The organism is Streptomyces sp. A 4/2 (assembly GCF_940670765.1).
In the GTDB taxonomy this organism is placed as follows: Bacteria; Actinomycetota; Actinomycetes; order Streptomycetales; family Streptomycetaceae; genus Streptomyces.
Genome location: NZ_CALNVW010000008.1, coordinates 57,672 through 113,354, shown reverse-complemented (window position 1 = coordinate 113,354; position 55,683 = coordinate 57,672). Strand labels below are relative to the sequence as shown.

Genomic DNA, 55,683 nt, shown 5'->3' with positions numbered 1-55,683 from the left:
CGATGTTGATGCCGGACCCGGGGGCCTGTGCGGGCTCGGGATCCGGGGTCCGTGCGGGCTCGGGATCCGGGGTCCGGTGCGGTAATCCTGGGTTCATGAACACTCCTTCGGTCGAGGCGGGGTCGGGTGCCGTGGGCGCAGTCTGCGCCACCTGCGTCAGCGTCACACCACCCGCGAGCTGGATCCCCGCATTGTTGTCGCCCAGCACGTGAATGCTGTTGATCACCGTGTGCCGGTCGGAGAACGCCTCCGTCGCGAAGCCGTGGTGTTCGAGCAGGGCCTCCACAGCGCTGAGGACGGCCGTCTGCATCAGCTCGACGTGGCGTTCGGCGTCGCCCCTCTGGTGCAGGTCGGAAATCTCGGGCAGGGACAGGTCATCGCGCAGGCTCAGTGGGGTGTCAGGCCCGGCTGGATCCGTCTCCTGCGCCGGTGTCTTCCGGATCCGCCGCCACAGCGTCAGCCACGGCCCCGCCGCACCGCGCAGGCCCTCGAACACCGCGCGACTGGCCGGTTCGGGCAGCGGCAGCAGTGGTGCCATCACCTGTGGTCGCAGTGTGAGTCGCAATTCACCGGCCTGGAGTGCCACGTGCGCGAAGAGGCTCACCACCAACTGCCCCTGCCAGCTCACGCACTGCGCCCGCAGATACGGCCGCTCCGGCCGACCCAGCCCGCCCGTCATCTCCGACGTTCCGGCCTCGCTCCGGTTACGCGCCAGCCACAGGTCGGCCGGCAGGGCCAGCACTCGGGCTACCGAGAAGCCGGGCAGCGGAGCGGTCTCCGTGAGGTCGCCGGGCCTGCTCTCACCGTGGCCGACAGTGGTCAGCGCGGCCCCGATGCTTTCCAGCAGCTCTGTCTCGCGCATTGCCACGACGGGCCGTTCGGGCTGCCGGGGCCGCAACGGCACGCGGATTTCCGCCGCGCCCCGGACTATCCGGCCCGCGCCGATGAAACGACCCTGAACGTCGTACGGCAGCGCGGTGCCGTATTGCCGGGCGTCTACCGAAGCCAGGTGTCTGCGGACCCATGGCCTGGCGAAAGGCAGCCGCTCTCGGGCGCCGCCGTATCGGCTCGCCCGTTTTCGCGCCGACCGGGCGACCGCCTCGTCTACGACATACACGAGGGCTACGGCGGCTGCCAGCACGAAAGGGAGCTGGGCGCTGTGTGCCCACAGCTCGTAGAAGTTGTTGTGTTTCTGCATCGCGACGAGGGTGAACAGCCAGTAGCCGACCAGCGGTAACAGCGCCCAGCCCGTCCCGGACGGGCCCAGCACCCATGCGACGCCGAGCGCACCCAGCCATGTCAGGGCCGAGCTTGGTGCCCAGGCCACGACCAAGCCGACCACCGCCACTACTACACCCCGGCGAAGCAGCTGCCGCCGACGGACGCGCACTCCGTGCGTGAGCACCGGTATCAGATCGAAGCCGTACGAGGGGACCGAGCGCGCCGGGTCGCGCAGCACGTCCTTGACGAGCCGGAGCAGCCGCGCCTCGCTCAACCGCATGGGGTCGGCGACATGGGCCGAGTGCGCATAGAGCGCCGTGCAGAGTTGTCGTGTGACATCGGAACCTGCCGCCTGCGGCGGTGACTCGCCCGCCGATAACTCCCCAGTCCGCACCCTGTATCGCTCCCCCGGTCCGGCGTGTACCGTGTTGGAGCATCTTTACCTCAGCGGCCCCGGTCGCGCTATACCCCCACACGCCGCGTGTGGATGACGGTGCGTCCCCGGGCGACAGCAAGCGGGGAAGCCGTCTGACCGTTGAGGCGCGGCAAGCGTGGAACCGCCAGCGACTCAGCCGAGCCGACCGACTCGTACGGCTCCTGCAAACTGCGCCCACGCAGCTCCACTGACGGTCAGCAGCGCAGCGTTTGGCTGCTTCGAATCCCGTACCAGCGCGCCATCGCGCATGAGCAGGCATGCGACACACTCCGTGCCGCTGCCCCCGCTGTAGGTCGACTTGAACCAGCGGGGATGGAACTGCCCTTTCATCAACGCCCCCTGTAGTTGCGGCGCCGTCCGACGCGAGGAGGCGGCGGAGGCCGTGGCGTTCGCTGAACGCTCAGAGCTTGGGCACGACAGGGAAGGGCAACTGACCCGACCACTCAGCGAGCGCCCCGGATGCCTGCTCGCGCAGATCGCCCTCAACCGGGACCTCTGACAGAAGAGTCCGGTCCTTGTTCGGCAGCGACAGCTCGCGGTAGAACTGCAGGTCTTCGAAGCCATTGACGCCGACATCATGGCTGTTGGCTGCGTACACGAGGCGTGAGATCCGTGCCCAGTAGCAGGCGACCAGGCACATGGGGCAGGGTTCACTGCTGGAATACATGACACCGTCCTCCATGAGATGACGGCCGAGCGCACTGCCCGCTGAACGCAATGCCATGACCTCCGCGTGCGCGGTCGGGTCGTTGAGCTCCATGACGGAACTGGTCCCCGTACCTACCGTTTTGCCGCCGATGACGACGATCGCGCCGAAGGGCGTCTTGCCCTCGTCGGTCAGGGCCTTCCGCGAGATGGCTACGGCCTGTTCCAGGAACGTACGGTCCTCTGAGTTCTCCGGGGCGAAAGGCAACCGAATCTCCCTCATCTCACATGTGGACCGAGGGGTCCCCGTCGCTGAAGGGCCCTTCGAGATCCACGTCGTAACCAGTCAGGGGTGTGCTGGCGCCGTCAGCGCCGATCGTGCGCAAGGCGAGTACCGCGTTCTGCGGGTTGGACCACCGGCCATCCTCCAACAGTTCGACCATATCCGGGACGGACACCACCGCCTGATCGCCCGGGATGATCAAGCGGTGTACCTGGGCCGCCGGGCCTGAGAACAGTGCGCCCGTAGCGGCGAGCCGGTAGTTCCACTCGTCGAATGCTCTCCGTACGGCGTCGGAATCGGGCGCTCGACCGGAGGACGCGGGGAGGTTGTGCAGAACTACTCGGGTGATTCGCAGCGATGCACCGCGCCTCAGCTGAGCCGTGAGGACCGCCTGGTCGATCTCGTTGCGGAGGTCCATGCGCTGGGGCCGTAGCCAATTGACGTCACATTGGACGATGACCGCCCGTTCGATAGCGGGGTCCGTCAGCCGGGCCGTGCGCTGTAGCCAGAGTTCAGCATTCATGAGAGCACCGGGTCCTGCGCGCCCACCAACTGAAGAACCTGGAGTCCCACGACAACTGTCTCTGTCCGGTCGGTGATGCCGACTGGTACGGGGAGTACGCGCGCGGCGAGAGCCGCGGTCGACTTCAGTACGGGCGTGGGCAGCCCGGCAAGGAAGGCCCGGAGCTCGGTAGCTGGATCGCCGGAGGCGAGAGGTGCCAGGCGGCAGGCGATGGCGAGCACCATGGCGGCCAGCCGCTTCTCGGGCTCGGCGCGTGGCGAAGGGCTGGGAAGAGGAATCCGATCCGTGCGCTCGCGTACCTGTCGCCACGGTGAACCGGGCTCATCCGCGCGTGCCATGAGGACGAGCAGCTCTTTGCGGGCCTGCGCAGCCGTCGTGAACCAGCGGTGCGTAGCGAAGGTGCGCAGGTAGGCACCCAACAGCTGTGGATCCGGTGTGAACTCCGGGCGGATGAGCTCGGGCGGGTGGACGAGTCGGGCATCTCGGAAGGTGGCAATGGCGCCCACCGAGGCGAGACACCAGAAACGGTCGAAGCCGACGACCGAACCGAAGGCTTCCCGAGCAGCATCCGGTGCTTCGCCGGAAGCGGGATCGGCCGCGCCGTACAGGGCGCCTCGCATCTGGCTGAGGACTGACGCACCGTCCCAGTAATTCCCCATGAACTTCCGGCCGGTGAGGAACTGGAACACGCCGTAGAAGGCGTTGGCCTGATGGGCGCCGTGGAACTCGCTGTAGTCCCGCACCCAGAGCAGTACGCCGACCGGGTCGGTCAGAACCGAGGCGACGTCGTCCGGGTCGTCGACGGTCTTCGGATCCGGGTCGACGCACAGGAGGATGCGCAGTCGGCACTCGACCGACATGGCGACGAGTTCCCGCGCGGCCCTGCTGGAAGCGATACCGCGTACGGACATGAGCATCGAGGTACTGCCGAGCCAGGCCAGGTAGCGGCTGGTCGCCCCGAGTACCGCAGCCGGATCCGGCAGATCACGCGCCTGGACGAGGATGGACCTGACGAGGGACTCCGCACTGCCGGTGACAACGACGGGGTCCGCCCCGCGTACGAGTGCTGCCCGGCACAGCCGGTGCAGCACTTCGAGGTGGAGGGCGACGGAGTTCTCATTCGCGGGAGCAGGGACGCGGGCTGCGATGAGCTGGCCGACGAGATTCCGGATGCCGCTGGGATCGTTGCGGCTGATGATCTGGTCGAGTGTGCCGAGATACGCGGCAATCAGGGGATCGTTGCTCAGCTGCTCGTCGAAGCTGATTTCCTGGTTGCGCAGTTCAACGAGGCCGCGTGTGAGGGTGGCTGTCAGCAGGCGGTTTCGGCCTCCAACGCTGGCCAGGCCGAACAGCTGAATGAAGGAGAAGACCCCGAAGATATTCGCGAGGAGGAAGAGCAGCGCGCCGTAGGTCGCACTGATCTCGTTCTTCCAGAGCAGACCGCAGCCCGTGAACATCGCGGCGACCCAGCCGATGAACACCCACTCGCGGAAGGCGATGTGGCTGTCGATGGCGTGGAGGGACGGCCAGGAGCTCTCGGCGGAGAACGTGAGCGCGAAGATCACGGCTTCGCCGGTGAGCAGCGTCGCGAAGAAGGCCACGGAGAACTGGGTGGCATCGACAACCGTGTCCTTGTCGGCTGGCACGCCCCATGCGAGTCCGACGAGCCCGAGCGAACAGACGAGAAGCGCAGCCTGCCGTCGTAAGTGACCCATGCCGCGTGCGCCCCCTGATGCTCCGCTGAGGGCCAACTGTTCCAGCGAGCACAGGGGTTGCCAAGTGACCTCAGTCGATTCGGCCAGATCGCAAGGCGGTGATGAAGCCGGTCCACGCGGAGTTCCCGAAGGCGAGTTGCGGGCCTAGTGGGTCCTTGCTGTCCCGGATCGCTGTCCCGGAGGGCACTGCAGCGGCTTCGAGGCACTCACTCGTGTTGGCCCCGCTGTACGAGGACTTGCACCAGGAGCTGTTTGGTATAGCCGGGCGGCTCTGCATCAGATTTCCTCACGGACGCGTTCGATCATGGCTGACGAGGCAGACATGTCCAACGCTTGCGCGCGCAGGTAGTCGAACGCAAGTCGGTACCGGTCCAGTTCTTCGTCCTTCTCCATGAAGAGTGAGCCGAGATGGATGTCGACGTAGACGACATCCAGGCTGGGTTCCGCGCCGCCAAGGATCACGAAGCTTCCCATCGCAGCGGAGTGCGCGCCCTTGGAGAACGGGAGTACCTGGAGTGTGATGTCCGGGGACTGGTTGGCCTGAAGCAGATGGTCGAGCTGCTCCCGCATGACGTCACGCGAGCCGACGACACGGCGGATCACCGACTCGTCGAGGATGGCCCAGAGATGCAGTGGCTTGTCCCGGGCGAGGATCTCCTGGCGTTTCATGCGGATGTCTACGAGCCGCTTGGTCTCTTCCGGCGGCAGCCGCATCTCGGATGCGTTCTGTACGGCCTCTGTGTAGCTGCGGGTCTGCAGCAGGCCCGGCACGTACAAGCAGTTGAAGTGGTCCTCGCGCACCGCTTCGTCTTCAAGGGTGAGCAGCAGATTCATCGTCTCCGGGATGGAGTCCGAGAAGGTGCTCCACCATCCCTGCCGCTTGGCGTCCTTGGCGATGGAGACGAGCGCTCGGCGTTCGGCCTCACTCGCCCCGTACTCGCGGCACAGCGCGTCCACGACGGGCCACTTCACGGGCCCTTGCTGGGTTTCATACCGGCTGATGGTGGCCTTCGAGACGTCAACCAGGCGGCCTGCCTCCTCCAGTGTCATGCCCTTCCGGGCGCGCAACTTGCGCATCATGGCGCCGAGTTGGCGACGCCTCGTGGTGGCCCCAGCTGACATGGAAGTAACCCTTCGCTACAGGCCGGTCAGTTGCTCTGACCGGTGGCCAGGCTATGCGGCCGTGAAGTTCACGAACTACCGGATTCACCCGGAAGAGTCCCGTGAGAAGTTACACAGCGAGATTTCTTAGTGCCATACTCACTGCCGTAGCGCTACGCAGCGCAGTCGTACGGATACGACTGGTGCAGGGCTGATGTGGCGCGGGAGGGAGTGCAGCCATGTCTGGCTACGAAGTCACTGGACCCCGACTCCGCTGTGTTCTGCCGTTCGAGGCGGAGCCGGCTGAACTCCGGTCGCTGAGAAGGGTTGTGCGCGATCAGCTCTCCGGCTGGGGACTGCCCGGCCTGGCGGACGAAATTCAACTGGCGGTCACTGAACTCGCGACGAACGTGATCAAGCACGTGGGCCAGGGCGCGCCCGCGACTCTCGTGATGGAGTCCGGAGACGGCCGCCTGCGCGTGGAGCTGCACGACACGAGCCCGGTGGTGCCTGTTCAGAAGGAAGCTCAGTGTGACGACGAGTGCGGTCGCGGGCTTCACCTGCTGGCCGGCCTCTTCGCGGAGTGGGGCACCGTCGCCACGGCCACGGGCAAGGCGGTCTGGTGCGAGATGGCGGTTGGCGCGGATCAGAAGTGCCGCCGGATTCAGCGGGCGGCGGCGCTCCTCGACGGTTACGGACGCATGGCTGGGATGCCGGTGCTGGCCGGCAGCGGCCACCGGTCCGTCCTTGAGGAGTCAGCGACCGACCTCATCGCGGACCTGCTCCACTGGCTCGCTGCGCAGGGCGGTGACCCGGATGCGATCTTGGACCGGGCCCAGATGCACTTCGAGGCGGAGGCAGCCTGATGCGGACGATATGGCGGGAGTGGGCTACGCGAGGCGGCTGGCCTCAGCGGCCCTCGCCCATCTCCGCCCGCAGAGCCGAGGGTGTACGCCACGATGCGCCGCGGTGGCCTCTGTGGCACATGCGGTGGCAGTTCGCGCAGAGGAAAGCGAGATCTTCCAGCCTCGTTTCGCGGGGGCCTGAGATGTGGAGGGGGAGTACGTGGTGCACCTCGATGTAGCCCTCGCCAAGACCCCCATACCTCTGGCCGAAGTGGAATCCGCACACTTCGCACTGGAGAGGCTGCCCGGCTTTGAGCGCCTGGGCGATCTTTCGCTTACGCAGGCCAGGGTTCCGTTCGCGGGAGATCGCCCAACGGGCGAGGAGACGTCCCTCGGTGGCGGGCATGCCGTCTTCGGCGACTTCGTCCGGCTGCTCGGGGATGAGTACGAGTTCACCAGACGCGATTCCGTCTTCGATGGCCTGGGCGGCGAGAAGCATCTCTGCTTCGCGTTCGATAAACGCCTCGGTGACCAGTTTGGTCAGCTTTCCGCCTCTGGTGGCGGGGCCGGTGTAGTCCGGCCGACTTGTGAGGAGATCCGCACTCTTGCGGCTGATGCTGGCCGCCGAGCGGAATTCGGGGACCTCGCTTGCAGCGTCCCCATGGAGGGGCAGCGAACGCAGCAGCTCTGCAAGATCCTGCGTCGGCCGTTGATACGCCCTGAGCTGGCGCCAGTCGTTGTTGACGACGCGCGAACAGATCAGCAGCAACTCGTCCCAGGTCCAGTCAGGGCTACGCACGGGCAATATCGTAGAGGTGTTCACCGTGGCGTGGGTGTTGTCCTGAGCATGAGAGGGCGTGCCGCACACTATGAGAATCAGCATTGTCAGTGGGGTCTGTCACCCTCTGTGAGGGCGGAGTGCACACAGCGTCCGCCGTGCAAGTTCGTAAGGAGGGTGCATGACCAGCACTGAGAGGAAGTTCACCTCGGTTGAGATCTGCGCCGGGGCAGGAGGGCAGGCTGTTGGCCTCCATAACGCTCTGTTCAGGCACCTCGCGCTGATCGAGATCGATCCACACGCGTGCGCCACTCTCCAGAAGAACGTGGTTGGCAACTCGGAGTGGGACGGCTGTGAGGTCATGAAAGAGGACCTTACGAAGCTTGAGCCTCCTGAGCTGAGGAAGCGCCTGAAGCTGAACAAGGGGGACCTGGGTCTCCTGGCGGGAGGCGTGCCGTGCCCGCCGTTCTCAGTTGCGGGAAAACAGCTGGGCGAAGATGACGAGCGGGACCTGTTCCCCTACATGCTCAAGCTAGTGGACGAACTTCAGCCCAAGGCCGTGATGATCGAGAACGTTCGCGGTCTGCTCGACCAGAAGTTCCAGGGCTACCGCGACCGTATCCTCAGGGACCTGGAATCCATGGGGTACGTGAAGTGCTATTGGGAAGTCCTGGAAGCAAAAAGCTATGGCGTACCGCAGCTCCGGCCGCGCGCAATCCTGGTTGCGATGAAGAAGGAGTATGCGCAGCACTTCTTGTGGGCGGAGCCTGCGGAGCGCCCTGTCGTGACGGTTGGCAAGGCGCTGAAGGATTCGATGAAATCCCGGTTTGATGCCGTGGACGACCCCCGAGCTGAAGAGACGTTCCAGGGCTGGTTCGTCAAGGCGTCGAAGGGTGTAGCGCCGACTCTGGTGGGTGGCTCGAAGAAGCACGGTGGGGCTGATCTTGGCCCGACCAGGGCGAAGAAGGCATGGGGCGAACTGGGTGTATGTGGCCTTGGTGTCGCGAACGACCCCCTCGAAATGACGGATGCGGACCGCGATCTCTTCGCTGCCGCAGGCCCGAAGCTCACCGTGCGCCAGGCGGCGACCATCCAGGGGTTCCCTGACGAGTGGGAGTTCGCCGGCCGGAAGACTGCGGCCTACCGCCAGGTCGGCAACGCTTTCCCTCCGCCGGTTGCACAAGCGGTAGGGGAACAGATTATTGCGGCCCTGGAAGCAGGCTCGAAGAGGGGGACACTCTTCGAGGTGTCGGTTCCTTCAACTCCTGCCAGGATGAAGCCTGCTGACCGTCGCAGCGATCTTGAGAGCGCAGGCGTCAGGTGATTCGTGTTCCCAGAATCGGAGTACGGTCCAGCCTGCTGCGGTGAGTTGGTGGTCGGTGTCCCGGTCACGGGCCATGTTCCCAGCTACTTTGTCCGACCAGTAGCCGGAGTTGGTTTTTGGCGGCACGTAGTGCTCGGGGCAGCCATGCCAGTAGCAGCCGTCGATGAAGACCGCGACCTTCGCTGGACGGAACACCATGTCCGCTGTCCGGCGAAGGTCGGGCAGTGGCTTGGCTGAGACTCTGTAGCGGAGCCCCTGTGCGTGCACGAGTCGGCGAATGAGCCGTTCAGGCTGCGTATCGCGGCTTCGGATTGCTTGCATATTCCTGCGTCGTGCAGCTGAAGATGCCCAGGATCCCTCTGGGGGCTGCCAATCATTCGACATATTGGCCTCTATGAGCCCGACGCTTGAATCTTCGGCGCATGATCCGGGGCTTCCTCTCCGGTATCTACCGCGACCCAAGGATGCCCATCAATTACTGCATATGGGCGATCCGTATGATGGTGTGTCTTCCTTGCGATTTTGAATGCCACGAATTCGTCTGACCCGGGAACGGGTCCGCCTAGCGCGGCTGCGATTTCCCGTGAACGATTCCGGTCACCACCAAGGATAACGATACCTTCACGTCGCAGAACCGGGCGCGCACGCGAATTTCCGTTGTCTTCGCGGATCCGTGCCATGTAGTCCTGCTGTTGGGCAAGCGTCTGGATGACGCTCCTGTGGATGGGGGTCCCCAGGACGTGGCGGAAAAGGGCATTCACCCGCTTCTGGCCCGTAGTGGGCTGGTACAGGAGGTTGCGGGTCTCTTGCGGGAGATGCAGCAAGAGGTTGACGGGGAGTTTCCCTGACGGAACTAGCCAGTCAATGGTTTTGCGCCCAGCGGCGGAAAGTCCACTCTTCTGGTCTCGGTTCTTTCCTGGGTTGATGAGGGTGTGGCCGATCTGCTGGAGTCCCACCCGGAAACTTGATGTGTGGTCGTCGGCTGCCAGGAGAAGACAAACATGACCATCAGCTTCCGGCGGGATGGTCCAGTTCTTTCGAATGGTCCACTTGGCATCAACTTCATGCCCCGCCACAAGGAAGTCCATATGCTTTCCCCGTGGCAGCTTGAATCGGTCCCGGACAATGATCTCTACCTTTGTCCCTAGGTAGGTCTTCTCTGTGCTCGCGACCAATTCTTTATCTGTGATGTCATAGCGGCCGGTTCTGGGACCGTCCAGTACTTCATCGATTGCTCTTCTGATGCACGCCCCGAAGGCGGCCTCCATGTCGGGAAACGAGCGAAACCACTCGGCTGTTTCCGCGACGGCCTTGGACGAGGCAGCTGGAGACGCTGCCGCAGATCCAGGGGAGGTTGCGATGTTGGCGGCAGGGTCTTGTAGGGCCATGCCCCACAGGCTACCCAAGGCGCCGGACGGGTCCACTCGGATGTGTGGCCTCGCGTCTGCCGAAGTCTTGAACTACCCTGTTCTGCTGGAGAGTTGTCAGCTGTGTCGAGAGGGGGCTGCCGTGACTGTGATGACATCGGCGGAGGACGTGTTGCGGGAGTTCTGCACGACACGGAGGACGCAGGCGGTATTTGTTTCCTGGAAATCGGACCCAAAGCGCGCAGCGGTCGTTCCCGTCGTCATGGAACACCGGGCAAAAGCGATTTATGAACTTTCAGCGGCTGATGTGCGGGAGGTGTGTAATCGCACCGAGCACGCTCTTGGTGACGTCCGGAGGGAGGAGGGGGAGGCTGTCCGCGCAATCGTTGATTGGAATCCAGATTTCGCCTTCACTCATATGTTCCATGTCTGTCTGGAGCGGGGTGGAAATTTGCCCACGTATCAGCAGTTCAGGCAATTCGCTGAGACGGACTCTCTTGGGATGGGAATGCTTGGCACGCCGGTCCGTCGTAGAGTGGAAGAGGTTACTGAGGGCGGAGTCGCGAACCATTTGGCGAAAGCGGCGATGAGATGGAGGGTCGGGAACGCCTACTACAGCTTTCTTCGCGAAGTCTATACGCTCGTGGAATTGAGGTCCCGGGGTGTCGATCTGCGAATGCATCCCCTTGCGGACGCCCTTTTCCGTGTGGACGGATGGGTTGGACGTAGAGCCCTGAGCTTGCGTGTGAGTAACAGAAAATTTCGAGCGGGAATGACGAGCGGGCGCAAAACCCCGGCAGAGCAACTTCTCGCTGATGTTCTTCCGCCCCTTGAATTTGAGACGATAGAGTTGACGGCGGCGACGAAGTTCGGGAAGGTTCATTTGCCTTCCCGTGAACATATTGACGCAGCCTCTGCCTCACTGTTGAGAGAGGAGTAGAAATTCTTCCATGCTCTCTGGCTTCGGTTATGAAGGAATGGGAGAAAATCGACTGGCGAGCTCCCTGCATTGTCTGATCTATCGGACATGTGTAGGAAGCGACGGGGCTCGTTCCGGAAGATCGGCGGAAGTCGCACACGCCCACCTTTCACCGTCAAGGGCGGTGCTGGGGCGTATGTCCTGGGGGTTTGAGACTCTGGTCACTCGGACGCTGACGAACTCCCCCTCCAGCGGAACAGGGATCGCCAGCTGGACCGCGATTTGCTTGTGACTTTCGTAGTCGCCCATGATGATGACGCCTTCTTCGCGGAGCGCCGAGCGGGCGCCGCCGTTCCCTCGGACTCGCTTCATGTAGTCCTTCTGCTGGGCGAGTGTTCGCACGACGTTCCGGCTGATGCGGCGCTTCTGGACCCGGCGGAACAGCTCGTTCAGCCGGGCCTGGCCTGACGACTGGGCGTAAACCGCCTCGCGGTCTACGGGGCTCATGTGGAGAAGAACATTCTCCGGCAACTCGGTGTCGCGCCACAGCCAAGCGATTTTGTCGCGGTGCTCGGCCTTGACTGTCAGTTTCAGATCCCGGTTGTTGCCGCCATTGAGCCACTCACGCTGAATCCGCATGAGTCCCGCGCTCCAGCACGTCTTGTAGTCGTCGGCCCAGACGAGCAGACAGATATGTCCCATGGCTTCCGGAGGAATCATCCAGCCGCCGAACTGTTGCGAATACTTGCAGTCGACGTCTACTCCGGCGATGCAATAGTCCATGCTCTCGCCGTCAGCGAACTTGAACTCGCGTTGCAGGTTGATCTCGACCAGCGTTCCCGCGTGAGTCTTCTCAGTCTTGAAGAGGGTCTTCCAGTCGTACCGCCCTGTGATCTCGCCGTTCAGTAACTGATCGATCGTGTCGCGGAGTACAGCGGCAAAGCGTTGGCCTGTGGGGTCAAGAACCCGCAGGTGCTCGTAGACAACCGCGAGTTCCGGGTCTTCGTGCAGGAGTGCGCTGGCCGCAATGTTGTCCGCGGCGGAGATATCCATGGGCAACAATTCCGTTTGCCTTCCGTTCAATTGGTGTTCTCAACTGAGAGCTGATGGCCTAGGTGGCGCCCTAGCTTTGACGTAGGTGCTGATAAATAGCGCCAGCGAGGGCTCTGGTCATACCGATAGGGACTGCGTTGCCGATTTGACGGGCGATTTGGATCTTTGTTCCGTACCAGAGGTAGTCCACCGGGAAGCCCTGGATGAGCGCTGCCTCAAAATGCGTGATGGGCCGATGCTCCGTTGGGTGGAGGTAACGGCCCTTCTCGGGCTTGAAGAACTCGGTGCGGATGGTTACGGCGGGAACACCGAAGCGGAGGCGCCCCATCACGTCGCCGCTCCCGCTTTGGTGCTTGTCCCAGGCATCTGTACTGAGGTACTGCTTTTTCCCGTTAATCAAGGTCCACTGCTGTCGAAGGTCAGCACGGTTACCGCCAGGTGGAATAGCTCTGTAGCGTGCCATAGAAAGGGCTGTTGGGGTGCGCCCGAAGTGGAGTTCGTTGGTCTGGTACGGACCTGCCCTGCCGTGAGAATCACGCCTCTGCGGTAGCTCTGTCCCACTTATTTCCATGCAAGACGTCAGCTGGAAGATCGTGTCCACTGGTACCCAGGGAAGGCGCGGGGAGACCGCATTGAACAGAAGGAGGTCGTCATTGAGTGATGAGGGTCTTTCGTGCGTCGGTTCGGGGGGCGTCAGCGGTGAGCCAAGGTCTTTGTGCGTGCCGATCGCTATCACGCGCTTGCGTGCCTGTGGCACGCCGTAGTCAGCCGCGTTGAGTAATTCTGTCGACAGCGTGTAGTCGGAAAGCGGACCACCTGGCTTCGCGGAGTCCACCAGTCGTGAGTACTCAGGAGAAGCGTAGAAGCGGTCGACGTTCTCCAGTACGAAGATCTTTGGCCTGACGGCTGACACCACTCGGATGTACTCCTCCCACAGGGCGTTGCGAGGATCGTCCTGATGCTGCTTCCCGAGGCTTGAGAAACCCTGACAGGGAGGCCCGCCTGTGATGACGTCGACTTCATCTCGGTGCGGGAGCGGGTCGAACTCCTTGATGTCGCAGCACTCGGGTGTGTCCAGCTGGTGATTGGCCTCGAAGGTGGCGAGCGCTACCGGATCGAGGTCAACTGCGGTGACGGTCCGGAAGAGAGGAGGCTCAGTTCCTCCCAAGTTACGAAAAGTCCGGAACCCTTCGGCGAACCCACCGCAACCCGCAAAGAGATCCATCACTCGCAATAGCTTCGTCAACTGTCCCCCAAGATCACCAGCGTCATGAAGCAGAGCCTATGCCGCGGCACTGACATCGCTTCCCGTCATGGTTGCAACGCCGGTGCCCAGCACAGTCCGCCCTGAGGTTCTGAAGCGGAGTGTCTGTGCGGACTGGTAGATCTTGGAGCATGACTGCTTCTACCGCTCTAGAGCCACACGTTGCGTTCGCGGACCTAGCTACTGCGGACCTCGTGGTGGACGGGGTCTACGCCGGCGGATCGAATGGCAACACAGGTGATGACCCCATGTCCAAGCTGATACCTGGTGTGGGCAACCAGGGTGGGTTTCGCTATGCCGGCTCACCAGCGAAGGGGACTGTGCGTCTGGCGGTCCTCTACACCAGCGGTGGCGAGGTTGATTGGCCCGATCATCTTGACGTCCAGACAGGCACGTTCACGTACTACGGCGACAACAGGACACCGGGGCGAAGTCTGCATGACACTCCGCGGTCAGGCAATTTGCTGTTGCGGGACGCCTTTGCGGCCTCCCACGGTACGGCTGCCGAGCGAGCCGCAGGCGTGCCTCCGTTTTTCCTTTTCGAGAAGGCTGGGACGTCTGGGCGGTCGGTGCGCTTCCGAGGGCTACTCGCTCCGGGCGGACCAAACATGACATCTGACGAGGAGCTGTCAGCGATTTGGCGAGCTACCAGAGACCGTCGCTTCCAGAACTACCGTTCACACTTCACCGTGCTTGACCACGCCAGAGTCTCCCGAAGCTGGCTTCAGCATGTGTTGAAGGGCGGCGACCCACTTGAGGGGGATTGCCCTGGAGCGTGGAGGGCTTGGGTCGAGGGACGGGTCTACCGGCCGCTTCTGGCGCCATCCACCACCGTCATCCGGACCAGAGCCGATCAACTGCCGGAAGATACTTCGGGGCAGGCCGTGCTGGGTGAGATTCGCGAGTACTTCCGCGGACAAGAGCACGAGTTCGAAGCCTGCGCCGTAGCCATCTGGCGGCTGATCGCCCCCCGAACGGGTGCCGTTGATGTGACGCGTCCTAGCCGGGATGGTGGGCGAGACGCGGTGGGTACCTACATCCTGGGACCGGTGGCGAATCCGATCACGATTGACTTCGCGCTTGAGGCCAAGTGCTATGCGCCCACCAACGCGGTAGGGGTGAAGGAGGTCTCGCGGCTGATCTCACGGCTTCGGCACCGTAACTTCGGCGTGCTGGTCACGACGTCCTACTTCCACAAGCAGGTACAGGAGGAAGTCCACGAGGACGGGCACCCCATTGCCCTGGTCTGTGGGCGCGACATTGTCGATGCGCTGCGCCATCATGGCCGTACGACCCTGCACGCAGTACGGCAGTGGCTTGAGCAGAGCTTTCCACAGCCGTGACTTTTAGGGCGATTGGGCTCGTTCGGGTCGGAATCTGACGGTCAGTATTGGCCTCAGTGCGTACAAGTATTGGATCTGTGGCGAATCACGGGTTTGGCACACGAGGGGCTGACCTCTGCTCAGCACGCGCCCAGCAGAGGTCAGCCGTCCGGCAGCCAGTCTTTGCTGCTACCCTCGCGAAACCCGCAGCCCCTTAGGTACCAACACCCGCTGAACCAGAGCAATAGCCCCGTCCGCCAGCAGCGCCAGCGCCGCCACCCACAGTGCCGCCGCGATCACGCCCTCCAGGCCGTAGTTGGCCTGGCCCAGGACGATGTCGCCGAGGCCGCCGCCGCCCGCGACCGTGGCCAGGGTGGCTGAGGAGATGACGTACACCACCGCGATCCGGATGCCCGAGAAGAGCAGCGGGAGGGCGAGGGGGAGTTCCACCTTGAGGAGGATCTGGAGGGAGGTGAGGCCCATGCCGCGGGCCGAGCGGACCATGTCCGGGTCGACCTGGTCGACCGCCAGATAGGCCTGGCTGAGGATCGGGGGGATGGCCGTGATCAGCAGGGCCACCGCGATGTTGACGAAGTTCAGGCCGAAGATGCCCAGGCCGATCGCGATGACCGCGAGGTTGGGCAGGGCCCGGCCGATGTTGGAGATGCTGGTGGTGAGGAATTCGCCGCGGTGCAGATGTCCCAGCCACAGTCCGGCCGGTACGGCGACCACCAGCGAGATGGCGATGACCACCGCGCACATCCAGATGTGCTGGCCGGTCTTCTCCAGCATCAGCGGCAGCCGGTCGTGCATGAAGGTGAACGAGCCCATGAAGGTGTCCATTTACGCGGCCTTCCTGCTCCGGGCCCACGGGGTGAGCAGCCGTCCGGCGAGTACCAGCAGCCCGTCCGCGGACAGGGCCAGGGCGACCGCGAGGGCGCCCGCGCCGATGAACTGGGTGTTGAACGGTGACTGGAGCGCCTTGAGGATCAGCGAGCCGAGGCCCGAGTCGATGACGTACGCGGCGATGGCGACCGTGCCGATCGTCATGACCGTCGTCACCCGCAGCCCGGAGATCAACGACGGCAGGGACATGGGCAGTTCGACCTTGAAGAGGATCTGCCGCCGGGTGAGGCCCATGCCGCGCGCCGCCCGTACCGCGTCCTCGGGTACTTCGCGCAGCCCCGTCAGGATCGTGGTGAAGAGCAGGTAGAGGCTGTACGCGACGAGGGCGATCTCCACCGTGAGTACGGAGAACCCGGTGACCGGCACCAGGAGTTGGAAGAGCGCCAGCGGCGGCACGGTGTAGAGGAACGACGACACCGCGGAGGCGGGCATCGCGAACCAGCCCTGGAAGTGGGCCAGTACGGCCATCAGGAAGGCGATCACGAAACCGATGGCGACGGCGGCCACGGTCAGCTCGATGTGCTGGACCAGCGCGGGCCAGAAGAGGGTGGACCAGTGGTCGGAGAACCAGTCCGCGCAGAACGTGGAGTTGTTCGCGACGCAGGTGGAGGGGTCCCCGTAGTCGGGGATGACCGGGCTGACGCTCATGCCGTGCCCGCCTTCCGTACGGCGTCCAGCGAGGCGGTGCCGAGGACCGCGCCGTCGTCCCCGGTGACCCGTACGGCGTCGGTGCCCTCGGCCACCATCAGGGAGAGCGCGGAACGGAGCGTGGCATCGCCGGGGAGGGCGGGCAGCTCGGGCGAGCCGGTGGGGTCCGGTGTCAGGTCCAGGTCGCGGAGGCGTATCAGGGACAGCCGCTTCAGGCCCCGGTCCGCGCCGACGAAGCGGGCGACGAAGTCGTCGGCCGGCTTCTGCAGCAGCGTCTGCGGGGTGTCGTACTGGGCGAGCTTGCCGCCCTCGCGGAGGATCGCCACGCGGTCGCCCATCTTCACGGCCTCGTCGATGTCGTGGCTCACGAAGATCACGGTCTTGCGGATGCGCGCGTGCAGCGCCAGGAACTCGTCCTGCACGTGCTCACGGGTGATGGGGTCGAGCGCGCCGAACGGCTCGTCCATCAGCATCACGGGGGGATCGGCCGCGAGCGCGCGGGCGATGCCGACGCGCTGGCGCTGGCCGCCGGAGAGCTGCGCCGGGTAGCGCGACCCGTACTCCGCCACCGGCAGGCCGACCAGGTCGAGGAGTTCCGCCACCCGGTCCTTGATGCGCTTCTTGTCCCAGCCGAGGACCTTCGGGACGGTCGCGATGTTGGCGGCGATCGAGAGGTGAGGGAAGAGGCCCGTCTGCTGGATGACGTAGCCGATGGAGCGGCGCAGCTGGATCGGGTCGAGATCGCGGATGGAGCGGTCGCCGATGCGGATGTCGCCGCCGGTCGGTTCGGCCAGCCGGTTCACCATCATCAGCGCGGTCGTCTTGCCGCTGCCGGACGGGCCGAGCAGGACGCAGATCTCGCCTGCGGGAACGGTCAGCGACAGGTCGTCGACCGCGGGGGAGGGGGAGTTGGGGTACGTCTTGACCACATGGTCGAAGACGATCTCCTGCGCGGTGGGGGCGGCGCCCGCGGTGGCGCCCGCAAGGGTGGTACGGACAGCCTCCGGTGCGGAGCGGGAGACGTGACGGCTTTCCTGGCTCATGGGGAGTTTCTCCTGGGCATGGGCATGGGTACGGGCGAGGGCGCCCGGCTCGCAGTGGCCGGGGCGGCCCCGTCAGCGGATGTCGTTGGCCTTCAGGAACTTCGCGGCGACCTCGGACGGGGCGAGCCGAACGGTGTCGACCCCCCGGTTCATCTCGCGGATCGCCTGGTCCGTGAGGAGCGCGTCCACCTGGTTCAGCACCTTGGCGAAGCCGGGGCCCTGCTCCTCCTGCACGCCCTTGCGCAGGACGGGGGCCACGTTCTGGAAGCCGTAATAGCCCTGGGTGTCCTCAAGGATGGTGTAACCACCGCGGGCCAGCTGCGGGTCGGTGGTGAACACGTCGGCCGCGTCGACCTGGCCGTGGTCGAGCGCGGGGTACTGAAGGCCGATGTTGAGGGTCTTCACCGAGGTGTTGGGGAGGCCGTACGACCGCACCATGTCCTTGTAGCCGAGCGCGCCCTCCATGTTGTCCGGGTACTCGGCGAAGACGACATGGTCCGCCTTCTTCAGGTCGCTGATGGTCTTCAGCCCGTACTTCTTCGCGAACGCGGGCTTCACGGCGACCGCGTTGCGGTTCTGGAAGGGCGTCGGCGGCAGCATCGTCAGACCGCGCGTCTCCTGGTACGCCTTGGCCTGGCGGAACGTCTCGGCGGCGGTGTGCGGTACGGACTTGCTCCTGGCCAGCACCTGGAGGATCACGCCCGTGTACTCGGGGTACAGGTCGATCTGCCCCGAGGTGAGGGCGCCGTCGATGATGGTGGTGGAGCCGATGTTCGACTTCAGCTCGACGTGGTAACCGGCGTCGGTCAGCGCCTGCTTGTACAGCTCGCCGATGATCCACTGCTCGGTGAACTGCTTGGCCCCGATGACCACGGTCGGTTTCCCGCCGCCGACGGACGCGGCGCTGCCGCAGCCCGACAGGACGGCGAACGACACGAAGGCCAGCAGCCCGGCGGCCAGCACCCGCACCGGGCGGCGGCCCGGCGTACGGCGCCTCACACCTGGTCCCGGGGGACGGTGAAGGACCAGGTCCGGGTGAAGATCTCCCGCTCGGCCTCGCCGGCGCCCTCGTACGCGGACAGCTCGTTGACCACGCAGAAGTCGGTGGCGTCGGCGGTCATCCGGGAGTGGGTGCGCACCCGCGTCGCCCACGCGCCGCGGCTGATGGACTCCTCGCGGTCGCTCTCCACCGTCGCGGACAGCGGGTCCCCCTCGACGATCCGGAAACGGTTGAGGTCGCTGCCGGTGCGGGTGAGTCCGTCGGTGTGGTCGGTCATGGTGCCGTCGGCGGGCGTGGTCACGATGATCTGCTCGCCGGTCTCGACGTCGTGGCTGACCTTGCGGTCGCCGGGTATGCCCACCGACTCGATGCTGTGCGGCGGAACCCCGCGCGGCGGGCCGTACGGGCGCAGCGCCGCCTCCTCGGCGGGGCGCGGCGCACGGACCGGCAGGGTCAGCGTGCCGTACGAGGTGTCGAGGTCCAGGGCCACCACCTCGGGGGACGGCCAGACCCACGGCCACAGGGAGGCGGAGACGGAGATCCGGACGCGGTTGCCGGCCGCGAAGGCGTGGCCGATGCCGAAGAGCGGGACCGTCACCTCGTACGCGCGGCCCGGTTCCAGGGGCTGCGGGTCGGTGTGGCCGTCGCGGTGGGTGAGGTTGAGGAGGCCGGTGGTGACCAGCTTGGAGCTGCCGTCGGGGGCGACCTCGCAGAGCCGGACGGCGAGTTGGGCCTGCGGGCGGTCGCTGGTGACGCGGAGCGTGACCTCGGGGACGCCGAGGATCTCCAACTGCTCGGTCAGCGGCGGCCCGGTGAAGGTGTGCGAGCGGCCGTCGTCGGGGGCCTGGTCCGCGTACTGGCCGGGCACGTCGCCGAACTTCAGGAAGTCACCGCCGGTCGAGCCGAGCGCGAGCGGCGAGCGGAGCACGGCGGTGCTGCCGCCATCGCTGCCACTCCCGCCACCGTTGCCACTCCCGTCGCCGTTGCCCGTGTTCGTGCTGTCGCCGCCGAGTTCGGTCAGCGGTATCGCGCGGGCCTCGATGCCGGGCGCGGGCCAGGACGGCTCGCCGACCCAGCGGCCGGGGCGTACGTCGAGGTCGGAGCCGACCGGGGTGGGGTCGGGCATCCAGGCGCGGACGGCCGGTTCGTCCATGATGCCGGTGTCGACGCCGCCCATCCAGTGGTCGAACCAGCGCACGCACTCGCCCTGGAAGTCCATCGCCGGGCCGGGTTCGGCCTGGTGGGGGTAGGTGTGCGCCCACGGGCCGAGCATCGCCTTGGCCGGGACGTCCAGGTTCTCCATGAGGCGGAAGACGGCGCCGCGGTACTGGTCGAGCCAGCCGCCGACCGCGTAGACCGGGACCTTGATGGCCGCGTAGTCCTCGCAGACGGAGCCGTGCTGCCAGTAGGCGTCCCGGCGCTGGTGGGTCACCCACTCCTCGGCGTACGGGACGGTCTGCTCCAGCCGGTCCAGCCACTCCTGGCGCCAGGACTCGCCGAGTACGGCCGGGTCGCCGGGGCGGGCGTTGTACGCGAGCATCGTCGCCGCCCAGGGCAGCATCTCGGAGGCGAGGAGCGAGCCGCCCGCGTAGTGCACGTCGTCGGCGTACCGGTCGTCGGTGGAGCAGACGGTGACGATGCAGCGCAGCTGCGGCGGTTCGAGCGCGGCGATCTGGAGGCCGTTGAAGCCGCCCCAGGACTTGCCGATGATGGCCACCTGGCCGTCGGACCAGTCCTGTTCCTCGATCCAGGCGAGGACTTCGAGGGCGTCGGACAGTTCGGTGGCGTGGTACTCGTCGAGCATGACGCCCCCTGAGTCACCGCTGCCCCGGCAGTCGACCCGCACCGCGGCGTAACCGGCCCGTGCGAACGGGGCGTGCAGGGTCACGTCACGGGCCGCGGTGCCGTCGTTCTTCCGGTACGGGATGTACTCCAGGACGGCGGGCACGGGCCCTTCGGCGTCGGCCGGGAGCCAGATGCGGGCGGCGAGGCGGGTGCCGTCCTTGAGCGGGATCCAGACGTGGCGCAGGACGCGTACGGGGTGCTGCACGCGGTCGGGTACGGGGTGCTGTGCGGTGGTTCGGGGGGTGATGGCAGTGCTCATGCTCCCGGACCCTAGAGGAGCACGACGTGCCGACTTGTCCCGAATGCCTGGGTAAATCGCTGTTGTTCAATGGTGAACAACAGCACAGGTGTAAGGGTCTGGATCACGGGTAGGCACAGAATGTTCATATGCCGTTCGCATATGCCAGCCCGGTCGGCCCGTTGACCGCCCGGGACCTGAACAGGCCGCCACCGCACGGGAGTTGACCGCGGGTGGCGAGCCTGCTCGTCAGGCTGCCCCGTGGCAGTCCCGGTACGCGGTCCCCGACCCGCACCAGCAGGCCGCGTTGCGCGCGGGCGGCCAGGACGTGGCCCGGCCCCGCGCCGCGAGAATGGTCGCGTACTGCGGCAGCAGATCGGTGTCCGAGGGGGACGCGGACTCCGACGCCGCGAACGCCTCGTACGACGGGACGTTCCCCGTCACGATGCCCAGGTTCGTCGTGCCGCCCGCGGACAGCTCCCGCAGCGCCGACTCGATCCGGGTCAGATGCGTGGCGTGGGACGGGTACTCCGGCTCCAGCGCCGGGTACGCCGCCAGGAGTTCGGCGAACTCGGCCGCCGGCCAGTACAGCACCGCCACCGGGAACGGCCGGGACAGCGCGGCCCGGTACGAGCCCAACTCCGCCTGCAAGCGGGCGATTTCGGCGCGCAGCACCGCCGGGTCGTTCGAGCCGAGGGCCCACAGCCGCTTCGGGTCGTGCAGCTCGTCGAGGCCGATGTCACCGGTGTGCAGGCGGTCCGCGAGGGCGTCCCACTCGTCGTGCTGCTTGCCCAGCGCGCGGCTGACCCGGTGGCGGCCGGTGAGCAGGGCCCGGGCCGCGTAAGGGACTTCCTCCGACGGGTCGACCAGCAGGGTCAGCGCCTTGGTGAAGGTGGCGTGGGCCGCGTCGAGTTCGTCGTGCGCCTCCAGGGTCTCCGCGACGATGGCCCAGGGGGCCGGGTCCTGCGGGGTGGAGGCGCGGATGCCGTCGATCATGGCGCGGGCTTCGGCCTCGTGGCCGTACTCCCAGAGGTTGGCCGCGTGCAGGGCCTTGACCAGGGCGAGGTTCTCGGCCGGGGCCGCGAGCAACTGGCCGTAGAGCGTGGTGGCACGGGCGCGGTCACCGGCCAGTTCCAGGTGGGCCGCGGCCTGGAGCAGCAGCGGTTCCTGGTCCTCCGGGTACTGCGCCGCGGTGCGCAGCAGGCGCTCGGCTTCGGCGTGGTGGTCAGCAGGAGTGTCGGGACGCATGCTGCACACCGTACTGCCGTGCGGGACTCTGGAGAGTTGCGGATCCAGCGCTTATCGTGCGCCCCGTGCGAGAGCCGATGCGGGTAGTGGTGCAGCAGCGGGCGTCCCGGCGCCGCGTCGCGGTCGCGCGCGGGCTGTGGACCTCGGCCGAGGTGACCGTGAGCCTGGGACTGGTGGTGCTGCTGTTCGTCGTGCACCAGCTGTGGTGGACCAACCGGGAGGCCCGGCAGGACGCCGCCCACCAGGTGCAGGCCCTGGAACGGCAGTGGGACCACGGAGGCGGTGCGCCGCCGGCGCCCGCGCCCTCATCGGGTGCCGCCACCGGTACGGGCGGTACCCGGGACGGCGCCGGTTCCTCCCGGCCCGGCACCGGCGGCTCCACCACCCGGCAGGCCGCCCGCACCTCCGCCCCCGCCTGGGACAAGGCGTACGCCGTCATCCGCATCCCGCGCATCGGCATCACCGCCCCGATCGCCCAGGGCGTCAGCAAGGCGAACGTCCTCAACAAGGGGTACGTCGGCCACTACGTCGACACCGCAGGACCGGGCCAGGCCGGGAACTTCGCGCTCGCCGGGCACCGCAACACCCACGGCGAGCCCTTCCGGTACATCAACCGGCTGCACCACGGGGACACCGTCACCGTCGAGACGAAGGACGCGCTCTACACGTACGTCGTCGACAAGGGGCTCCCGCAGACCTCCGCCCGCGACAGCGGGGTGATCGCCCCGGTGCCGCGCAGTACGGTCCGGCCGCAGTACGGGTACAGCAATCCGGGTCATTACCTGACGCTGACGACCTGCACCCCGGAGTACACCTCCCGCTACCGGCTCGCGATCTGGGCGACGCTGCGCTCGGTGCGGCCCCGATGACCGTCGGAACCAGTGCCGGTCGCGGCACTAAAGTTCCTGCCGTGCTCAGACGCCGTCCTCAATTGCTGTGGCTCCTCACGCCCTTCGTCCTGTTCCTCGGGGCGCTGCCGTTCGTCAACCGTGTGCATCCCGTCTTCCTCGGGCTGCCCTTCCTCGTCGTCTGGCTGGTCGGGGCGACCGTGGTGACCCCCTTCGCGGTCTGGCTCACCCACCGCGCCGACCGGCGGGGGGCCCGCCGGTGAACGCCACCGTCGCCACCTCGATCTTCGCCGTGTTCATGGTCGCCACCGTCGCCCTCGGGCTCGTCGCCGTCCGCGGCGGCCGGGGCGGCGGGCTCGCCGAGTGGTCCGTCGGCGGGCGGAGCCTGGGCTCCGTCTTCATCTGGGTGCTGATGGCGGGGGAGGGCTACACCAGCTTCAGCTACCTCGGCGCCGCGGGCTGGGGCTACAACTACGGCGCCCCGGTCCTCTACGTCGTCGCGTACATGTCCTGCGGCTACGCCCTCGGCTACGTCGTCGGGCCGATGCTCTGGGCGTACGCACGCAAGCACGGCCTCGTCGGGATCACCGACATGATCGCCCACCGGTACGGCAGACCCTGGCTCGGCGCCGTGGTGGCCGTCCTCGCCACCGTCTTCCTGCTGCCGTACATCCAGCTCCAGATCACCGGCATGGGCGTCGTCGTCTCGACGATCTCGTACGGAGCGATCAGCCTGAACTGGGCCTACTTCGTGGCCTTCGCCGTCACCACCGGCTTCGTCGTGGTCAGCGGGCTCAAGGGCAGCGCCTGGGTCTCCGTGCTCAAGGACGCCCTCGTCATCGGGACGCTCGCCTTCCTCGCCTGCTACGTCCCGCTGCACTACTTCGACGGGTACGGGCCCTTCCTCGACCGGCTGGTCACCGAGAAGAGCGACTGGCTGACCTTCCCCGGCCACGGCGACAGCGGCCTCGGCCAGGCCTGGTACGTGACCACCTCGCTGCTCAACTCGCTCACCGTCGTGATCTTCCCGACCACCGTCGCCGGGTACCTCGGGGCGCGCAACGCCGAGGTCCTGCGGAAGAACGCCGTCTGGCTGCCCGCCTACAACCTGCTGCTCTTCGTGCCGATGTTCCTCGGCCTGGCCGCGCTGTTCGTCGTGCCGCACCTGACCGGCGCCGAGTCCAACCTCGCGCTCTTCAAGCTGGTGACGGACTCGCTGCCCGCCTGGGCCGTGGGCATCATCGGGGTCGCCGCCGCGCTCTCCTCGATCGTCCCGATGGCCATCTTCATGCTGGTCATCGGGACCATGTGGGGGCGGAGCGTGCTGTCGCTCGTCCCGCGCTGGCGCGAGCGGCAGAAGGGCGCGTCCCAGGTGGTGGTGGTCGTCGCGGGCGCGCTGGCGCTGCTGCTGACGTACACCGCCCCCAACACCCTCGTACGGCTCTCGCTCATCTCGTACGAGGGGATGGCGCAGCTCCTGCCGATGCTGCTGCTCGGGCTGGTCTGGCGGCGGCTGACGCTGCTCGGCGCGGGCAGCGGGCTGGTGGTCGGGGTGGCGGTGGTCTGCGCGTTCGTCTTCAGCGACCACGATCCGGTGTGGGGCGTGAACGCGGGGATCGTCGCGCTGGCGGCGAATCTCGTGGTCGCGCTCGCCGTGACGTACGCGGGGCGGCCGGACCGGGACCCACGGGCGGACGCGGAGGTGCTCGCCCACGATCCGATCGACGACGAATGCCTCGGTGCGGAGGCGGTCGGGTAGAACCGGTCGTGTATAACGGCTGAAGGTACGAAATTCAGCAGACGAGCCCGGAGGAGGGGAAGCCATGCCCGGCCGACGCCTCGTCCGGCTGTCCCGCCCGGCCCTCGCGGTGCTGCTCTTCCTCCTCGCGGAAGTGCTCCTCGCCGAGGGCGGCACCCTCTCCTCCGCCGTCGCGCTCGCCGCCACCGCCGCGGTCGGATCCGCGCTGGCCGCCTGCGCGCTGGTCTCCTCGCGCAATGTGCCCGCGGTGCCGCGCACCCGGATCCGGACCGCGATCCGCGACCGCGAGCGGCGTACGGCCTTCCTGCCGCAACGCGATCCCGACGCCTCCGGGCGGCCCAGGCCCCGAGCGCCCGGCCGCCTCGTCGCGACGGCCGCGTAGGACTCGCTCCACTCGCACGACCCCCCCTCCTCCGTGGTCCGTCACGCCGACATCACACCTGTCCGGCCTGCGACGAGACCCCTCGGAGGGTTCCCCTTGTCATCGATCTTCGCCGTGTTCGCCAGCCTGGTCACGCACCTCGCCGACCTGCTCCAGCCGCTCTTCCACGACTCCGCGACCGCCGCCGCGATCATCCTCTTCACCGCCTGCGTACGGCTCGCCATCCACCCGCTGTCCCGGGCGGCGGCCCGTGGGCAGAAGGCCCGCACCGTACTCGCCCCGCGCATCGCCGAGCTGCGGAAGAAGCACGCCAAGGACCCGCAGAAGATGCAGAAGGCGATCATGGAATTGCACGCGGAGGAGAACATCTCCCCGCTCGGCGGCTGCCTGCCCAGCCTGCTGCAGATGCCCGCGTTCTTCCTGATGTACCACCTGTTCTCCAACCCGCAGATCGGCGGCAAGGACAACGCGCTGCTCGGCCACACTCTGTTCGGCAGCCCGCTCGGCGGCCGGTTCAAGGACGCGTTCGGGCACGGCGGGATGCTGGGCGAGCAGGGGGTCGTGTATCTGGTGCTCTTCGTGATCGTCGCCGTCGTGGCCACGTTCAACTACGGACGGACGAAGCGGATGATGGCCGCCGCCCCCACCCCCGCCGTGGAGGGACCCGGCGCGGGCGCGATGGGCACGATGACGAAGCTGATGCCGCTGATGTCCTTCATGACGCTCTTCACCGTGGGCGTCGTCCCGCTCGCCGCCGCGCTGTACGTCGTGACCAGCACCACCTGGACCGCCGTCGAGCGGGCCTTCCTCTACCGCGGCACGGTGCCCGGCGGCGCGGCGCTGGCCAGCCCGATGTAGCCGCAGAAGTCCAGGTTGTGAACGGGGTCTTGCGGAGTGGACCCCGAAATTGGAGGATCAGCCAGTCCCCCCGGTGGCCGCACCCCATCGGCCGGGCCAGTCGAAAACGTAGGGAGACCGACCATGAAGCTGCTGCGTGTCGGAACGGCCGGGGCCGAGCGCCCCGCACTGCTCGACGAGGACGGCACCCTCCGTGACCTCTCCGCGCTGGTCGACGACATCGACGGGAAGCTGCTCGCCGACGATGCCGCGCTCGTCCGGATACGGGCCGCCGCCGCGGCCGGCGTGCTGCCCGCGATGGAGGGGGCGGAGGGGCTGCGTACCGGTCCGCCGCTGGCCCGTATCGGCAAGATCGTCTGTATCGGGCTGAACTACCACGACCACGCCACGGAGACGGGCGCCGCCATCCCGGCCGAACCGATCGTGTTCATGAAGGCGCCGGACACGGTGGTGGGCCCCGACGACACCGTGCTCGTCCCGCGGGCGAGCGAGAAGACCGACTGGGAGGTCGAGCTGGCCGTCGTCATCGGGCGCACCGCGCGCTACCTCGGCTCGGCCGAGGAGGCGCTCGGCCATGTCGCCGGGTACGCGGTCGCGCACGACGTCTCCGAGCGGGCCTTCCAGATCGAGCGCGGCGGCCAGTGGGACAAGGGCAAGAACTGCGAGACGTTCAACCCCCTCGGCCCCTGGCTGGTGACCGCCGACGAGGTGCCCGACCCGCAGGCGCTCCCGCTGAAGCTGTGGGTGAACGGTGAGCTGAAGCAGGACGGCACCACGGCCGACCAGATCTTCCCGGTCGGCGAAGTGGTCCGCTACCTGAGCCAGTTCATGACGCTCTACCCGGGCGATGTCATCAACACCGGGACGCCCGCCGGGGTGGCGATGGGACAGCCCGACCCCAAGCCGTACCTGCGGGCCGGGGACGTCGTGGAGCTGGAGATCGAGGGGCTGGGGCGCCAGCGGCAGGTTCTCAAGGACGCGTAGGGCCGTCCCGTTCCGGACGCGCGTGCCGGGCGGCCCGTGGGCTCCGGGCACGCGCATCCGCAGCGCTCAGAGCTCCACCACGATCCCCTCGCGCGCGGAACGGCGCGCGGCTTCGAGCACGTCCAGCGCCGCCGCCGCCTCGCCCGCCGTGACCGGCGGCCTGCCGCCGTCCCGCAGGGCCGCGGCGACGGCGGCGTAGTACGCGGGGTAGTCGCCCGGCAGCGTCGGTACGGGGACACCGCCGCCGGTCAGCGGGGACTCACCCGAACCGAGGCGCCCCCACTGCGACTCGGGCTCCTCGCCCCAGCGCGCGGCGGTGCCGGGCCGCTTGCCCTCGCGCAGCGCCGCCTCCTGCGGATCGAGCCCGTACTTCACATATCCGGCCGAGGAACCGAGCACCCGGAAACGCGGGCCGAGCTGGGCGGTGGTGGCCGAGACATGGAGATGGGAACGCACGCCGTTGGCATGGGTGAGCGCGACGAAGGTGTCGTCGTCGGCGCGGGCCCCGGGACGGCGTACGTCCGCCTCCGCGTACACCCGTACCGCCGGGCCGAAGAGCGTCAGCGCCTGGTCGACCACATGGCTGCCCAGGTCGTACAGCAGACCGCCGATCTCCGACGGGTCGCCCGACTCGCGCCAGCCGCCCTTGAGCTGCGGGCGCCAGCGCTCGTAGCGTGACTCGAAGCGCTGTACGGTGCCCAGTTCGCCGTCGTCGATCAGCTTGCGCAGAGTCAGGAAGTCGTTGTCCCAACGGCGGTTCTGGAAGACGGAGAGCAGCAGCCCGCGGGCGTCGGCGAGCGCGGCGAGCTCCCGGGCCTCGGCGGCCGTTCCGGCGATCGGCTTGTCCACGACGACCGGCAGACCGGCCTCCAGAGCGGCGGTCGCGATCGGGACGTGCGTCTTGTTCGGGGACGCGATCACGATCAGGTCCAGTTCGTCCGCGCGGGCCCACAGGTCCTCCGGAGCGTCCACGAAACGGACGTCGGGGAACTCGGCGCGCGCCTGTTCCCGCCGCTCCTCGTTCGACGTGACGACCGTGTCGAGGACCAGGCCTTCGGTGGCGGCGATCAGCGGGGCGTGGAAGACGGATCCGGCGAGGCCGTAGCCGACGAGCGCTACGCGGTGCGGTGCTGCAGTCATGGGGCCTACTTAAGCAATGCGGGCCCCGAATAGCGACCGGATGCCGTGGTGGGATGCGACCGGATGCCGTGATGGGATCGGATGAAAATGGGCTGATCGGGCGGGAAACGGCAGGGCATTCGGCGGTACGCGGTCGTGGCGGGCCGGGGCCGCCCGCCGCGGTGGGGTTCGGTGTGCGGTGCCCGGACCTACGTGATCAGCAAAGGCCTCCCATGCGACTGCGCAGCGCCCTCGCCACCGGAGCGGCCACGGCCGCCCTCACCCCCGCCCTGATCGCCGCCGCGCCACCGGCCGGGCAGGGTGCGTCGGCCGGACGGGACGTGAAAGCCGGACAGGATGCGTCGGCCGGGCAGGGCGCGAAGGCAGGACAGGACGCGAAGGCCGGGCAGGACGCGCGGGCCACCTGCGCCGAACCGGACAGCTCCGTCTTCCCGATCGACACCGGGATCCACGGCGGTCCGACCACGTACGTGCCGGGCGGTGCCCGCGAGACCTGGTCGATCGAGCTGACCAACAACTCCGACCGGACCTGCCGCAGCATCCACCCGGTCATCGACCTCGTCGACCACGGACGGATGCTGAAGGACAGTCAGATCAAGCTGGACTTCCACGACCCGGTGGCCCACCGCTGGCGCCCGGTGTCCTTCACCACGACCGATCAGGACGAACACATGGGCCCCTTCGACGACGGCTTCCCCGGCTTCACCATCCCCGCGGGCCGCACCTTCTCCGTGAAGGTGCGTCTCGGGTTCACCGGGAGCACCGCGCTGGACGACGTCACCGCCAACGCTGCCGTCATCCAGCGCCACGGCAACGACGGCGACTGGGTCGGCGAGTCCGGCGACTACCGGTTCGCCATCGCCGACATCCTGTCCCGAGTCACCGGCGACACCCCGCGGCGAGTCACCGGCGATACCCCGCCGCGAGTCACCGGCGATACCCCGCCGCGCGCGAGCACCCCGGACGCCGCCACCCCCGCCGCGCCCGACAGCCCCGCCGCCTCCGCCGCCACCCCGGACCGGGTGGACGTCCCCGGCGAGCGTGTCCCCGGCGGGGCCCACGTCGGGGACGCGCGGGGCCGCGTCAGTGCCGACCCCGGTGAAGGTACCGGCGGCCGTACCGTCGTCCCCTGGCCCAGTGCCCCCGAGTCCCCCGGCCGGCTCGCCGCGACCGGCCGCCACCAGCTGCGCGGCATCGCCACCGCCGCCATCACCTGCGTGCTGGTGGGCGCGGCCCTGGTCGTGGGATCCCGCCGCCCGCGCATCCAGCGCAGGCGATAGACCCCAGGGCCCGTACCCGCCGCCGCGCCGAGGCCAGGACCAGCTGCGCAGACGATATCCCCCAGGACCCGTACCCGGCGCGCACCCGCTCCGACGGTTCGCGCATCCGCTGTTCACCCTCGTCTGCGACCATCCCCCCGTGGACTACCCGCTCGGCCAGACACCTGGCGCACCGATCCGCTCCGGCATCCCGGAGCACGGCCGCATCCCCAAGTACTACGCGGTCAAGGCCCAAGTCGCGCTGCTCATAGACGAGTTGGGCGAAGGTGGGGCACTGCCCACCGAACGCGATCTCGCCGTACGGTACGAGGTCGCCCGCGAGACCGTACGGCAGGCGCTGCGCGAGCTGCTGCTGGAGGGGCGGCTGCGCAGGCAGGGGCGGGGGACCGTCGTCGCGGGCCCCAAGCTCGAACAGCCGCTGTCACTCGCGAGCTACACCGAGGGCGTACGCCGGCAGGGCCGCACCCCGGGACGTCATCTCATCTCCCTCGACCGCTTCCCCTGCCCCCCGGCGCTGGCCGCCGAGACCGGGATCGAACAGGGTGACCCGGTCTGGCACCTGGAGCGGGTGCTGCTCGCCGACGACGAGCGGATGGGCCTGGAGAGCACCTATGTCTCGGTGGCCCGAGTCCCGTCCCTGGACAGTGAGTTCGAGCCCGACTCCTCCTTCTACGGCTACCTCCGCGACCGGCTCGGCATCGCCTTCGGCAACGCCGACGAACGGATCGAGACGGTCCTCGCGACCCCGCGCGAGGCGCTGCTCATCGGGACACCGCCCGCGCTGCCGATGCTGCTGATCCACCGCGTGTCGCGGGACACCGAGGGGCGACCGCTGGAACGTGTACGGACGCTGTACCGCGGGGACCGGTTCAGCTTCACGGCGCGGCTCGAATCCCACTGACGGCGCCTCGCGCCGGATGGATCACGTAACGGCGAGATAACGGGTCTAGTCCAGTCTTGGAGGGCTGTTCACCGGCTGGTCGCCTTCAGGACGGCGGCGGGTCATTCCCCCCGAGCAACGTTGCCGTCGTGAGAGTCATAGTCGTAGGAGCCGGCGTGGTGGGAACCATGCACGCCTGGCACGCAGTGGAACGCGGCCACGAGGTCGTACAGATCGAGCGCGAGACCGAGGCCCGGGGCGCGTCGCTCCGTAACTTCGGGCAGGTGTGGGTCAGTGGCCGGGCCGGCGGTGAGGAGCTGGAGACCGCTCTGCGGGCCCGGGTGCTGTGGGAGGAGATCGGGGAGCGGGTGCCCGGTATCGGCTTCCGCGCCACCGGGTCCCTCACCCCCGTCCGCAACGCCCTCGAACAGGCCGTCGCCGAGGCCGCTCTGCGGCGTACGGACGCCGCGGCCCGTGGCTACCGGCTGCTCGACCGGGCCGAGGCCCAGGAGATCAACCCGGCGCTGCGCGGTGAGTTCGAAGCCGCGCTCTGGTGCGAGCGGGACGCGGCCGTGGAGCCGCGCGTCGCCCAGCTGGAGCTGAAGAAGGCCCTGCTGGCGTCCGGCAGGTACACCTTCCTCGGCGGGCGCGAGGTGCGCGAGGTCGTCGGCGGCAACGCCGTGCGCGACGACCACGGCGACCTGCACACCGGCGACGTCGTGGTGCTCTGCACGGGCGCCTGGCTCGGCGGGCTGGTGCGCGAACTCGCCCCCGACCTGCCGGTGCGCCGGGTGCGCCTGCAGATGATGCAGACCGAACCCCTCGGCGAGCGGCTCACCACCTCCGTCGCCGACGCGGACTCCTTCCGTTACTACCCGGCGTACGCCTCCGAGGCCCTCGACGCCCTCAACGCCTCGCAGGCCCAGGACCCGGTCGCCGCCGCGCACAAGATGCAGCTGCTCATGGTGCAGCGCAAGGACGGCGGGCTGACCATCGGCGACACCCACGAGTACGAGCACCCCTTCGCCTTCGACGTCCGCGAGGAGCCGTACGAACACGTGGCCCGGGTCGCCGAGTCCTTCCTCGGGCGCCCGCTGCCGAAGATCCGTCACCGCTGGGCCGGGGTGTACGCGCAGTGCACCGACACCACCCGCGTCGTCCACCGCGAGCAGGTGCGCGACGGCGTCTGGCTGGTGACCGGGCCCGGCGGGCGTGGCATGACCTGTTCCCCGGCGATAGCCGAGAAGACCGCGAACGACCTGGGCTGGTGAGTGAGTTGACCGTGAACAACCCGATCAATCTGGTAGTGCTCGACATGGCGGGCACCACCGTCGCCGACGGCGGTCTCGTCGAGCGGGCGTTCGCCGCGGCGGCGCAGCGCATGGGCGCCGAGCCGGACTCGATGCTCGACTACGTGCGCGCCACCATGGGCGAGTCCAAGATCTCCGTCTTCCGGCACCTCTTCGGGGACGAGGCGAAGGCCCAGCAGGCCAACACCGCCTTCGAGGCGGCGTACGGGGAGCTGGTCACCGCCGGGCACATCGCCCCGGTCCCCGGCGCCCGCGAGGCCGTCGAGCGCCTCAGGTCCGAGGGCCGGACCGTGGTCCTGAGCACCGGGTTCGCCCGGGTCACCCAGGACGCGATCCTCGCCGCACTCGGCTGGCAGGACCTCGCCGACCTGACGCTCTGCCCGGCCGACGCGGGCGGGCGCGGGCGCCCGTACCCGGACATGGTGCTCGCCGCGTTCCTGCGGACCGGCGCCGTCGACGGGGTCGACCAGGTCGCGGTCGCGGGCGACACCTCGTACGACATGCTCAGCGGCGTACGGTCCGGGGCCCGCGTCGTCGCCGGTGTGCTGACCGGTGCCCACGACCGGGGGCAGCTGGAGAGCAACGGCGCCACGCACGTCCTCGGTTCCGTGGCCGAACTGCCGGACCTGCTGGCCCGGGTGGAGATATGACCAGCGGTATCCGCTTCGACGGGGTCTCGGTCGCGTACGGCGGGAACACCGTCCTCGACTCCCTGGACCTGACGGTCGAGCCGGGCGAGGTCATGGCCCTGCTCGGCCCGTCGGGCTCCGGCAAGACCACCGCCCTGCGCGCCGTCGCCGGATTCGTCCAGCCGGCCGCCGGGCGGGTGTTCATCGGGGGCCGCGACGTCACCGCGCTGCCCCCGCACCGGCGCGGCATCGGCATGGTCGTCCAGCAGTACGCGCTCTTCCCGCACATGCGGGTCGAGGACAACGTCGCCTTCGGGCTCAAGGCCCAGAAGGTCGCCAAGGGCGAGATCCCGGCCCGGGTCGGGGAAGCCCTCGCCATGACCGGCATGGCCGCGTACGCCAAGCGCTACCCGCGCGAACTCTCCGGCGGCCAGCAGCAGCGCGTCGCCATCGCACGGGCCCTGGCCATCCGGCCCGGCGTGCTGCTGCTCGACGAGCCGCTCTCCGCACTCGACGCCCAGCTCAGGTCCGGGATGCTCGTCGAACTGGCGCGGCTGCACCGGGAGTTGCCCGACGTCTCGATCCTGTACGTCACCCACGACCAGGTCGAGGCGCTCACCCTCGCGGACCGCATCGCCGTGATGGACCGGGCCCGCCTCCAGGACTGCGGCACCCCGCAGGAGCTCTACCGCCGCCCGCGCACCGAATTCACCGCCTCGTTCGTCGGCAACGCGAACCTGCTGCCGGTCACCGTCCGCGCCGGGGGAGTCTCCTTCGCCGGTACGGAACTCGCGGTGAGCGACACGGACGGCGCGGCCGACGGAGCCACCGCCACCCTGTGTGTCCGCCCCCACCTGGTCGGACTCGGCGAGGGCCCCAACGCCCTGCGCGGCAGGATCACCGAGGTCCAGTGGCGCGGCTCCACCCACCGGCTGCTGGTCGACGTGGGCGGCCACGACCTCAAGGCGGACGTACGCGAACTGCGGGAGACCCCGGCGCTGGGCGACGAGGTGACCCTGCACTTCGCCGCGGACGACGCGGTACTCCTGTCGGCCGACGTGACGGCAGGGGCACCGAGCCGCGCGACCGGGGCGGCGGAAGCACCGAGCAGTACGGCCGGTGCGATGGCCGGGGTCTCGGATGGCTAGCGCGACCGCGGTCCCGGCCGCCGACACCGACCCCACCGACCCCACCGACACCGCCCCGGGCAGGTCCCGTTCGGTCCCGCGCTGGATCTGGGCGCTGCCGCCCGTCGCCGTCCTCGCGCTGGTCTTCCTCTACCCGCTCGCCCTCGTCGTCCAGCAGTCCGTCACCCCGGACACGGGCGGCACCTCCTTCACCCCGTACACCCAGGTCTTCGCCTCCGACGCGTTCCGCGAGGCACTGACCACCACCGTCTGGCTGGCCGTCGGGGCGACCGTCGGCTGTCTCGTCCTCGGCTTCGTGCTCGCCGTGGTGATTGCCTTCGTGCCCTTCCCCGGCGGGAAGGCCGTCGCCCGGTTCATCGACGTCTTCCTCTCCTTCCCGTCCTTCCTGATCACCCTCGCGCTGCTCTTCATCTACGGCTCGGTCGGCATGGCCAACGGCGTCTGGACGGACATCACCGGCGGGGGCAGCGGCCCCTTCCAGTTCCTCACCACGCCCTGGGGTGTCCTCCTCGCGGAGATCACCTACTTCACCCCGTTCGTGATGCGCCCGCTGCTCGCCGCCTTCTCGCAGCTCGACACCGCGCAACTGGAGGTCGCCTCGTCGCTGGGCGCCGGACCGGGCCGGATCGTCCGGCGGGTCATCCTGCCTGAGGCGCTTCCCGCGCTCGCCGCCGGCGGCAGCCTCGTCCTGGTGATGTGCCTCAACGAATTCGGCATCGTGCTCTTCACGGGCGCCAAGGGCGTCACGACCCTGCCGATGCTCGTGTACGGCAAGGCGATCCTCGAATCCGACTACCCGGCCGCCTGTGTGGTCGCCGTCGTCAATGTGGCGATCTCCGTCGGCCTCTACTCCCTCTACCGGATGGTGGCCCGCCGTGCTGGTGCATAGCCGTACCGGGAAGTGGGCCACCTGGGTCCTCTTCGCCGCGCTCTTCCTGCCGCTGTTCGCGCTGCCGCTGCTGGTGATCCTGCTGGCCTCGTTCGCCACCAACTGGTCCGGTGCCTTCCCCTCGGGCCCGACCCTGCACCACTACGCGGCGGCCACCAGCGGCGACTCCCTCCAGGCGCTCACCACCAGCCTGATCACCGCGGTCAGCGCCAGCCTGCTCGCCCTGACCGTGGGGACCTGGGCGGCGCTCGCCGGGGCCGCACTGAAGAAGCGCGGAAGGCGGTTCATGGACGCGCTGTTCATGCTGCCGGTCGCCGTGCCATCGGTGGTCGTCGGCCTCGCCGTGCTCGTGGCGTTCAGCAAACCGCCGGTGCTGCTCAACGGCACGTCCACGATCGTGATCCTGGCGCACACCATTCTTGTCACGGCGTTCGCCCACCAGTCGGTTTCGGCTGCCATCCTGCGTCTCGACCCGGTGTACGAGCAGGCGGCGGCATCACTGGGCGCCCGTCCCGCGTACGTCCTGTGGCGGGTCAGGCTGCCCCTGCTGCTGCCGTCCCTGACAGCGGCGGCCGGGCTCTGCTTCGCCCTGTCCATGGGGGAGTTGAGCGCCACGATGATGCTCTACCCGCCCGACTGGACACCGCTCCCCGTGCAGATCTTCGCGGCCACCGACCGCGGCTCGCTCTTCACGGGCGCGGCGGTCGCCGTGGTCCTCATGGCGGCGACCCTGCTGGTCCTGTTCGCCGTCTCCCGCATCCGCACCCGGGCTTCCTACCGCTGACCCGGGCTGACCTCACCAGACTTTCAGGAGAAACGACACGTTATGCGCAGCCACATCAAGCCGATCGCCGCCGTCGCCGGAGCCCTGGTGCTCGCCGGCTCCCTGTCCGCCTGCGGTGGTTCCTCCGCCGCGTCCGACGCCAAGGTCGTCACCGTCTACAGCGCCGACGGCCTCAAGGGCGAGAACAACGACGGCTGGTACGACCAGGTCTTCAAGGACTTCGAGAAGCAGACCGGCATCAAGGTCAAGTACGTCGAGGGCGGCTCGGGCGAGGTCGTGCAGCGCGCGGTCCGCGAGAAGTCCAACACCCAGGCCGACGTGCTCGTCACGCTCCCGCCGTTCATCCAGCAGGCCGACTCCAAGGGGCTGCTGCAGAAGTACGCGCCCAAGGGCTCCGACCAGGTCTCCGGCGCCGACAAGGCCGCCGACGGCACCTGGACCTCGGTCGTCAACAACTTCTTCGGCTTCGTCTACAACAAGAAGGAGCTGAAGACGGCCCCCGCCACCTGGGACGAACTGCTCGACGGGAAGTACAAGAACAAGCTCCAGTACTCCACTCCGGGCGTCGCGGGCGACGGCACCGCCGTCGTCATCAAGGCCATGCACGACTTCGGCTCCAAGGAAGCGGCGATGGCCTACCTGGGCAAGCTCCAGGCCAACAACGTCGGCCCGTCCGCCTCCACCGGCAAGCTCGCGCCGAAGGTCGACAAGGGCGAGATCCTGGCCGCCAACGGCGATGTCCAGATGAACTACGCCCAGTCCAAGACCATGCCGAACCTCGGCATCTGGTTCCCCGCGAAGGCCGGCGGCAAGCCCACCACCTTCGCCCTGCCGTACGCGGCCGGTCTGGTCAGCAAGGCCCCGCACTCCGCCAACGGCAAGAAGCTGCTCGACTTCATGCTCGCCGAGCAGGCCCAGAAGCAGGTCAGCGAGATCGGCGGCGGCTTCTCCGCCCGTCAGGACGTCAAGGCGACCGACGCCAACGCGACCGCGCTCAGCGCTCTGATGAAGGGCGTCGAGGTCTTCGCGCCGGACTGGGACGACGTCTCCAAGAACCTGACGTCGTACGTCAGCGACTGGAAGTCGGCCACGCACAGCTGAACTCCGGGGGAGACCGACAGCTGAGCGCAGGGGAAGAGTGCCGACCGGGCGCCGGGGGAAGAGCGCCGACCGGGCGCCGGGGGAAGAGCCCCGACCGGGCGCCGGTGAGAACCGCAACTGGGCGTTCGGAAGAACTTCACCGCACAAGCCTGGCGATCAGCGATCTGTTGCGAAAAGATAACGGGTCTAGTCCCTCGCTCAACGCCCCTGCTGCGGCAGGGGCGTTGAGCTGCCCCGTCCCTCACCGGAGGTTTACGTGTCCTCGCAGCTGTCACGCCGCTCCCTCCTCGTCGGCGCCGCCGCCATCGCCGTCGCCGCGGGTCCCCTCGCCACGGTCGCGCAGGCGAGAGCCCGGACACCGAAGGTCCTGGTCATAGGCCTGGACGGCACCCTGCTCAGCAAGATCAAGGTCGCCGACGCACCGCACCTCGGCGCCCTGATGGCCGCCGGTCTCACCGCCGCCAGCCCGCTGTACGCCAACCCGTTCGCCCCCACGCTCTCCGGCCCCGGCTGGTCGACGATCATCACGGGTGTCTGGCCGGACAAGCACCACGTGATGGACAACAACTTCACCGGCCAGAACTTCGCCCAGTACCCGGACTTCATGACCCGGATCGAGACGGTGAAGCCCACGCTGAACACGTACGCCATCGCCTCCTGGAACCCGATCACCACCACCGTCTTCTCCTCGAAGGTGGACACCCGGGTCAACACCCCCAGCGCCGAGTACGACACCGGGACCACCTCCCGCCTCGTCACCCAGCTCGCCACCGGTGACTCCGACGCGCTCTTCGTCCAGCTCGACGGCGTGGACGAGGCGGGCCACGAGCACGGCGCCGCCAGCCAGCAGTACCTCGACGCGATCCACGCCGTGGACGACTCCGTCGGACAGTTCGTCGCAGCGGTCAAGTCCCGTAAGAGCTACGGCTCCGAGGACTGGCTGATCATGGTCACCGCCGACCACGGCCACACCGACCCCGGCGGCCACGGCGGCTCCAGCTGGCAGGAACGGCAGACCTTCCTGATCGCCGACGGGCCCGGGATCAGCGCCGGTTCGGTCCGCTACGACATCAGGATGCCGGACGTCGCGGCCTCCGCGCTCGCCCACCTCGGCATCGCCGTCGACCCGGCCTGGGACCTCGACGGCCGCCCCCTCCAGCAGCCCGGCGACGACGCCTTCGACGCGCTGCGCCCCCAACTCCAGGGCCCGGTCGACGAGACCGGCATCGGCGCCGGTGTCATCGGCTTCACCCACACCCCGCCGCCCGGCTGGTCCATCGACAACAGCGCGATGGGCACCGGCGGCGTCACCGAATGGCGCGGCTGGTCCTTCACCACCGACGAGTTCTGGACCGCCGCCGAGCGCGACCAGCAGCGCGAGTCCAACGTGCGGGCCCGGGGCGTCTTCGCGGTCGCCGACGGGGACGAGTGGTCCGACAAGACCTTCACGGGCACCTTCGACTCGACCCTGATCAGCCCGGCCTTCCGGGTCACGGGCGGGCGCACGGCGACCCTCACGTACACGACGTACTACCGCCAGGAGGCCCCGCAGCAGGGCGAGGTGCTGGTCAGCTACGGCGGCGGGACCCCGGTGAGCGTGAAGACGTACACCACCGACACCTCGTCCCGCACCGAGACCCTCACGCTCCAGGTGCCGCGCGGCGTCTCCACCGCGCAGGTGCGGTTCCGCTACACGGGCGGCAACAACTGGTTCTGGACCGTCGACGGGGTCAAGATCACCACCTAGTCCGAGACCGCACGGCGACCGCACGGCCCGGGATCGCCGATGGTCCGGTGGCTGCCCGCCGCGTGCCCCTCCGCGCAGGCGGGCAGCTGCCGCGCCGTATCAAGGAGCGGTCTCCTTCCCCACTCTGGCGACGGAGCCGGTGTGAAGGAATGAATAAGATGGTGATCCCGGAGCCTCCGCCCCGTCGGCGGCACCGGGTGATCGCCCCGCCGAGTCGCCAGTCGCCAGGAGTCCGAACTCATGACAGAGCGCAAGCCCATCGAATCGTGGCTCACCGACATGGACGGCGTGCTGATGCACGAGGGCGTCCCCGTTCCGGGAGCCGACGCCTTCATCGAGCGTCTTCGGGAGGCCGGCCGCCCCTTCCTGGTGCTGACCAACAACTCGATCTACACGGCCCGGGACCTGCACGTCCGGCTGAAGCGCATCGGTCTCGAAGTCCCCGTCGAGAACATCTGGACCTCCGCCCTGGCGACCGCCAAGTTCCTGGACAACCAGCACCCCGGCGGTACCGCCTACGTCATCGGTGAGGCCGGGCTGACCACGGCGCTGCACGAAGCCGGTTACGTCCTCACGGACTCCGACCCCGACTTCGTGATCCTGGGCGAGACCCGGACCTACTCGTTCGAGGCGTTGACGAAGGCGATCCGCCTGATCAACAACGGGGCGCGGTTCATCGCCACCAACCCCGACAACACCGGCCCGTCGCCCGAGGGCGCGCTGCCCGCCACCGGGTCCGTCGCCGCGCTCATCACCAAGGCCACCGGCAAGGACCCGTACTTCGTCGGCAAGCCGAACCCGCTGATGATGCGGACCGGACTCAACGCCATCGGCGCCCACTCCGAGACCTCCGCCATGATCGGTGACCGGATGGACACGGACGTACTCGCGGGACTGGAGGCCGGGATGGAGACCTTCCTGGTGCTCACCGGCCTGACCGCGAAGGGCGACATCGACCGCTACCCGTACCGGCCGACCACCGTCGTTAACTCGATTGCCGACCTGGTCGACCGGATCTGACCCGGTCACCGGCCCGTACGGAACGCCGCGCGCGCAGCCGTACGGGCCACCGGCCGGACCCCCGGTCGCACGCCCGTACGGATCGCCCGGGATGCGGGGCGGGCCCGGAGACGTGAACCTTCGAACAGGAGGTTCACCATGCGTTTGATATCCATCACTCTCTGTGCCGCCACGGCGGCTGCGGCTGCCCTGCTGCCCGCGACCGCCATCGCCGCACCGGGCGAGGGGTCCTCAGGAACGGTCACGGTCAGCCCTTCCGTCATCGCTCCCGGCGAGGAGGTGGACCTCAGAGTGCGGTGCGGCAGCGGCAAGCCCTTCGGCACCTCGGACGCCTTCGACTCACGGGCCGAATTCGCACCCGCCGCCGACAAAGGCGCCATGTACGCCGAGGCGAGGATCCGCGCCGACGCCGAGTCCAGGGACTACACCGTCCAGGTCAAATGCAAGGGCAGCGTCGTCACCGGCCGGATCACCGTCGTACGGCAGAACCAGGACGGCCACCGGCCCATGCCCATCACCACGCCCACCGCGCCCGTGCACGCGGGTGGCGGTGCGACCGCCACGGTCGCCGCCCAGGAGGACGCCCCCGGAACGCGGCACACCCTCGTCGGCCTGGTGCTCGCCGGGATCGCCGCCGTAGCGGTGGCCGGCCGTAGCGTCCGCCGTCGGCGCAACAACGCCTGATCATGGCGTCCGGGAGCTCTTCGCCGGGGGCGGGCCGGTTCCTGACCGGTGTGGCCTGGGCCGTGCTGCTGCTCGGGCTCTGGCTCTGGGGCCGTCAGATCACCAACGGACCGGAGCTCAGCTCGGGGCCGAAGACCGGTGACGTCGCCGCGGTCGGCCGCCCGCTGGGTGTCCGGCTGCCCCCCGCCCACGATCCCCTCAAGGGCGCGGAGCCGCGGCGGGTGGAGATTCCCTCGGTGGGCATCGCCGCCCCGATCGTCCCCCGGGGGCTCGACGGTCACGGGGCCGTCGATCCGCCGTCGTTCGCCACCCCGAACACCGTCGGCTGGTTCGACGGCGGTACCCGCCCGGGTGCCGTCGGTGCCGCTCTGCTGGTCGGCCACGTCGACACCGACACCCGGAAGGCCGTCTTCTACAGCCTGAGCGCGGTCCGCCCGGGGGAGAAGGTCCGCGTGACGGCCACCGACGGCTCGATCACCGAGTACACCGTCGACGACGTCCAGGTCTTCCAGCGCAGCCACTTCGACGCGAAGAAGGCGTACGGGCCGCGCGAGCACGGCCGCGCCGAGCTGAGGCTGATCACCTGCGGCGGCTCGTTCGACCGTACGGCGCAGGCGTACACCGCGAATGTGGTCGTCTCCGCCTACCTCACGGGCGTGCCCAAGGGGTGAGCCGAGGGCTGGACATCGCACATGTGGAGAGGCGCCCGGCAGACTGCCGGGCGCCTCTCCACATGCGCGGGTGGCTGCCCCGGGGAGTGGTCACGCATGGTGTCCGTCCGTGTGCTCACCGGCGTGGTGCGTGCCGTCGGTGCCGGATGGCTGAACGTCCGGACGCGAACCGTGACGCGAACCGTGAGGGGGAGGAAGCCGTAGGCCCGGAAGGCGCGCGGGCGGCGCCAACTGCCTTGCATCCGGGCGGTGTTGCGGTGGATCACGTTCAGGGAATCGGCCCCCGGGCCGCCTCCCGTACGACCGAAGCCCCGCACCGTGAGGTGCGGGGCTTCGGTATCGCGTGCGCCGCCAGGGACTCGAACCCCGGACCCGCTGATTAAGAGTCAGCTGCTCTAACCAACTGAGCTAGCGGCGCCTGCTGACCTGGAGAACTTTACCGGACCCGGAGAGGTGCTCAGAACCTCACGACGGGTCATATGTTCGTTTTCTCCCCATTTCAACCGTCAAAATGCGATGTGCCCGGACAGTTGAGAAGGTGACGACTGTGCAGATGCGGCAGCAGATCTTCCTGAACGCGGAGGGGACACGTATGACGGTTCCGGTCTTCGAGGAGTACGAACCTGCGAGCGACTGCGGATGTACGGGATGCGCCGCCCGGCGCCGCCCGGCCCTCCGCACCCTGTCCCGCAGGGACGGCGGACACCCCGCGGCACACGGTGTGCGCCGGGCACTCGTCCTCGCCACCGCCGCCGGAGTGGTACTCGGCACAGGGGCGGCGACAGCGGCGGCCGAGGATCCGGGAGGCGGGCCCCAGGGGGTACCCACCGCACCGGCCAGGGCGCTGAAGCTGCCCGCCACCACCAGGGCGGCGATCATCGACCGCGCGGAGAAGTGGGTGTCGTCGGCAGTCCCGTACGACATGAACAAGAACTGGTCGGACGGGTACCGGCAGGACTGCTCGGGCTATGTCTCGATGGCCTGGGGGCTGGACGGCAGCGAGTGGACGGGAAGCATCGCGGAGTACGGGGTGCGGATAGACCCCAGTGAGCTGCAGCCCGGTGACATCCTGCTCTTCCACAACCCGGCGAATCCCACCAAGGGCTCGCACGTCACCATCTTCGGCGGCTGGACGAACAGCGCGCACACCTCGTACCTGGCGTACGAGGAGACCCCGCCGCACGCACGCGCCCAGCCCACCCCGTACGCGTACTGGACCAACTCCAGCCACTTCGTCCCCTACCGCTACAAGGGGCTGACGGCCGGTGCCGGTGGCCCGGCCTCCGCTGCCACCGGCTATCCCGGCGCGAAGTCCTTCGGCAAGGGGGCGAAGAGCGCGCACGTCACCCGGCTCGGCCGGATGCTCGTCGCACACGGCGGGAGCCGGTTCTACCGGACGGGCCCCGACCCGAGCTGGGGCGAGGCCGACCGGCAGGCGACCCGGGCCTTCCAGCGTGCGCAGGGCTGGAGCGGCGCCGAGGCGGACGGGGTGCCGGGGCCCGCCACCTGGAACCTGCTGGTGAAGGGCGGCGGCAGGAACATCCCGGGCGCACCGACCGGCGGCAGCCCTTCGGCCGTTCCGTCGGGCGCGACCACCACGTCGGGTGCGACCGGCACGTCCGGTGCGACCACCACGTCCGGCGCGACCGGCGCGACCGGCGCGACCGGCACCGGCTATCCGGGAGCGCGGTACTTCAGGCCGGGGCAGAGCAACGCGCAGGTGCAGCAGCTCGGAGAGCAGCTGGTGAAGAAGGGCTTCGGCACGTACTACACCTCGGGCCCCGGGCCGCAGTGGACCGAGGCCGACCGGCGCAACGTCGAAGCGTTCCAGCGGGCCCAGGGATGGACCGGCAGTACGGCCGACGGATACCCCGGCCCCGAGACATGGAGGCGACTGTTCGGATGACCGAGACCACAGCGGTGCCCGGGGCGGCGACCGGCTCCCCGGCGGACCCGGCGGAGGATCAAGTGCCGCTGAACCAGGCGCAGATGACTCAGGAGTCGGCGGCTGGGGCGGAGCAGCTGTCGATGCGCAGGACGGCCGTCATCATGAACGAGTCGACGATCGAGATCCCGGTCCATCTGCTGTTCCGCGACGACGACCTCCCCGAGAGGGGCGAGAGGTACGAGCAGGACGGGAGAGGTGCGGGAGACGAGGGAGGCGAGAGGGAACCGGGGGACGTGCCGGCGACCGGCGTGCCCAGGCGTGCGGCGCAGGGTGCGACGGCGAGCCGGGCGGCCGGGAAGCCGTGGGCGCCCCGTACGGAGGTACGCGGCGAGGCCCCGGCCAGGCCCGCGCCGCCCGTCGACCCTCATCTCTCGGAGCGGGACGGGCCCGCGCTGCCGGGCTCGGTCGCGCTGCTCGGCGGGGCCGTCGCGCTCGCCCTGATCGTGGTGCTGCTGTGGCGGTCCGGAGCGGTCCCCGAGCCGTTGACCGCCCTGCTGCCGGGGGACCCGGTTCCGTACGACGGAATGGGCCCCGCCACGGGCGCGGTCCTGTTCCTGCTCGCGGCGCTGGTGCTGCTGGCCCTCGGCGGGCTCGGGCGCGGACGGGTCGGGCAGGCCCAGGTGCTCTCGCTCTTCGGTGCCTACCGGGGGAGCGTGCGGCGGACCGGGCTGATGTGGACCAGCCCGCTGCTGCTGCGGCGGCCGGTCGACGTACGGCTGCGGCACTGGCGCAGCGAGCCGATGCCGGTGGTGGACGCGGACGGCACCGCGCTGCGGGCCGTCGTGCTCGTGGTGTGGCAGGTCGAGGACACGGCGCGGGCCACGTACGCCGTCCAGGATCACGAGGCGTATCTGTGCGAACTGGTGGAGGCGGCGACGGTACAGGTGCTCTCGCAGCTGCCCGCCGACGCGTTCCACCAGGACGCGCCGACGCTGCGTGATGCGGAGGCGGTCGGTGACGCGCTGACCGGGGTGCTGAGGGCGGAGACGGCGGCGGTCGGCATCGAGGTGTTCTCGGCCCGGCCGACCAGGATCGACTACGCGCCCGAGGTGGCCGGTGCGATGCGGCTGCGCCGGATCGAGGCGATCGACGCACGGCACCGCGACGGCGTACTGACCGCGGTGGTCGACGCCGTGGACGACACGGTGACGCGGCTGACCACCCGCGGGCTCGTCGATCTGGACGCGTACGAGCGCAACGCACTCGTCAAGGATCTGACGGTCGCCTTCTACGCGGGGCGCGGCGGCGCCTCCTGACGCGAAGGTGCTTCCTGGCGTGAAGGTGCTTCCTGGCGTGAAGGTGCTTCCTGGCGTGAAGGTGCCGTCCGACGTGAAGGTGCTGTCCGACGTGAAGGTGCTGTCCGACGTGAAGGGGGTCCGATGTGAGCACCCGAATTGGTGCAGACCTGTGATTGATATGGACACGGCGAACTGTCATCCATACTCTGGGCCTTGGTCTAGACCGCAGCCCGGCACATCGAACTCCCCCACGTCTTACAGGAGTGCAGCATGCGCAAGAAACTAGGTGCGGCCGTGGTCGGCCTTGCGGTCGCGGGTGTCTCCCTGCTCGCCACCGGCAGCGCCAGCAGCCACGGATACACCGACCAGCCCATCAGCCGGCAGAAGCTCTGCGCCAACGGCACGGTCACCAACTGCGGTGCCATCCAGTACGAACCGCAGAGCGTCGAGGGCCCCAAGGGCTTCCCCGGTGCCGGGCCCGCCGACGGCAAGATCTGTTCCGGCCAGCACGACACCTTCGGTGAGCTGGACGGCGCGAAGGCCCCGAACGGGAACGCGTGGCCCACCACACAGCTGACGGGCGGTCAGGGGTACACCTTCCGCTGGCAGTTCACCGCCCGGCACGCCACGACCGACTTCGAGTACTTCATCACCAAGAACGGCTGGGACGACTCGAAGCCGCTGACCAGGGCGGACCTCGACCCGCAGCCCTTCATGACGGTCCCGTACGGCAACCGGCAGCCGCCCGGCACCGTCGAGCAGCAGGGCACGATCCCCACCCAGAAGACCGGGCACCACGTGATTCTGGCCGTGTGGAACATCGCGGACACGGGCAACGCGTTCTACGCGTGCTCGGACGTCAACTTCTGACCGGCCGCCGCTGACCGGGCCGTCCCGGGGCGTTCAGTTCTGACGGCTGGTCAGTTAATCTGCGGCGCCATGAGGAGCGCAGGTACCTTCGCGGAGCTCGTGCGGCAGCAATGGGGCGACCACCGGCCCGGGTTGAGAGCCCATGACCTCGTCCTGAGCCATCACCAGGTCGCCTCGGGAGCCGCCGCGCGGGCCGCGCTCCTCGTGGACCTGCTCCCCGCCGGAGCAGAGCCGCACGTGGGGGTGCTGCTCCACAACACCCCCGAGTTCCCCCTGTGGTTGAGCGCGGCGGCCCTCGCGGGGGCCGCCGTGGCCGGGATCAACCCGACCCGGCGCGGCGCCGAACTGGCCCGCGACATCGTGCACACCGACTGCCGGGTACTGGTCACCTCCCGGGAGCTGCTGCCGCTGCTCGACGGCCTGGCGCTGCCGGGCGTACGGATCCTGGTCACCGACACGGACGCCTACCGGGAGCTGCTCGCCCCGTACGCCGACGCCGTCCCCGGCGAGGCGACCGTGGCCCCCGTCTCACGGTCCAGCCGGATGCTCCTCTACTTCACGTCCGGTTCCACCGGCGCGCCCAAGGCCGCGATCTGCACCCAGGGCCGGCTCGCCGCCGCCGGTACCTCGCTGGTCTCCCATTTCGGGATCACCGAGGACGACGTGCACTACATCTGCATGCCGATGTTCCACGGCAACGCGGTGATCGCCAACTGGGCACCCGCGCTGGCGGGCCGTGCGTCCGTCGCCCTGCGCCCCCGGTTCTCCGCGTCCGGCTTCCTGGACGACGTACGGGCGTACGGCGCCACGTACTTCACCTACGTCGGCCGCGCCGTGCAGTACCTGCTGGCCACCCCCGAGCACCCCGACGACCGCGCGCACCGGCTGCGGACCGGTTTCGGCACGGAGGCGGGGGCGGTGGACGCCGCGCGCTTCGCCGAGCGGTTCGGCGTGCGGCTGGTGGAGGGGTACGGGTCGTCGGAGGGCGGCGCGGCCGTCCAGCGGACCGCCGACACCCCGCCGGGAGCGATCGGCAGGGCGGCGCCCGGCGACGATCTGGCGGTGGTCGACCCCGAGACGTACGAGGAGAAACCCCGGGCGGCCTTCGATCGGGGCGGCCGGCTCACCAACGGGACCGCCGCGATAGGAGAGCTGGTCAACCGCGGCCCGAACCCCTTCGAGGGCTACTGGCGCAACGAGACGGCGGAAGCGGACCGCAGGCGCGGCGGCTGGTACTGGACCGGTGACCTCTTCTTCCGCGACGCCGAGGGCTTCCTCTACTTCGCGGGCCGCACGGACGACCGGCTGCGCGTCGACAGCGAGAACCTGGCCGCCGCGATGATCGAGAACATCCTCGCGCGGTGGCAGGACGCGGCGGCCGTCGCCGTCTACGCGGTACCCGATCCGGTCGCGGGCGACCAGGTCATGGCGGCACTCGCCCTGCGTGCGGGCGTCACCTTCGACCCGGCGGCCTTCGCCCGTTTCCTCGGCGAACAGCCGGACCTGGGGACGAAGATGGCGCCGCGGTTCGTCCGGGTCGTACCGGCGATGCCGGTGACGGCGACGAACAAGGTGCACCGGGTGGGGCTGCGCAGGGAGGGTTTCCGCTGCGCGGATCCGGTGTGGCAGCGGGCGGACGGGGAGTACCGGGCGCTCACCGGGGACGACGTGGCGAAGCTGCTGGCGGAGTACGCAACGCGGGGAGTGGAGCCCGGCGGGCCGGCCTGAGTGTGCCGCGGACACGAAGAAGCCCCCCGCTTCCGCGAGGGGCTTCTTCCGTCTGTGCGCCGCCAGGGACTCGAACCCCGGACCCGCTGATTAAGAGTCAGCTGCTCTAACCAACTGAGCTAGCGGCGCTTGCCGACTCAGAAATAGTAGCTGGTCCGGAGGGGTGCTCCAAACCAGGCCGAGATCACCGGACGGAGACCGCCCGGCTACCGGCCGAGGTCACCGGGCGGAGACCGCCCGGCACAGGGCGCGCAGCATCAGATCGCCAGCGAGAGCACCACCGGCGCCGCCTGCCGGTTCAGTGAGTCCGCCGCGGCACGCAGCCGATGGGCATGTTCGATCGGGAGCGAGAGCGCCAGACAGCCGACCGCGGCGCCCGCCGTCAGCGGCACCGCCGCGCAGACCGTGCCCACCGCGTACTCCTGGATGTCGAGCACCGGGACCGTCGCCGGCTGGGAGTCCAGCTTGGAGAAGAGCACCCGCTCGTTCGTGATCGTCTTCGACGTGAGCCGGGCGATCTTGTGGCGGGAGATGTGGTCGCGTCTGCCGTTCTGGTCGAGCTGGGTCAGCAGACACTTGCCCGCCGCGCTCGCGTGGGCCGAGGAACGGAAGTCCACCCACTCCTGGACCGCCGGTGTCAGCGGGCCGTCGGCGATCTGGGTGATCTTCATCTCGCCGTCGATGTACCGGCTGATGTAGACCGCGGCGCCGACCGAGTCCCGCAGCCGGGCCAGGGTGTCCTGGAGCTTGGCCTCCAGGGCCGACTTGCGGGTGGCACCGGAGCCGAGCAGGACGAGCGAGTCGCCGATGACGTAGGCGCCGTCACTGATCTGCTCGACGTATCCCTCGCGGCGCAGCATCAGCAGCAGCGCGGACAGATGGAAGGTGGGGAGACCGGTTTCACGCGCGATCTCGGTGTCGGTCACGCCGCCTCCGTATCTGGAGACGGTCTCCAGCACGCGGAGTGCGTACTGCACCGAATGGAACGGCGCAGTCGGCTCGGGCTTCAGCGCCACGGTTCCCCCTACAGGTTGTGACCGTTTGCTCGCGTACCACGATAGCGGTCAAGAGACCGTTGTGGGGCGGCTGTTGATGACTTGGTGGCGCGCACCGGTGCTCTGTACTGGGGCGCGCCACCGTGGCATATGCCAGAGTCACAATTCGAACGTGGAGTATCAGGTCAGAGCACTGCGCTCAGGAACTCGCGCGTACGTTCGTGCTCGGGATCGCTGAAGATTTTTTCCGGAGAACCGGACTCGATCACCTTCCCGGAATCGAACATCAGGACATCGTCCGAGATGTCCCGGGCGAAGTTCATCTCGTGCGTGACGCACAGCATGGTGATGTCGGTCGTCCGCGCGATGTCCCGCAGCACGTCGAGCACACCGGCCACCAGCTCCGGGTCGAGCGCCGACGTCACCTCGTCGAGCAGCAGCACCTTCGGGCGCATCGCCAGGGCGCGGGCGATGGCCACGCGCTGCTGCTGGCCGCCGGAGAGCTGGTTCGGCCTGGCGTCGGCGCGGTCACCGAGTCCGACCAGGTCGAGCAGGCCCTTGGCGCGTTCGGCGGCCTCGTCCTTGGACATCCCGAGGACCCGGACCGGGGCCTCGGTGATGTTCCGCAGCACCGACATGTTGGGGAAGAGGTTGAACTGCTGGAACACCATGCCGATGTTCTTGCGCACCTCACGCAGCTGCTTCTCGCCCTCCGAGGGGAAGAGCCGGTCACCGCTGACGGTGATCTCCCCTTCGTCCGGCTTGAGCAGGGTCATCAGGAGTCTGAGGATCGTCGTCTTACCGGAACCGGAAGGTCCTATCAGCGTGACGTGCTTGCCCGGCCGGACCGAGAAGCAGAGATCGTCGAGCACGGTGTTCCCGCCGAACCGCTTGGTGACGTTCGTGAAGCGGATCAGCTCGGACGTGGCGCCTCCGGCCGCGGACTCGGCGCCGGGGGCCTCGGTTCGGGGGATCTCGGGGGTGGCGGGGATCTCGGGGGTCGCGGGGTTCGCGTCAGCGGACAAGACGGCGCTCCAGGGCTCGTACAAGAAGAGATGCCGGATAGGCGATGACGATGAAGGCGACGCCGACGACGGTCAGCGCCTCGTTGTACTGGAAGGTCATGCCGCCCTCCATACGGGCCTGGCCCAGCAGATCCAGCACGCTGATCGCGACCACGAGAGGGGTGTCCTTCAGCATCGCGATGACGTAGTTGCCGAGGGCGGGAAGCACCCGGCGGATCGCCTGCGGCAGGATCACCGCGGTCCAGGTACGGGTCAGCGGCAGGGACAGCGCGGTGGCCGCCTCCCACTGCCCGACCGGCACCGCGTCGATGCCGGCCCGGTAGACCTGGGCGGTGTACGTCGAGTAGTGCACCCCGATCGCGACCGTGCCGGTGGTCAGGGCGGAGAACTGGATGCCCCAGTCGGGCAGCACGAAGAACAGGAAGAAGAGCTGCACCAGCAGGGGGGTGTTGCGGATGAACTCGGTGACGAAGTTCACCGGCCACCGCACGAAGCGCGTCTTCACCCGGTAGCCCAGCGCCCACACCAGACCCAGCGCGAAGGAGAGCACCGAACCGAGGACGAGGATCTGGAGGGTGGTGAGCAGCCCGTCCCAGAAGCGCGGCATGAAGTGCCCGACGGCGGACCAGTCCCAGCTGTTCATCGGGCACCTCCGGTGGTCTGGAGGCCGAGATTGGCCCGGGTCTTGCGTTCGAGCGCCCGCATCCCACGGGTGAGCACGAAGGCGATGACGAAGTAGATGGCCAGGACGACCGAGTAGATCTGCGAGCTCTCCTGGGTGGCGAGCCGCACCAGATAGGCGGCGAACGACACGTCGCCGACGCCGAGCAGCGAGACCAGCGCGGTGCCCTTGAGCAGCTCGATCAGCAGATTCGAGAAGGGCGGCATCATCTCGGGTATCGCCTGCGGCAGCAGGATCAGCCGCATCCGCTGCCAGGGGGTGAAGTTGAGCGCGACGCCCGCCTCACGCTGCGCGGGTGCCACCGCGTTCAGCGCGCCGCGGACGATCTCGGCCCCGTACGCACCGTACGAGAGCCCGAGCGCCAGCACGGCCGCCCACATGGGTACCAGTGCCCAGCCGACCAGGTTGGGCAGGACGAAGAAGATCCAGAACATCAGGACCAGGGACGACGTTCCGCGGAAGATCTCGGTGTAGAAACCGGCCAGGAACCGCACCACGCGTGAGCGGTGGGCCCTGGCCATGCCTATCCCGAACGCGACGACCACGGCGAGGGCGGCGCTGTACACGGTGAGCTGGATGGTGATCCAGATGCCCGGGAGCACCCAGTGCTGCCAGAGTCCCGATGTCATGCGCACAGCTCCTTGGCCGTCAGCGTGGTCATCTCCGCCTGGGTGAACCCGAACGGCCGGAGCACCCGGAAGAGTTCACCGCTCTTCTTCATCTTGTGGATCTCGACGTTGAAGGCGTCACGGAGCGCGGTGTCCGTGGGGCGGAAGGTGAACCCGCCGCCGTCGATCTTCTTCTTGCCGTCGACGGTGGCCGCGAAGGCGGGGGTCGCCTCGGCCTTCCGGCTCTTCTTCACCACTTCACGGACGGTCAGGGAGGTCCCCGCGAAGACGTCCACCCGGCCGGACTCGACCGCGTTCAGCCCCGCGACCTGGTCCTGGAGGATCTGGATGTCCTTCTCCTTGTACCCGGCGGCGACGGCGTAGGCGATCTCGGCGTACGCGGTACCGGTGGCGAACTTCGCCTTGGCCCGCACGCAGTCCTCGTAGTTGTGCAGGTTCTTCGGGTTGCCCTTGCGGACGATGAAGGCATCCAGCATCTGGTACTCGGGATCGGCGAAGATGACCTGCTGGCAGCGTTCCTTGTTGATGTACATCCCGGCCGAAACGCAGTCGAACTGCTGGGAGTTGAGGCCGGGGATCAACGAGGCGAAGTCGGTCGCCACGGGCTGCACGTGGTCGACACCGAGCCGTTTGAAGATGATCTTCGCGAGTTCCACCGCTTCGCCGGTGAAGTCGCCCTGCTCGTCGATGTAGCCGTACGGCACCTCACCCGCGATGCCGAGCCGGACGGTGCCCTGCGACTTGAGGCGGGCGAGCGTGTCGCCCGTCGGCACCCGGCTGCACCCGGCTGCTCCGAGCGCCCCCGCGGCGCCCAGGCCTGCCGCGCCGAGCAGCAGCGAACGGCGTCGTACGGGTGGTGTCGAAGGTGTGGAACGTATGGACCGTATGGAGTGTCTTGGTGTGCTTTCTGAGTCGTTCCCTGGTGGTGGAGCCATGGGCGCGCGGCTACCCGACTCCGCGCGAGGTATGCAGATCATTTTCAGCCCATCGTGCGGCGAGTTGGTCCGAGGCCCCACCATTTGCCGGTCGGCCTCGACCGCGTGGGCCTCCGGGGGGAAACCATGGGGAGATGAGCGATCGATTCGTGGAACTGTCCCTCGACAAGCGCGGCGTGAGCTGCACCGCGCGGCTCCTCGACGACAAGGCCCCGGTGACCTGCGCGGCGGTGTGGGACGCGTTGCCGCTCGGCGGGGACGTCTACCACGCCAAGTACGCCCGGAACGAGATCTACGCCCTGCTGCCCGGCTTCGCGCCGCAGGAGCCGCCGCTGGAGAACCCGACGGTCACCCCCGTCCCGGGCGACCTCTGCTACTTCACCTTCTCCGAGACGGTGCTGGGCACGGATGCGTACGGATACGAGACGGCGGCCGACCACCGCGGACGGACGACGGTGGTCGACCTCGCGCTCTTCTACGAGCGGAACAACCTGCTGATCAACGGGGACACCGGCTGGGTCCCGGGGATCGTGTGGGGCACGGTGGTCGAGGGCCTCGACCGGATGGCGGCGGCCTGTCAGGACCTCTGGCGGTCGGGCGCCCTGGGCGAGACACTCAGCTTCCGCCGGACCGGCTGATCGGTTTCCGCCGGACCAGCTGATCGGTTTCCGCCGGCCGGGCTGACCGGACGGTTACGCAGCCGGGCCACGCCGGCCGGGCTGACCGGACGGGTTACGCAGCCGGGCCACGCGGGCCGGGCTGAGCGACCGGGCTACGCGGGCGGGCCGAGCGGAGCCCGGCCGGTGACCGAGGGCACCCTCGCGGCCACCCCCGCCCCGTACATCGCATGCGCGGCCCGCAGCACCAGCGCGTCCGCGTGCCGCGCCCCCACCAGCTGCACCCCGACCGGCAGGCCCGCTCCGTCCACCCCGCACGGCAGCGTGGCCGCGGGCTGCTGCGTCAGGTTGAAGGGATACGTGAACGGCGTCCACCCCGTCCAGCGCCGGTGCCCCGAACCGTGTGGCGCCTCCACCCCCGCCTCGAACGCGGTGATCGGCAGGGTCGGGGTGACCAGCAGGTCGTACCGCTGGTGGAAGAGGCCCATGCGCCGGCCCAGCTCCATCCGTACGTCCACCGCGGCCAGATAGTCCAGCGCCGAGTACCGCTCGCCCTCCGCGACGATCTCCCGCAGCCCGGGATCGAGCAGCGCGCGCTGCTCCCGGCCCAGGTGCTGCGCCACCCGCGCGGCCCCGCTGAACCACAGCGTCTGGAAGGCCGCGACCGGATCCGTGAAGTCCGGATCCGTCTCCTCGATGTACGCGCCGAGTTCCGCGAGCCGCCCCACCGCCGCACGGACCGCCGCCGCGACCGCCGGCTCGACGGCGACCTGGCCGCCCAGGGTCGGCGAGTAGGCGATCCGCAGCCCCTTCACCCCGCCGTCCAGTCCGTCCCGCACACTGCCCGCGGGCGGGGCCAGCTGCGACCAGTCGCGCGGGTCGGGACCGCTGATCACGTCCAGCATCAGCGCCGCGTCGGCCGCGTCGCGCGCCAGCGGGCCGACATGGGCGAGCGTCCCGAAGGCGCTGGCCGGATAGAGCGGGACCCGCCCGTACGTCGGCTTCAGCCCGAAGACCCCGCAGAACGACGCCGGTACGCGGATGGACCCCCCGCCGTCCGTCCCCAGCGCCAGTGGCCCGGCGCCCAGCGCCACCGCCGCCGCGGCGCCGCCGCTGGAGCCGCCGGAGGTACGGGCGCTGTCGTACGGGTTACGGGTCACCCCGTGCAGCGGCGAGTCGGTGACGGCCTTCCAACCGAACTCGGGCGTCGCGGTCTTGCCGACGAAGACCGCACCGTGTTCCCGCAGCCGCGCCACCGACGGCGCGTCCTCGGACCACCTGCCCTGCGGCCGTACGGTCCTCGATCCCCGCAGCGTCGGCTCCCCGTGCAGCAGCAGGATGTCCTTGACCGTGACCGGCACCCCGTCGAGCAGGCCCTGCGGCTCACCCGCGCTCCACCGGGCCGCCGACGCCCGCGCCTGCGCCAGGGCCGGGCCGGCGTCGACCCGGACGAAGGCGTTCACTCCTGGCTGCACCACCTCGATCCGGTCCAGGACGGCACGGGCCGCGTCGACCGGGGTGAAGGCGCCCTTCCGGTATCCGGCAACGAGTTGACGGGCAGACAGATCGCAGAGCTCAGTCATGTGTGTGGACGTACCCACGTTTCTTGTCCACCACGTTCGGCAGCGGCCTTCCGTTCGCCCACATGTCGTAGAGCTCCAGGAACTGCTCGCCGAGAGCGTCGCGCCAGCCGATGGTGTCGCCGCTCATGTGCGGAGAGATCAGCAGGTCGGGGACGTCCCAGAGGCGGTTCCCCGCGTTCAGCGGCTCCTCGGCGAACACATCGAGCGCGGCGCCCGCCAGCCAGCGCTTCCTGAGCGCCTCGACGAGATCGTCCTCGACCACGAGTGCCCCGCGCCCGACGTTGATGAAGTGCGCGGACGGCTGCATCGTGCCGAAGGCGTGGGCGTCGAACATGCCACGGGTGGTCCCGGTGAGCGGGGCCGCGCAGATCACCCAGTCGGCGCGCGGCAGCAGCCGGTCCAGCTCCTCGGGCCCGTGCACCGGGCGGCGCGCGGTGCGCCCGACCAGGGCCACCTTCACCCCGAGCGCCGACAGCGTGGCGGCGATGGCCCGGCCGATGGGGCCCGAGCCGACGACGACCGCCCGGCTGCCGGCCAGCCGCCTGGTCTCGCGGTGCTGCCAGCGGCGCTGGCGCTGGAGCTCCAGGGTGCCGGGGAGGTCCTTGGCGAAGGCGAGGACGAGACCCGCGACGTACTCCGCGATCGGCTGGTCGAAGATGCCGCGGGCATTGGTCACCACGGTGTCCGACGCGACCAGCTCGGGGCAGAGCAGATGGTCCACACCGGCGCTGGCCGTGTGCACCCAGCCGGGCCGCGGGCCCTCGCCGGGCCAGGCCCGGCGCACCGCGTCGGAGTGGAAGTCCCAGACCAGCAGGACGTCCGCGTAAGGGAGTTGACCGCCCAGGGTCTCTGCGCCGGCGTGCACGACATGCGCCCGGCCGGTCAGCTTTCCGAGGCGCGGAGGCGGGTCGGCGTCCAGTACGAGAAGGGTGGGGACTGAGGCTTCGGACATGGGCGCGGTCCTTCGGCTGAGAGCGGCCGTGTTTCCTTCACGTAAGCACATCGCGACGTCAGGGATGCGTTGATTGACCGGGATCGCCCCATGAACCTACCGTCGACATCAGAAGCAACACGGCCTCGCCCACGCACCACCTGGGGTCAGCAATGGACATCTCCTTTATCGGCGGACCACAGCCGCAACGCGGTGTGGGTGTCGTCGCCCCCTTCGACTTCGCGCTCGACCGGGAACTGTGGCGGTGGGTGCCGGACGATGTCTCGCTCCACCTCACGCGTACCCCCTTCGTCCCCGTCGAAGTCTCGCTCGACCTCGCCCGGCTGGTCAGCGAGCACGAAACGCTGGGTGAGGCGGTCCGGGCGCTGAGCGCGGTGGCGCCGCAGGTCGTCGTGTACGCCTGCGCGAGCGGCAGTTTCGTCGGCGGACTGGCGGGTGAGCGGGCCATGTGCTCGGCCATGACCGTCGCCGGTGACATCCCGGCGATCACCACGTCCGGCGCGCTCCTGGAGGCCGTCCGGGAGATCGGCGTCCAGCGGATCGCCCTGGTCACGCCCTACACTGAATCTGTGACGTCCGCGCTGGAGGAATACCTCGGCGAAGCCGGGACAGAGGTCACCGGACGGGCTTTCCTCGGTCTCACGAGCCGTATCTGGAAAGTCCCGTACCGCGATGTGGTGGACATGGCCCGGCAGGCGGTGGTCGGCGCGGCCGATGCGCTTTTCATCAGCTGCACCAACCTCCCGACGTACGACGTGATCCCGCAGCTCGAAGCCGAGTTGCGGATGCCGGTGCTCTCGGCGAACCAGGTCACGATGTGGGCGGCGCTGCGGCACATAGGCGCCTTCGCGATCGGCCCGTACCAGCGGCTGCTGATCGACTCGACGCCCGCACCCGCACCCGCGCCGCTTCCCGAGCCCGCCACCGCACTGGCAGAAGATCCGCCCGAAGAACAGGGAGGCTGGACATGACAACGGTCGGGTTCCTTTACCCGGGGCATTCCGCGGAGGACGACTACGAGCGCTTCGAGCTGCTCGTGACCGAGGACGTCAGGCTGCACCTTGTCCACACGGACATCGGTGAGGACGCCCACCGGGTGGACGCGCTGATCGAGATGGGCTCCGCCGCGCGGCTCGCCGCGGGGGTGGAGGAGCTGCGGCTCTCCGGGGCCGAGTCGGTGGTCTGGGCCTGTACCAGCGGCAGCTTCGTCTACGGCTGGGAAGGCGCCCGGGAGCAGGTCAGGAACCTGGCCAAGGCCGCCGGGATGCCCGCGTCCAGTACATCGTTCGCCTTCACCAACGCGATCCAGTACCTGGGCGCCGAGAAGGTCGCGGTCGCCGCGACGTACCCGGAGGACGTGACCGGCTACTTCACCGCCTTCCTCAAGGCGGCGGGCGTGGAAGTGGTCGCGAGCCGGGGCCGCGGGATCGTCACGGCGGAGGAGGTCGGCGCCTGGGGCCGCGACGAGGTGCTGGAACTGGCGCTGGCGGGCGACCACCCGTCGGCGGACGTCGTCCTGCTGCCGGACACGGCGCTGCACACCGCGGCGTACCTGCGCGAACTGGAGCAGGTCCTCGGGAAGCCGGTGCTCACGGCGAACCAGGTATCGGTGTGGGAAGGACTGCGGCTGACCGAGCGCCGAGTCTGGAGCGATCAGCTGGGCAAGCTGTTCGCCCGGCGCGCCTAGTTCTCCAGAGGCTTTCCCGAGAGCCTTCCCGACGGTGGGTCCGGCCCCGGGGGAATAACCGGAGAGCGTCCCCGTGTTTCCGCCAGCTGTACAGGCCGACAACCAGAAAGGCTCCAGCGCGGTGGACCCGATTCAAGGCAAGGCGGCCGGAACCGCCCCCGTCCCTCTGTCCGTACTGGACCTGGTGACCGTGGGCGAGGGCCGCACCGCGACCCAGGCCATCCGCACCGGCGTGGACATCGCCCGGCTCGCCGAGCGCCGCGGCTTCCACCGCTACTGGGTGGCCGAGCACCACTCCATGCCGGGGGTCGCCTCCTCCTCACCGGCCGTGCTGCTCGCGCACCTCGCCGCGCACACCGACCGCATCCGGCTCGGCTCCGGCGGGGTCATGCTGCCGAACCACGCCCCGCTGGTGATCGCCGAGCAGTTCGGCACGCTCGAAGCGATGGCTCCGGGCCGGGTCGACCTCGGGCTCGGGCGGGCACCCGGCACCGACGGCGCCACCGCAGCCGCGCTCCGCCGGTCCGAACGCCTCCACGAGGGTGCCGACGAATTCCCGCAGCAGCTGGCCGAGTTGACCCGGTTCCTGGACGACGACTTCCCGGACGGCCACCCGTACGCGCGCATCCACGCCGTACCGGGCCCGGTCCAGGGGCCCGTCGGCCGCCCGCCGATCTGGCTGCTCGGCTCGTCCGGCTTCAGTGCCCGGCTGGCCGGGACGCTCGGGCTGCCGTTCGCCTTCGCGCACCACTTCTCGGCGCAGAACACCATCCCGGCCCTGGACCTCTACCGCGAGTCGTTCCGGCCCTCGGCGGTGCTCGACGCCCCGTACGCCCTGATCGGCGTCGCCGCACTGGCGGCCGACGACGAGAAGGAGGCCCACCGGCAGATCCTCTCCGGAGCCCTCTCGATGGTCCGGCTGCGCACCGGCCGCCCGGGGCTCGTGCCGACGCCGG

Annotated in this window: 56 protein-coding genes and 2 tRNA genes (2 of these 58 running past the window's edge); 30 read left to right on the top strand and 28 right to left on the bottom strand. The window is 68.8% G+C overall.

From position 1 onward, the window contains the following. From NBY69_RS05755 to NBY69_RS05725, 7 genes are all read right to left on the bottom strand, one after another. Nucleotides 1–1,501: the 5' portion of a hypothetical protein gene (locus NBY69_RS05755; protein WP_250298644.1), read on the bottom strand. The gene continues 341 nt to the left of window position 1, outside the view; only the first 1,501 of its 1,842 coding nucleotides appear in the window; it begins with the start codon at nt 1,499–1,501; the stop codon falls past the left edge of the window. Between the two features lie 288 nt (nt 1,502–1,789). After that, nucleotides 1,790–1,987, bottom strand: a complete 198-nt coding sequence (locus NBY69_RS37305; protein WP_266643003.1) for a DUF397 domain-containing protein — start codon at nt 1,985–1,987, stop codon at nt 1,790–1,792. A gap of 70 nt (nt 1,988–2,057) precedes the next feature. Further along, nucleotides 2,058–2,570 (bottom strand): nucleoside deaminase, encoded by a 513-nt coding sequence (locus tag NBY69_RS05745; RefSeq protein ID WP_250298643.1) that lies wholly within the window; start codon nt 2,568–2,570, stop codon nt 2,058–2,060. A gap of 16 nt (nt 2,571–2,586) precedes the next feature. Continuing rightward, nucleotides 2,587–3,108: a hypothetical protein gene (locus NBY69_RS05740; RefSeq protein WP_250298642.1), complete on the bottom strand. Its 522-nt coding sequence runs from the start codon at nt 3,106–3,108 to the stop codon at nt 2,587–2,589. Next, nucleotides 3,105–4,754: a hypothetical protein gene (locus NBY69_RS05735; protein ID WP_250298641.1), complete on the bottom strand. Its 1,650-nt coding sequence runs from the start codon at nt 4,752–4,754 to the stop codon at nt 3,105–3,107. The genes NBY69_RS05740 and NBY69_RS05735 overlap by 4 nt, the downstream gene beginning before the upstream one ends. A gap of 139 nt (nt 4,755–4,893) precedes the next feature. Further along, nucleotides 4,894–5,100, bottom strand: coding sequence for a DUF397 domain-containing protein (locus tag NBY69_RS05730; RefSeq protein WP_250298640.1), 207 nt, complete (start codon nt 5,098–5,100; stop codon nt 4,894–4,896). After that, nucleotides 5,100–5,945: a helix-turn-helix transcriptional regulator gene (locus tag NBY69_RS05725; protein ID WP_250298639.1), complete on the bottom strand. Its 846-nt coding sequence runs from the start codon at nt 5,943–5,945 to the stop codon at nt 5,100–5,102. Before NBY69_RS05725 ends, NBY69_RS05730 begins: the two co-directional genes overlap by 1 nt. A 308-nt stretch (nt 5,946–6,253) precedes the next feature. On the opposite strand from NBY69_RS05725, the gene NBY69_RS05720 reads away from it, so the two are divergent. After that, nucleotides 6,254–6,790, top strand: coding sequence for an ATP-binding protein (locus NBY69_RS05720; protein WP_308409469.1), 537 nt, complete (start codon nt 6,254–6,256; stop codon nt 6,788–6,790). Nucleotides 6,791–6,833: 43 nt separating this feature from the next. Here the strand turns inward: NBY69_RS05720 and NBY69_RS05715 are convergent, their stop codons facing one another. Next, entirely contained in the window at nt 6,834–7,652 is an 819-nt protein-coding gene (locus tag NBY69_RS05715; RefSeq protein WP_308409468.1) for an HNH endonuclease, read from the bottom strand. Nucleotides 7,653–7,728: 76 nt separating this feature from the next. On the opposite strand from NBY69_RS05715, the gene NBY69_RS05710 reads away from it, so the two are divergent. Beyond that, nucleotides 7,729–8,871 carry a DNA cytosine methyltransferase gene (locus NBY69_RS05710; RefSeq protein WP_250298637.1) on the top strand — a complete coding sequence of 381 codons (1,143 nt, stop codon included), beginning with the start codon at nt 7,729–7,731 and terminating at the stop codon, nt 8,869–8,871. On the opposite strand, the gene NBY69_RS05705 is transcribed toward NBY69_RS05710, so the two are convergent. Both NBY69_RS05705 and NBY69_RS05700 read right to left on the bottom strand, forming a co-directional pair. Beyond that, nucleotides 8,806–9,255, bottom strand: a complete 450-nt coding sequence (locus NBY69_RS05705; RefSeq protein ID WP_284347859.1) for a very short patch repair endonuclease — start codon at nt 9,253–9,255, stop codon at nt 8,806–8,808. The two genes, NBY69_RS05710 and NBY69_RS05705, sit on opposite strands and share 66 nt — an antisense overlap. 8 nt (nt 9,256–9,263) lie before the next feature. Continuing rightward, nucleotides 9,264–10,259 carry a NaeI family type II restriction endonuclease gene (locus tag NBY69_RS05700; RefSeq protein ID WP_250298635.1) on the bottom strand — a complete coding sequence of 332 codons (996 nt, stop codon included), beginning with the start codon at nt 10,257–10,259 and terminating at the stop codon, nt 9,264–9,266. A gap of 121 nt (nt 10,260–10,380) precedes the next feature. On the opposite strand from NBY69_RS05700, the gene NBY69_RS05695 reads away from it, so the two are divergent. Further along, a complete protein-coding gene (locus NBY69_RS05695) occupies nt 10,381–11,178 on the top strand; it encodes a hypothetical protein (RefSeq protein WP_250298634.1) in 798 nt (265 codons plus the stop codon). 78 nt (nt 11,179–11,256) lie between these two features. Here NBY69_RS05695 and NBY69_RS05690 read toward each other — a convergent pair whose 3' ends face one another. Together NBY69_RS05690 and NBY69_RS05685 are read right to left on the bottom strand one after the other, a co-directional pair. Beyond that, nucleotides 11,257–12,210 carry a NaeI family type II restriction endonuclease gene (locus NBY69_RS05690; RefSeq protein WP_250298633.1) on the bottom strand — a complete coding sequence of 318 codons (954 nt, stop codon included), beginning with the start codon at nt 12,208–12,210 and terminating at the stop codon, nt 11,257–11,259. A 70-nt stretch (nt 12,211–12,280) separates the two neighbouring features. After that, the gene (locus NBY69_RS05685) at nt 12,281–13,435 is read right to left on the bottom strand and encodes a DNA cytosine methyltransferase (RefSeq protein WP_250298665.1); all 1,155 of its coding nucleotides are present in this window, start codon (nt 13,433–13,435) and stop codon (nt 12,281–12,283) included. Nucleotides 13,436–13,605: 170 nt separating this feature from the next. Between NBY69_RS05685 and NBY69_RS05680 the strand changes: the two genes are divergently transcribed. After that, complete coding sequence (locus NBY69_RS05680; RefSeq protein WP_284347858.1) at nt 13,606–14,817, top strand: restriction endonuclease; 1,212 nt, start codon at nt 13,606–13,608, stop codon at nt 14,815–14,817. A gap of 168 nt (nt 14,818–14,985) precedes the next feature. Here the strand turns inward: NBY69_RS05680 and NBY69_RS05675 are convergent, their stop codons facing one another. The 6 genes from NBY69_RS05675 to NBY69_RS05650 form a co-directional block, all read right to left on the bottom strand. Further along, the gene (locus tag NBY69_RS05675; RefSeq protein WP_250298631.1) at nt 14,986–15,639 is read right to left on the bottom strand and encodes an ABC transporter permease; all 654 of its coding nucleotides are present in this window, start codon (nt 15,637–15,639) and stop codon (nt 14,986–14,988) included. Further along, entirely contained in the window at nt 15,640–16,350 is a 711-nt protein-coding gene (locus NBY69_RS05670) for an ABC transporter permease (protein WP_250298630.1), read from the bottom strand. Continuing rightward, nucleotides 16,347–17,393 (bottom strand): ABC transporter ATP-binding protein, encoded by a 1,047-nt coding sequence (locus NBY69_RS05665; RefSeq protein WP_250298629.1) that lies wholly within the window; start codon nt 17,391–17,393, stop codon nt 16,347–16,349. The genes NBY69_RS05670 and NBY69_RS05665 overlap by 4 nt, the downstream gene beginning before the upstream one ends. 72 nt (nt 17,394–17,465) lie before the next feature. Continuing rightward, the gene (locus NBY69_RS05660) at nt 17,466–18,392 is read right to left on the bottom strand and encodes a glycine betaine ABC transporter substrate-binding protein (RefSeq protein ID WP_250298628.1); all 927 of its coding nucleotides are present in this window, start codon (nt 18,390–18,392) and stop codon (nt 17,466–17,468) included. Next, entirely contained in the window at nt 18,389–20,497 is a 2,109-nt protein-coding gene (locus tag NBY69_RS05655) for a CocE/NonD family hydrolase (RefSeq protein ID WP_250298627.1), read from the bottom strand. The genes NBY69_RS05660 and NBY69_RS05655 overlap by 4 nt, the downstream gene beginning before the upstream one ends. A gap of 228 nt (nt 20,498–20,725) precedes the next feature. After that, nucleotides 20,726–21,724, bottom strand: coding sequence for an SEC-C metal-binding domain-containing protein (locus NBY69_RS05650; protein ID WP_250298626.1), 999 nt, complete (start codon nt 21,722–21,724; stop codon nt 20,726–20,728). 77 nt (nt 21,725–21,801) lie between these two features. Between NBY69_RS05650 and NBY69_RS05645 the strand changes: the two genes are divergently transcribed. From NBY69_RS05645 to NBY69_RS05620, 6 genes are all read left to right on the top strand, one after another. Further along, on the top strand, nt 21,802–22,593 hold the full coding sequence (locus tag NBY69_RS05645; protein WP_250298664.1) for a class E sortase: 792 nt from the start codon (nt 21,802–21,804) through the stop codon (nt 22,591–22,593). A gap of 41 nt (nt 22,594–22,634) precedes the next feature. Then, complete coding sequence (locus NBY69_RS05640) at nt 22,635–22,835, top strand: DUF3311 domain-containing protein (protein ID WP_250298625.1); 201 nt, start codon at nt 22,635–22,637, stop codon at nt 22,833–22,835. Further along, nucleotides 22,832–24,331, top strand: a complete 1,500-nt coding sequence (locus NBY69_RS05635; RefSeq protein ID WP_250298624.1) for a sodium:solute symporter — start codon at nt 22,832–22,834, stop codon at nt 24,329–24,331. The genes NBY69_RS05640 and NBY69_RS05635 overlap by 4 nt, the downstream gene beginning before the upstream one ends. Before the next feature lie 64 nt (nt 24,332–24,395). After that, nucleotides 24,396–24,713 carry a DUF6412 domain-containing protein gene (locus NBY69_RS05630; protein WP_250298623.1) on the top strand — a complete coding sequence of 106 codons (318 nt, stop codon included), beginning with the start codon at nt 24,396–24,398 and terminating at the stop codon, nt 24,711–24,713. A gap of 96 nt (nt 24,714–24,809) precedes the next feature. Further along, nucleotides 24,810–25,571, top strand: a complete 762-nt coding sequence (locus NBY69_RS05625; RefSeq protein ID WP_250298622.1) for a YidC/Oxa1 family membrane protein insertase — start codon at nt 24,810–24,812, stop codon at nt 25,569–25,571. A gap of 123 nt (nt 25,572–25,694) precedes the next feature. Next, nucleotides 25,695–26,555, top strand: a complete 861-nt coding sequence (locus NBY69_RS05620; protein WP_250298621.1) for a fumarylacetoacetate hydrolase family protein — start codon at nt 25,695–25,697, stop codon at nt 26,553–26,555. Between the two features lie 66 nt (nt 26,556–26,621). On the opposite strand, the gene NBY69_RS05615 is transcribed toward NBY69_RS05620, so the two are convergent. Next, on the bottom strand, nt 26,622–27,695 hold the full coding sequence (locus NBY69_RS05615) for a Gfo/Idh/MocA family oxidoreductase (protein WP_250298620.1): 1,074 nt from the start codon (nt 27,693–27,695) through the stop codon (nt 26,622–26,624). A gap of 212 nt (nt 27,696–27,907) precedes the next feature. On the opposite strand from NBY69_RS05615, the gene NBY69_RS05610 reads away from it, so the two are divergent. The 12 genes from NBY69_RS05610 to NBY69_RS05555 all read left to right on the top strand — a co-directional run bounded on the left by NBY69_RS05610 (nt 27,908) and on the right by NBY69_RS05555 (nt 39,838). Continuing rightward, a complete protein-coding gene (locus NBY69_RS05610) occupies nt 27,908–28,975 on the top strand; it encodes a hypothetical protein (protein ID WP_250298619.1) in 1,068 nt (355 codons plus the stop codon). A gap of 139 nt (nt 28,976–29,114) precedes the next feature. Then, nucleotides 29,115–29,876 carry a GntR family transcriptional regulator gene (locus tag NBY69_RS05605; protein WP_250298618.1) on the top strand — a complete coding sequence of 254 codons (762 nt, stop codon included), beginning with the start codon at nt 29,115–29,117 and terminating at the stop codon, nt 29,874–29,876. 128 nt (nt 29,877–30,004) lie between these two features. Further along, complete coding sequence (locus tag NBY69_RS05600) at nt 30,005–31,126, top strand: TIGR03364 family FAD-dependent oxidoreductase (protein WP_250298617.1); 1,122 nt, start codon at nt 30,005–30,007, stop codon at nt 31,124–31,126. Beyond that, a complete protein-coding gene (locus NBY69_RS05595; protein WP_266643030.1) occupies nt 31,123–31,815 on the top strand; it encodes a phosphonatase-like hydrolase in 693 nt (230 codons plus the stop codon). Before NBY69_RS05600 ends, NBY69_RS05595 begins: the two co-directional genes overlap by 4 nt. Then, nucleotides 31,812–32,942 carry an ABC transporter ATP-binding protein gene (locus tag NBY69_RS05590; RefSeq protein ID WP_250298616.1) on the top strand — a complete coding sequence of 377 codons (1,131 nt, stop codon included), beginning with the start codon at nt 31,812–31,814 and terminating at the stop codon, nt 32,940–32,942. Before NBY69_RS05595 ends, NBY69_RS05590 begins: the two co-directional genes overlap by 4 nt. Then, nucleotides 32,935–33,831, top strand: coding sequence for a 2-aminoethylphosphonate ABC transporter permease subunit (locus NBY69_RS05585; RefSeq protein WP_250298615.1), 897 nt, complete (start codon nt 32,935–32,937; stop codon nt 33,829–33,831). The genes NBY69_RS05590 and NBY69_RS05585 overlap by 8 nt, the downstream gene beginning before the upstream one ends. Then, complete coding sequence (locus tag NBY69_RS05580; RefSeq protein WP_250298614.1) at nt 33,818–34,615, top strand: ABC transporter permease; 798 nt, start codon at nt 33,818–33,820, stop codon at nt 34,613–34,615. The genes NBY69_RS05585 and NBY69_RS05580 overlap by 14 nt, the downstream gene beginning before the upstream one ends. A gap of 42 nt (nt 34,616–34,657) precedes the next feature. Next, the gene (locus NBY69_RS05575) at nt 34,658–35,716 is read left to right on the top strand and encodes a 2-aminoethylphosphonate ABC transporter substrate-binding protein (RefSeq protein WP_250298613.1); all 1,059 of its coding nucleotides are present in this window, start codon (nt 34,658–34,660) and stop codon (nt 35,714–35,716) included. 256 nt (nt 35,717–35,972) lie between these two features. Then, nucleotides 35,973–37,463: an alkaline phosphatase family protein gene (locus NBY69_RS05570; RefSeq protein ID WP_250298612.1), complete on the top strand. Its 1,491-nt coding sequence runs from the start codon at nt 35,973–35,975 to the stop codon at nt 37,461–37,463. 240 nt (nt 37,464–37,703) lie between these two features. After that, the gene (locus NBY69_RS05565) at nt 37,704–38,483 is read left to right on the top strand and encodes an HAD-IIA family hydrolase (RefSeq protein ID WP_250298611.1); all 780 of its coding nucleotides are present in this window, start codon (nt 37,704–37,706) and stop codon (nt 38,481–38,483) included. 138 nt (nt 38,484–38,621) lie between these two features. Continuing rightward, entirely contained in the window at nt 38,622–39,167 is a 546-nt protein-coding gene (locus tag NBY69_RS05560; protein ID WP_250298610.1) for a hypothetical protein, read from the top strand. 2 nt (nt 39,168–39,169) lie between these two features. Next, the gene (locus NBY69_RS05555) at nt 39,170–39,838 is read left to right on the top strand and encodes a class F sortase (RefSeq protein WP_250298609.1); all 669 of its coding nucleotides are present in this window, start codon (nt 39,170–39,172) and stop codon (nt 39,836–39,838) included. A gap of 344 nt (nt 39,839–40,182) precedes the next feature. Here NBY69_RS05555 and NBY69_RS05550 read toward each other — a convergent pair. Further along, nucleotides 40,183–40,256: transfer RNA gene (locus NBY69_RS05550), tRNA-Lys, on the bottom strand. Nucleotides 40,257–40,430: 174 nt separating this feature from the next. Here NBY69_RS05550 and NBY69_RS05545 point away from each other — a divergent pair. From NBY69_RS05545 to NBY69_RS05530, 4 genes are all read left to right on the top strand, one after another. Next, nucleotides 40,431–41,744 carry a peptidoglycan-binding protein gene (locus NBY69_RS05545; RefSeq protein ID WP_250298662.1) on the top strand — a complete coding sequence of 438 codons (1,314 nt, stop codon included), beginning with the start codon at nt 40,431–40,433 and terminating at the stop codon, nt 41,742–41,744. After that, nucleotides 41,741–43,042, top strand: coding sequence for an SPFH domain-containing protein (locus NBY69_RS05540; protein ID WP_308409467.1), 1,302 nt, complete (start codon nt 41,741–41,743; stop codon nt 43,040–43,042). The genes NBY69_RS05545 and NBY69_RS05540 overlap by 4 nt, the downstream gene beginning before the upstream one ends. 252 nt (nt 43,043–43,294) lie before the next feature. Then, on the top strand, nt 43,295–43,894 hold the full coding sequence (locus tag NBY69_RS05535) for a lytic polysaccharide monooxygenase (RefSeq protein ID WP_250298608.1): 600 nt from the start codon (nt 43,295–43,297) through the stop codon (nt 43,892–43,894). 69 nt (nt 43,895–43,963) lie between these two features. Continuing rightward, nucleotides 43,964–45,622 carry an AMP-binding protein gene (locus NBY69_RS05530; RefSeq protein WP_250298607.1) on the top strand — a complete coding sequence of 553 codons (1,659 nt, stop codon included), beginning with the start codon at nt 43,964–43,966 and terminating at the stop codon, nt 45,620–45,622. Nucleotides 45,623–45,677: 55 nt separating this feature from the next. On the opposite strand, the gene NBY69_RS05525 is transcribed toward NBY69_RS05530, so the two are convergent. From NBY69_RS05525 to ehuB, 6 genes are all read right to left on the bottom strand, one after another. Beyond that, nucleotides 45,678–45,751 (bottom strand) — tRNA-Lys (locus NBY69_RS05525). 128 nt (nt 45,752–45,879) lie between these two features. After that, entirely contained in the window at nt 45,880–46,638 is a 759-nt protein-coding gene (locus tag NBY69_RS05520) for an IclR family transcriptional regulator (RefSeq protein ID WP_250298606.1), read from the bottom strand. A 164-nt stretch (nt 46,639–46,802) separates the two neighbouring features. Continuing rightward, nucleotides 46,803–47,591: an ectoine/hydroxyectoine ABC transporter ATP-binding protein EhuA gene (ehuA, locus tag NBY69_RS05515; protein WP_250298661.1), complete on the bottom strand. Its 789-nt coding sequence runs from the start codon at nt 47,589–47,591 to the stop codon at nt 46,803–46,805. A 40-nt stretch (nt 47,592–47,631) separates the two neighbouring features. Then, the gene (gene ehuD / locus NBY69_RS05510; protein WP_250298605.1) at nt 47,632–48,285 is read right to left on the bottom strand and encodes an ectoine/hydroxyectoine ABC transporter permease subunit EhuD; all 654 of its coding nucleotides are present in this window, start codon (nt 48,283–48,285) and stop codon (nt 47,632–47,634) included. Then, on the bottom strand, nt 48,282–48,953 hold the full coding sequence (ehuC, locus tag NBY69_RS05505) for an ectoine/hydroxyectoine ABC transporter permease subunit EhuC (RefSeq protein WP_250298604.1): 672 nt from the start codon (nt 48,951–48,953) through the stop codon (nt 48,282–48,284). The genes ehuD and ehuC overlap by 4 nt, the downstream gene beginning before the upstream one ends. Further along, nucleotides 48,950–49,888 carry an ectoine/hydroxyectoine ABC transporter substrate-binding protein EhuB gene (ehuB, locus tag NBY69_RS05500; RefSeq protein WP_250298603.1) on the bottom strand — a complete coding sequence of 313 codons (939 nt, stop codon included), beginning with the start codon at nt 49,886–49,888 and terminating at the stop codon, nt 48,950–48,952. The genes ehuC and ehuB overlap by 4 nt, the downstream gene beginning before the upstream one ends. Nucleotides 49,889–50,022: 134 nt before the next feature. Between ehuB and NBY69_RS05495 the strand changes: the two genes are divergently transcribed. Next, nucleotides 50,023–50,526, top strand: a complete 504-nt coding sequence (locus tag NBY69_RS05495) for a DUF3830 family protein (RefSeq protein ID WP_250298602.1) — start codon at nt 50,023–50,025, stop codon at nt 50,524–50,526. 134 nt (nt 50,527–50,660) lie between these two features. Here NBY69_RS05495 and NBY69_RS05490 read toward each other — a convergent pair whose 3' ends face one another. Together NBY69_RS05490 and NBY69_RS05485 are read right to left on the bottom strand one after the other, a co-directional pair. After that, the gene (locus NBY69_RS05490; RefSeq protein WP_250298601.1) at nt 50,661–52,088 is read right to left on the bottom strand and encodes an amidase; all 1,428 of its coding nucleotides are present in this window, start codon (nt 52,086–52,088) and stop codon (nt 50,661–50,663) included. Next, nucleotides 52,081–53,040 carry a D-2-hydroxyacid dehydrogenase gene (locus NBY69_RS05485; protein WP_250298600.1) on the bottom strand — a complete coding sequence of 320 codons (960 nt, stop codon included), beginning with the start codon at nt 53,038–53,040 and terminating at the stop codon, nt 52,081–52,083. Before NBY69_RS05485 ends, NBY69_RS05490 begins: the two co-directional genes overlap by 8 nt. Nucleotides 53,041–53,192: 152 nt before the next feature. Here NBY69_RS05485 and NBY69_RS05480 point away from each other — a divergent pair, with 152 nt between their 5' ends. From NBY69_RS05480 to NBY69_RS05470, 3 genes are all read left to right on the top strand, one after another. Further along, nucleotides 53,193–54,011, top strand: a complete 819-nt coding sequence (locus NBY69_RS05480; protein WP_250298599.1) for a decarboxylase — start codon at nt 53,193–53,195, stop codon at nt 54,009–54,011. Then, nucleotides 54,008–54,727 (top strand): decarboxylase, encoded by a 720-nt coding sequence (locus NBY69_RS05475; protein WP_250298598.1) that lies wholly within the window; start codon nt 54,008–54,010, stop codon nt 54,725–54,727. Before NBY69_RS05480 ends, NBY69_RS05475 begins: the two co-directional genes overlap by 4 nt. Before the next feature lie 121 nt (nt 54,728–54,848). After that, a protein-coding gene (locus NBY69_RS05470) for an LLM class flavin-dependent oxidoreductase (RefSeq protein WP_250298597.1) crosses the window boundary here: on the top strand, nt 54,849–55,683 show its 5' portion. It continues 224 nt past the right edge of the window; only the first 835 of its 1,059 coding nucleotides appear in the window; it begins with the start codon at nt 54,849–54,851; its stop codon lies off the right edge, out of view.

Excerpts from the sequence above, each read along its gene's own strand:
- NBY69_RS37305 (WP_266643003.1), bottom strand. The coding sequence starts at position 1,987 with ATGAAAGGGCAGTTCCATCCCCGCTGGTTCAAGTCGACCTACAGCGGG.
- NBY69_RS05740 (WP_250298642.1), bottom strand. The coding sequence starts at position 3,108 with ATGAATGCTGAACTCTGGCTACAGCGCACGGCCCGGCTGACGGACCCC.
- NBY69_RS05730 (WP_250298640.1), bottom strand. The coding sequence starts at position 5,100 with ATGCAGAGCCGCCCGGCTATACCAAACAGCTCCTGGTGCAAGTCCTCG.
- NBY69_RS05725 (WP_250298639.1), bottom strand. The coding sequence starts at position 5,945 with ATGTCAGCTGGGGCCACCACGAGGCGTCGCCAACTCGGCGCCATGATG.
- NBY69_RS05715 (WP_308409468.1), bottom strand. The coding sequence starts at position 7,652 with ATGCTGATTCTCATAGTGTGCGGCACGCCCTCTCATGCTCAGGACAAC.
- NBY69_RS05710 (WP_250298637.1), top strand. The coding sequence starts at position 7,729 with ATGACCAGCACTGAGAGGAAGTTCACCTCGGTTGAGATCTGCGCCGGG.
- NBY69_RS05705 (WP_284347859.1), bottom strand. The coding sequence starts at position 9,255 with ATGTCGAATGATTGGCAGCCCCCAGAGGGATCCTGGGCATCTTCAGCT.
- NBY69_RS05700 (WP_250298635.1), bottom strand. The coding sequence starts at position 10,259 with ATGGCCCTACAAGACCCTGCCGCCAACATCGCAACCTCCCCTGGATCT.
- NBY69_RS05690 (WP_250298633.1), bottom strand. The coding sequence starts at position 12,210 with ATGGATATCTCCGCCGCGGACAACATTGCGGCCAGCGCACTCCTGCAC.
- NBY69_RS05685 (WP_250298665.1), bottom strand. The coding sequence starts at position 13,435 with ATGGATCTCTTTGCGGGTTGCGGTGGGTTCGCCGAAGGGTTCCGGACT.
- NBY69_RS05680 (WP_284347858.1), top strand. The coding sequence starts at position 13,606 with ATGACTGCTTCTACCGCTCTAGAGCCACACGTTGCGTTCGCGGACCTA.
- NBY69_RS05675 (WP_250298631.1), bottom strand. The coding sequence starts at position 15,639 with ATGGACACCTTCATGGGCTCGTTCACCTTCATGCACGACCGGCTGCCG.
- NBY69_RS05670 (WP_250298630.1), bottom strand. The coding sequence starts at position 16,350 with ATGAGCGTCAGCCCGGTCATCCCCGACTACGGGGACCCCTCCACCTGC.
- NBY69_RS05665 (WP_250298629.1), bottom strand. The coding sequence starts at position 17,393 with ATGAGCCAGGAAAGCCGTCACGTCTCCCGCTCCGCACCGGAGGCTGTC.
- NBY69_RS05655 (WP_250298627.1), bottom strand. The coding sequence starts at position 20,497 with ATGAGCACTGCCATCACCCCCCGAACCACCGCACAGCACCCCGTACCC.
- NBY69_RS05650 (WP_250298626.1), bottom strand. The coding sequence starts at position 21,724 with ATGCGTCCCGACACTCCTGCTGACCACCACGCCGAAGCCGAGCGCCTG.
- NBY69_RS05645 (WP_250298664.1), top strand. The coding sequence starts at position 21,802 with ATGCGGGTAGTGGTGCAGCAGCGGGCGTCCCGGCGCCGCGTCGCGGTC.
- NBY69_RS05630 (WP_250298623.1), top strand. The coding sequence starts at position 24,396 with ATGCCCGGCCGACGCCTCGTCCGGCTGTCCCGCCCGGCCCTCGCGGTG.
- NBY69_RS05620 (WP_250298621.1), top strand. The coding sequence starts at position 25,695 with ATGAAGCTGCTGCGTGTCGGAACGGCCGGGGCCGAGCGCCCCGCACTG.
- NBY69_RS05615 (WP_250298620.1), bottom strand. The coding sequence starts at position 27,695 with ATGACTGCAGCACCGCACCGCGTAGCGCTCGTCGGCTACGGCCTCGCC.
- NBY69_RS05610 (WP_250298619.1), top strand. The coding sequence starts at position 27,908 with ATGCGACTGCGCAGCGCCCTCGCCACCGGAGCGGCCACGGCCGCCCTC.
- NBY69_RS05590 (WP_250298616.1), top strand. The coding sequence starts at position 31,812 with ATGACCAGCGGTATCCGCTTCGACGGGGTCTCGGTCGCGTACGGCGGG.
- NBY69_RS05585 (WP_250298615.1), top strand. The coding sequence starts at position 32,935 with ATGGCTAGCGCGACCGCGGTCCCGGCCGCCGACACCGACCCCACCGAC.
- NBY69_RS05575 (WP_250298613.1), top strand. The coding sequence starts at position 34,658 with ATGCGCAGCCACATCAAGCCGATCGCCGCCGTCGCCGGAGCCCTGGTG.
- NBY69_RS05565 (WP_250298611.1), top strand. The coding sequence starts at position 37,704 with ATGACAGAGCGCAAGCCCATCGAATCGTGGCTCACCGACATGGACGGC.
- NBY69_RS05560 (WP_250298610.1), top strand. The coding sequence starts at position 38,622 with ATGCGTTTGATATCCATCACTCTCTGTGCCGCCACGGCGGCTGCGGCT.
- NBY69_RS05555 (WP_250298609.1), top strand. The coding sequence starts at position 39,170 with ATGGCGTCCGGGAGCTCTTCGCCGGGGGCGGGCCGGTTCCTGACCGGT.
- NBY69_RS05545 (WP_250298662.1), top strand. The coding sequence starts at position 40,431 with ATGACGGTTCCGGTCTTCGAGGAGTACGAACCTGCGAGCGACTGCGGA.
- NBY69_RS05540 (WP_308409467.1), top strand. The coding sequence starts at position 41,741 with ATGACCGAGACCACAGCGGTGCCCGGGGCGGCGACCGGCTCCCCGGCG.
- NBY69_RS05535 (WP_250298608.1), top strand. The coding sequence starts at position 43,295 with ATGCGCAAGAAACTAGGTGCGGCCGTGGTCGGCCTTGCGGTCGCGGGT.
- NBY69_RS05530 (WP_250298607.1), top strand. The coding sequence starts at position 43,964 with ATGAGGAGCGCAGGTACCTTCGCGGAGCTCGTGCGGCAGCAATGGGGC.
- ehuD (WP_250298605.1), bottom strand. The coding sequence starts at position 48,285 with ATGAACAGCTGGGACTGGTCCGCCGTCGGGCACTTCATGCCGCGCTTC.
- ehuC (WP_250298604.1), bottom strand. The coding sequence starts at position 48,953 with ATGACATCGGGACTCTGGCAGCACTGGGTGCTCCCGGGCATCTGGATC.
- ehuB (WP_250298603.1), bottom strand. The coding sequence starts at position 49,888 with ATGGCTCCACCACCAGGGAACGACTCAGAAAGCACACCAAGACACTCC.
- NBY69_RS05495 (WP_250298602.1), top strand. The coding sequence starts at position 50,023 with ATGAGCGATCGATTCGTGGAACTGTCCCTCGACAAGCGCGGCGTGAGC.
- NBY69_RS05490 (WP_250298601.1), bottom strand. The coding sequence starts at position 52,088 with ATGACTGAGCTCTGCGATCTGTCTGCCCGTCAACTCGTTGCCGGATAC.
- NBY69_RS05485 (WP_250298600.1), bottom strand. The coding sequence starts at position 53,040 with ATGTCCGAAGCCTCAGTCCCCACCCTTCTCGTACTGGACGCCGACCCG.
- NBY69_RS05480 (WP_250298599.1), top strand. The coding sequence starts at position 53,193 with ATGGACATCTCCTTTATCGGCGGACCACAGCCGCAACGCGGTGTGGGT.
- NBY69_RS05475 (WP_250298598.1), top strand. The coding sequence starts at position 54,008 with ATGACAACGGTCGGGTTCCTTTACCCGGGGCATTCCGCGGAGGACGAC.